Raw genomic sequence first — 57,671 nt, forward strand, 5'->3', positions numbered from 1 at the left:
ACGGCGCCGTTGGCTCGGGATGTGATGGTGGCGTATGCGGCCCGTCGTGCCGGGCATGAGCCGGGGTGGGTTCCGTTGCCGGTGCAGTACGCGGATTTCGCTCTCTGGCAGCGGGAGTTGCTCGGGTCGGAGGATGATCCGGATTCGTTGGCCAGCCGGCAGATCGCGTATTGGGCGGGGGCGTTGGCGGGGTTGCCGGATGTGTTGGGGTTGCCGACGGATCGGCCGCGGCCTGCGGTGCGGTCGGGTGCCGGTGGTTGTGTCGAGTTCGTGGTGTCGGCGGTGACGGCGGGGCGGGTGCAGTCGTGGGCGCAGGAGCGGGGGGCGACCGCGTTCATGGTGGTGCATGCGGCGTTGTCGGTGGTGTTGGCGAAATTGAGTGGTGGTACCGATATCGCGGTGGGGTCGGCGGTCGCGGGCCGGGGTGAGGCGGCGCTCGATGATCTGGTGGGGATGTTCGTGAACACGTTGGTGTTGCGGGTCGAGTGTGATCCGGACCTGTCGTTCACGGAGTTGGTCGAGCGGGTGCGGGAGCGGGATCTCGAGGCGTTCGCGCATGCGGATGTGCCGTTCGAGCGGTTGGTGGAGAGGTTGAATCCGGTTCGGTCGCAGTCGTTCTCGCCTCTGTTTCAGGTGATGTTGGCGTTTCAGAATTATGCCCAGTCGGCGGTGGAGTTGCCGGGGTTGACGGTGTCGCCGGTTCAGGTGGAGTGGGCGGCGGCGCAGTTCGATTTGTCGGTGTCGCTGGGTGAGGTGGCTGGTGGGGGGTATGAGGGGTCGTTGGTGTATGCGGCCGATATTTTCGATGCGGGTACGGCGGCGCAGATTGCGGAGCGGTTCGTGCGGGTGCTCGAGGCGGTGCTCGACGATCCCGCGGTGGCGGTGGGAAATCTGTCGATTCTTGGTGATGTCGAACGGTTCCGGATGGTGTCGGAGTGGAATGACACCGGTCGTGTGGTGCCGGGAGTGTTGTTGCTCGACGGGTTCGCCGAGCAGGTGGTGCGGACGCCGAATGCGGTGGCGGTGGTGTTCGAAGGTGAGTCGTTGACGTATGCGCAGTTCGATGCGCGGGTCAACCAATTGGCGCGGTATCTGATCGATGCCGGGGTGGGTCCGGAGTCGTTGGTGGCGGTCTCGATGCGCCGGTCGTTGGATTTGATGGTCGGGGTTTATGCGGTGTTGCGGGCCGGTGGTGGGTATGTGCCGATCGACCCGGACCAGCCTGGTGAACGTAACGGCTATGTGCTCGATACCGCGGCACCGGTGTGCGTGTTGTCGACGTCCCGGGACGGATTCACCGCGTCCGGACATCGGGTGGTGAACGTCGATGCGGCGGATGTGTCGGGGTATTCGTCGGCGCCGGTGACCGAGTCCGAACTCCTCGGGCCGGTTCGGGCGGACAACACGGCGTACGTGATCTTCACGTCGGGGTCGACCGGTCGCCCGAAGGGGGTGACGGTCACTCACCGGGCGGTGGTCAACCTCGTGTTCTGGAGGATCGCCGACGGTGACTTCACCGACTCCGATGTGGCGGTGTTGAAGACGCCGGTGACGTTCGATGCTTCTCTCTTGGAGTTGTTCCTGCCGTTGGCGGTCGGGGCCCGGGTGGTCATCGCCCGGCCGGACGGGCATCGCGATCCGGAATACCTGCTGTCGCTGATCGAAGATGCCGGTGTCACGGTGGGGGCGTTCGTGCCGTCGATGCTGGCAATGCTCCTGGCGGACCCCGAGGTGCGGATCCCCGATTCGTTGCGGTTGGTGTATGTCGGTGGTGAGGAATTGCCGGTGGATCTGGTCGGGCGTCTGGCGGCGAAGTCGGATGCACGCCTGGACAACTTCTACGGGCCGACCGAGGCGGCGGTCATCGCGACGTCCTACCGGTGTGACGACCGCGATGTGCCGACGGTTCCGATCGGTGCCCCGATATCGAACACCCGAGCGTATGTGCTCGATGCCCGTTTGCAGCCGGTTCCGGTGGGGGTGGCGGGGGAGTTGTATCTGGGTGGGGTGCAGGTGGTCCGCGGGTATCAGGGCAGGGTGGATTTGACGGCGGAGCGGTTCGTGGCGGATCCGTTCGGTGGGCCGGGCGCGCGGTTGTATCGGACGGGGGATCTGGTGCGGTGGAACCGGGACGGGAATCTCGAGTTCTTGGGGCGCACCGATTTTCAGGTGAAGGTGCGGGGTCTGCGGATCGAGTTGGGGGAGATCGAGTCGGTGTTGGTGGCCCAGGATGCGGTCTCGCAGGCTGTGGCGGTGGTGTACGAGAGCGACCTCGGTCAGCAACTCGTCGGGTATGTGGTGCCGGAGACCGGCCGGTCGATCGACACGGAGGCGGTGCGGGAAGCCGTCGGGCGGTCGCTGCCCGCCTACATGGTTCCCTCGGTGCTGATGGTTCTCGACGAGTTCCCGCTGAGCCCCAGCGAGAAGGTGGATCGAAATGGGTTGCCGGCGCCGCAGTGGAAAGCTCGTGAGTTCCGGGCGCCGACGACTCCGGTTCAGGAGATTGTTGCCGGGGTGTTCGCCGAGGTGCTCGGCGTGGAGCGGGTCGGGCTCGATGATGACTTCTTCGCGCTCGGCGGCAACTCGTTGATCGCAACCCGGGTGACCGCCCAGTTGCAAAGCGAACTCGAGATGATGGTGCCGTTGCAGTGGTTCTTCTCCGATTCCACAGTGGAAGCGTTGGCGGGTCGGATCGTCACCGGAGTCGACGGTGCGGCACAGGAGGGCTTCAGTCCGGCTCTCCCCATTCGGGAGGCCGGAACGGGGACGCCACTGTTCTGTATTCATCCGATTGTCGGGCTGTCTTGGTGCTACGCGCGTCTTTCTCAGTACCTCGACGGTTGTATGCCGATCTACGGCATCCAAAGTCCGTCGCTGATCGAGGACAGCTTCCTACCGGAATCACTCGAGGAACTTGCGAACCGCTACATCAGTGAGATTCGCACGATCCGGCCGTGCGGCCCGTACCGGCTGCTCGGCTGGTCGCTGGGTGGCACCATCGCTCACGCGATTGCGGTCCGACTGCAGGCGGAGGGTGAGACCGTCGAGTTGCTGACCATGCTGGACAGCTTTGTGGGGTCAACCGTTGACGAGGACGCCGACGGGTCGGCCGACAGAATCGGCATGAGTGAGTTGCTGAGCGCCTTCGGCGTCGACGTGGATGCTTCGGGAACCAACACCTCCGATCTGAGCCCTGGCGCTGTCGCGGCGGAAGTGGCCAGAATGACGGGGCAGTCCACGGAACGAGCCGAGCAGATCGTTGGGCGGCTTTGGTCTGCTGCGGAGCGCAACTCGCGGCTGATGTCAGAGTATCGACCGAAGCGCTTCAATGGAGACATCGTGTTCTTTACGGCCGCTGCCGACGATTCCACCCATCTGCGGGCCGCACGGGGATGGCGCAAGGCGGTCACGGGAACCGTGTACGAGCACGCGGTGCCGGCCACGCATTGGCAGATGACGTCCCCCGATGCCCTGGCAATCGTCGGTTCGATCTTGAACCGTGCCTTGGACCCGGAAGGCCCGAACTCGAGTGATGCCGTGAGTGAGCGAACACCGAATTCTGTATCGCCTGGTCCGCCGACCGCGCCATCGCGGGTAGCAACAGGAGGGTCCTGAGCGGCAGGCGTCCGGGCGGTTCCGGTGCAGGTTTTCGATGTGGATAGTCGGGGTAATGCAGCACTTGACCGACATGAGTATGCGAAGGCGGTACTGAAGATGCAGGGACGGTCACTTCGGCTGCGGCCGCCGCACCGGCGATGGCTCACGAGCGCCTTGAGTGCGGTGGCTCTCGCAATGAGTTTGACCACGACCTCTCCTGCGAGCGCTGCACCGGAACCGATGCGATTGGCCCCGGCCTCGGCGGCATATGTCGATCACATCGACAAGATCGACGACCGGCGATGGGACATGTATGTCTACTCTCCATCGATGGATCGGGTGATCCCGTTGCAGGTGATTCGGCCGGCCGACGCGAGTGTGCCGAGGCCGACGCTGTATCTACTCAATGGCGCGGGTGGGGGTGAGGACAATGCGAACTGGTTGAACCAGACCGATATCCTCGACTTCCTCGCGGACAAGAATGCAAACGTCGTGATTCCGGCGGAAGGCATCTTTAGTTACTACACCGACTGGGAACGGGATGATCCGGTACTCGGAAGGAACAAGTGGACAACGTTCCTCACCCGTGAACTCCCCCCGGTGATCGATTCCGCACTCGGCGCCGACGGGATCAACGCGATTGCCGGACTGTCGATGTCGGCAACGTCCGTGCTCGACCTCGCCATCCATGCACCGGGTCTGTACAGGGGTGTCGGTTCGTACAGTGGGTGCGCGGAGACGAGCGACTCCCTTGGTCAGGCCTACGTCCGGGCGGTCGTCGAGACGATCGGCGGTGGGGACGCACAGAACATGTGGGGGCCTTATGACGGACCCGGTTGGCGTGAGCACGATCCGTACCTCAACGCCGAGAAGTTGCGTGGGCTAGCCCTCTACATCTCGAACGGCTCCGGTCTTCCCGGCCCGTACGAGGACCCCGCCAATGCATTACCGAATGCGCCGGCCTCGCTGCCGGCTCAGATCGTAGTCGGTGGTGCGATCGAGGCCGCTACCGATGTGTGCACGCATCAACTTGCGGGTCGCCTGCACGAGTTGAACATTCCGGCGACGTTTGCCTTTCGGCCCGTTGGCACACATTCGTGGGGATATTGGCAAGACGATCTGCACAACTCGTGGCCGATGCTGGCGGAGTCGATGGGGCTCCCCGGATAGCTCCCTGGCAAGGTGGTGATCACCCTTGCGTCAGGTGCTACGGAGGCCGTCGAATACGAGATGGACCACCGCATCTGCCAGATCGGCTACCGATCCACCCGTGCGTGGGCGGTACCACTCGATCAGCGAGTTGACCATGCCGAACACGAGACGGCTGGTGAGCGCCGGGTCGATTCCGGGCCGCAGGTCCCCCTCCTGGGCCGCCGCGACAACTAGGTCGCTGACGAACGCGTCGAACTCGCGGCGGCGGGCGAGAGCATGACGTTCCACCGTGGTGTTCCCGCGCACACGCAACAACAGGGTGACGTACGGGAGCTCCTCGGCGAGGACTTCGACGCTGCGGCGGACGAGGTACTCGAGCCTATCGATGTACCGGCCCGTCGTGACCTGTTCTTCGGTAGTGACAGCGAAGAGAGCGTTCAGTGCGCGAGTCAAGGCCAGTTCGAGTAATTCCGATTTGCCGGACACGTGGTGATAGATCGACGACTTCGTGATTCCCAAGCGTTGGGCGAGTACCTCCATGCTGGTGCCGTCGTAGCCCTTGTCGTTGAAGACCGTTACGGCGACAGCGAGCAGCGATTCGAGGTCATAACCAGGACGTCCAGGGCCGGTCTTGCGTGCGGGGTATGCCGCGGACATGGGCGCAATCCTTCCAGCTGTGAACTCCAGCCCTTCGGCACAGCGCTCACCACCCGCCGAACTACCGAAGGTTCGGTTGGGAAAAGGATAGCCGACTAATCGAACAGTGTGGGCGCATCTCCCGCCGGCTCGTCACCTGCGGTACCTGACGATTCGGCCTTCCCCGTCTGTCCGGTCGCCTTCCGCACCACCGAAAGGGCTGTCGTCCGGACCGAGAGTCGGTGGCCGTCCGGATGCTGGAGAGAAGCCATCCCCTTGCTTACTTCCACCACCAGCCAGGGACCGGCGTGGCCGGATGCCTGAACCAGATCGCCCACCTGTATCTGTACGGCTACCACCGCTTCCTCCCAAGATTTAGTGCGTCAGCCTGTGCCCAGCGTAGCGACATCTGGCCCAGCCTAGCGGTATCGGCCCAGGTTGGCGACAGGGAAAGTGTGACACCTCGAGGAATTCTGCGTCGCAGGCACAGTGATCATCGAGTGGGAATGCCTTCTCGTGAACACTTCACGGGGAAGGGAAATTTCGGACGTACTGCACCACGGCAACGGTTCACGACGTGAGTAGCGAGTGCCGGCTGAGAGATTCCTGAGCGCGAATTGACCGCGGCGCGACTCCTGCGGATCCTGGACACAGGTACTCGTGAGCTGAATTCCAGGTATTGACGGCTTCGGGGCGTACTCGGTGGCTCTTGACTACTCCGTCGGCACGCTCTGGTGTTTGCGGCGGTCGCAACTGCCGAGATCGAGAGGACTGAAATGGTACGCACAGACGACGACACTTGGGACATCGCCACCACCATGGGCGCTACCGCTGTGATGACGGCGATGGCTCGCGCCGATGAAACCAACAGTGACAACCCACTGATCCGCGACCAGTTCGCCGAGCCGCTGGTGGCAACTCCGCAGCTCGCGCACGTGTGCGAGCAGGTGTCGTCGATGTGGGCTGATGCGGGTGATGCCGACCGCCAGCAGGCAGTCGACCATCTAGCGGTAAGAACACACTTTTTCGACGCGTTTTTCACCGAAGCCGCCGAGGCGGGCATCGGCCAGCATGTCATCTTGGCTTCCGGTCTTGATTCGCGTCCCTACCGCCTGAACTGGCCCGCCGACACCGTGGTCTACGACAACGACGTGCCCGCGGTGCTGGAGTACAAGGCCGCCACCCTGCGCGCCTACGGCGCCGAACCGACCGCGACTCTGCGCGAAGTGGGCGTGGACCTGCGCCACGACTGGCCCGCGGCGTTGCTCAAAGCAGGATTTGACCCCACCCGGGCCACGGCATGGCTTGCAGAAGGGCTACTGCCATTTTTGCGGGGCGCCGCCCAAGAGGCGATGTTCGCCAACATGCATCGGCTGAGTGCGGGTGGCAGTCGAGCGGCAGTCGAGGTGTTACACATTGATGACCAGCGGCGCCGAGAGGTCGAACAGCAATGGCACAAAGAACGTCTCGCGCGCGAACAGCGTGGTGAAGACGTGTCCTTCGATCATCCATTCCGGCTCTGGTACGGCGATGAGGGCCGCCCCGACTGTGTCCAGTGGTTCGACTCGCATGGCTGGACGGCACAATCCGTCGACAGCCGCCAGGAGGCACAGCGGCTGGGTCGAACCATCCCGCCACCCAGCAGTGACCAGCCGTTCTTCGGTGCCTTCAACACTTCATTCGTCACTGTCGAATTGCCGGTACAACCTTAACGCTGTCTAGCCTCGAAATTTCATGGCACTGGCGGGGTTTGGATTGATGGATGTTGCCGCAATGAATTTGTCGGCGTGTGTGGTGATGTGGTGGTGCAAGCGCGTGACAGTCGGAGACAAGCGATGGTTTCCTGTCGCAAGTCCGATGGTTCGGTCGGTGATACCGGATACCGGTATCGTCACCAGGTCAGGGGACGCGGTCTCGGCCGCCGGTAGAAGGGCGATGCCGAGGCCATGCGTGACGAGGACTCTGATCGTCTCGAACTCGCTGATCTCGAACGCTATGTGGGGAGTGAACCCTGCTTCAGCGCAGCATGATTCGAGATATTGACGTATGTGATACGACGGCGGGCTTGCGATGAAGTGTTCCTGGGACAATTCGGTGAGGTCGACCCGGCTGCGATCGCCGAGTCGGTGAGTTGCGGCCACATGCAGCAGAAGCGGTTGGTGGCCGAGGACGGTGACGGGCAGATCGTCTGGTGGCGGGATCATCACGGCGAGGTCGAGTCGGCCGTCGCGGACCATCTCCGCGAGCGCTTCTCCGTGGGCCTGGACCAGCTGCAACCGGATCCGAGGTGCCGAACGGTGAAACCCGGCCAACAGTGACGGGATGCTGACCGGGCCCAAGGTGAGGGGGAATCCGAATCGCACGAAGCCGCATTCAGGATCGGCGTGGCTACGGACCGTGCTGATCGCATCGTCGAGGTTGCGGACCAACTCACGAGTGCGTTCGTGGAGTTCGCGTCCGGCAGTCGTCAGTGCGACACCTCGACCTGCTGGCTGAAAGAGCGATACGCCGATCGCCTGTTCCAGCGCTTTGAGGCGGCGGCTCAACGATGATTGCGGTACGCCCAGCTGATCTGCCGCGCGAGTGATGTGTCCCTCCCTGGCCGCAGTGTCGAACGCTGCCAGCAGCGGTACTACGGCTGAAACCTCATCGGACAGAAACCAATCCACATTCGGATCATATACGGGTGATTTCCTCATTGGACGGATCGGTACAGGCCGGGCACGCTGGGACCAACATCGGCACCAGGAGCGGAGGTTGGTCGTGAAGGAACGTCAGCGGCGCGGTGAGTCAGCGGATATCGGTGCAGAGTTCGATGTCGTCCTGATCGGCGGGGGCATCATGTCAGCGACACTGGGTGCGCTGCTCTCCCGAGTCCAGCCTGATTGGTCGGTGATCGTTCTCGAACGCCTCGATCAGGTTGCCGGAGAGAGTTCGGCGCCCTGGAACAACGCCGGCACCGGGCATGCCGGGCTGTGCGAACTCAACTACATGCCCGACCCGGGTGACCCGGCCAGGGCGGAACAGATCGGGCGCCACTTCCAACTCTCGCGGCAATTCTGGGCGTCGCTCGTCGAGTCCGGTGATCTGCCCGCCCCGGCGACCTTCGTGAACCCGACACCGCACATGAACGTTGTGTTCGGTGCGCGTGATGTGGCCTACCTACGGAAACGATTCAGTACGCTTCGTCGATCCCCGATGTTCTCAGCGATGGAGTACAGCGAGGACCGGGAGGTAATTCGCCGGTGGGTTCCGCTGATAATGGAGGGCAGAACCGACACCGAACCCGTCGCTGCGACTCGCTACGAGGCAGGCACGGATGTCGAATTCGGCACCCTGACCCGCGACCTCGTCAACATGATGGAAACCCGTGGCGCACGGGTGCGAACACGCCACGAGGTGACAGGTCTGCGCCGCGAACCAGACGGACGGTGGACTGTGACCGGCCGCGACCACGGCGACGGTGGATACTTCTCCTTGCGATCTCGGTTCGTGTTCGTCGGAGCCGGGGGCTATGCCCTCAAACTCCTACAGAAAGCACGAATTCCGGAGATCCGAGGTTATGCGGTGTTCCCGATCGGGGCGCAGTTCCTACGCACCGACAACCGCGGCCTCGTGGAGCGTCACGACGCGAAGGTCTACGGCCAAGCCGATGTCGGCGCCCCACCGATGTCCGTGCCGCACCTCGACAAGCGCGTGATCGACGGCAGCGGCTCGCTGATGTTCGGCCCCTACGCCACCTTCAGTACTCGGCTACTCAAACATGGCAGCCTCTCCGATCTGTTCACCACGGTCAGGCTGCACAATATTGCACCCCTCATCGCGGTCGGCCTACAGAATCTGTCGCTGGTGCGTTACCTCGTCAGCCAGCTCCTGGCATCACACAGCCGAAAACTGCGTCAGTTGAAACGCTTCTTTCCCACCGCGGACGACACCGACTGGACCCTGATCACTGCGGGCCAGCGGGCCCAGCTGATCAAACCGCACCCCCGCAAGATCGGCGTTCTGACATTCGGCACAGAGGTCGTCACTGCTGCCGACGGAACCATCGCAGGGCTCCTAGGTGCTTCACCGGGAGCCTCGATCGCCCCCGCCGCGATGCTCGACGTTCTCGACAGCTGCTTCCCCGACAGAATCCGGCAATGGAGGCCAACGCTGCAGCAGATGATGCCTGGCATCGACAACCCTGTCGACGCTGATCAAACCACCGTAGACGCCAACCTCGATCGCACCGGTCGCATCCTCGGCGTTGCATGACTCTTGGGGACCACCGCCGGAACCGCCTGAGCAGATGCCAGGTCCGCCGGAAGTGGAACCACGTTTCGGCAGCCCCGGACCGGACGGGGAATCTAGAGTGAACCCAATGCCAGGATCAATTCTGTTTCGACTGGTGGAGATGAATAGTTGATGACCGAACTCGGGGGCCACTGCGACAGCCGCTTCGCGGCGCTGCGGGACGCGTTGAAGAAAAATCTCGATTCTGGCGCGGATCTCGGCGCCTCGATCGTCGTCACCTTGGACGGAGAACCTGTAGTCGACATGTGGGGTGGGTGGTCGGATGCGAACCGCACCACCGAATGGGGCCGAGACACCATTACCGCTGTGTTCTCGTCCACCAAGACGGTCACCGCACTGGCAGCACTGGTGCTCGTCGACCGTGGACTGTTGGACGTGTATGCGCCTGTCGCGCGGTACTGGCCGGAATTCGCTGCTCGAGGAAAGGAACGCGTGGAGGTCAGGCACCTCCTCTCGCACACCTCTGGTGTCCCGGGCTGGGATCAGCCGGTCTCGGGTGAGGACCTCTACGACGTTGCGGAGTCGACGAAACGGCTTGCCGCGCAATCTCCGTGGTGGGAACCTGGGACCGCATCCGGGTACCACGCGCAGAGTTACGGACATTTGATCGGCGAGTTGATCCGTCGCATCGACGGCCGCATGCTCGGGCGTTTCGTCGCTGAAGAGATCACCGGACCGCTGGGCGCCGACTTCCATATCGGACTGGACCCCTCCGAGTTCGGTCGGGTGTCCAACGTGGTCCCGCCGCCTTCTCCTCCGACCGCCCGTACCGATCACGACAGCGTCGCCTTCAGGGCGCTCAATGGTCCGACCCCTTACGCCACAGACTCCTGGTCCAGGGAGTTCAGGACTAGCGAAAACGGTGCAGGCTCGGGTCACGGTAACGCACGATCACTTGCCCGCATCCACTCCGTAGTCGCGTGCGGTGGCGAAGTCGACGGCGTCCGCCTGCTGACTCCTGACACAATCGCGTTGATCTTCGAAGAGCAGTCGAACGGTGTCGACCTCGTTCTGGAGAAACCGATTCGATTCGGGATCGGATATGGGCTGCCGACGCCTGCGTCAGTGCCGTTCGTTCCGGAAGGGCGGATCTGCTTCTGGGGCGGTTGGGGTGGCTCCGAGATCGTCATCGACACCGAACGCCGCATGACCATGGCATACGTGATGAATCGGATGAGTTCGGCGCTCATCGGTTCGAACCGCACAGCCCAGTACGTAGAGGCGACCTTCGACTCCCTGGGATGACCGATTCGCGGCCCGGGCACCCACCCGCCAGAGACCGGTACTTCCGCCGCGACCGAACCGTAGGGTTTGAGGGGAGGCGCACATTGAAATGCTCCGATCCCACAACCGATCGACTGAAGGACCAAGACCAATGCCGCAGCAGGTTCGAGGCGTCATCGCCCGCTCGAAGGGGGCCCCTGTCGAGATCGCGACCATCAACATTCCTGACCCAGGACCCGGCGAGGTGATCGTCGATATCGCCACCTGCGGGGTCTGCCACACGGACCTGACCTACCGCGACGGTGGCATCAACGACGAGTTTCCGTTCCTGCTGGGCCACGAGGCTGCGGGCACCGTGGAGAGCGTCGGCGAGGGCGTCGACTCCGTTCAGGTCGGGGACTTCGTCGTCCTCAATTGGCGTGCCGTGTGCGGTCAGTGTCGCGCGTGCAAGCGCGGCCGCCCGCAGTACTGTTTCGACACCTTCAACGCGTCGCAGAAGATGACACTCGAGGACGGCACCGAACTCACCCCGGCACTGGGAATCGGCGCGTTTGCCGACAAGACCCTCGTCCACGCAGGCCAGTGCACCAAGGTGGACCCGTCGGCGGATCCGGCCGTCGTCGGATTGCTGGGTTGCGGTGTCATGGCCGGTTTCGGTGCAGCCGTGAACACCGGAAACGTTGGCCGTGGTGACAGTGTTGCCGTCATCGGGTGCGGTGGCGTCGGTGACGCCGCCATCATGGGTGCGCGCCTCGCAGGGGCGTCGACGATCATCGCGATCGATCGTGACGACAAGAAGCTCGACTGGGCACGGGATCTCGGTGCCACTCATACGATCAACGGTTCCAAGGTCGATGTCGTCGACGCGGTGCAGGAAGTGACAGGCGGATTCGGCGCGGACGTGGTGGTCGACGCGGTGGGTCGTCCGGAAACCTGGAAGCAGGCGTTCTACGCTCGTGACCTCGCGGGAACAGTGGTCCTGGTCGGCGTGCCCACACCCGACATGACTATCGAGATGCCTCTGGTCGACTTCTTCTCTCGCGGCGGCGCACTCAAGTCGTCGTGGTACGGGGACTGCCTGCCCGAGCGGGATTTCCCCATGCTCGTCGACCTGTACCGACAGGAGCGTCTGCCTCTGGAGAAATTCGTGACCGAACGCATCGCTATCGACCAGGTCGAAGAAGCGTTCCATACGATGCACGCCGGTGAAGTGCTGCGCTCGGTGGTCGTCCTGTGAGCGGCAAATTTCGGATCGAACGTGTTGTCACCGAAGGAACCTTCACCCTCGACGGTGGAACGTGGAACGTCGACAACAACATCTGGCTTATCGGCGACGACACCGAAGTCGTGATAGTCGATGCGGCGCACGATGCGTCGCCGATCATCGATGCGGTCGGCGGCCGCCACGTCAACGCAATCATCTGCACCCACGGTCACAACGATCACGTCACTGTCGCACCGGAACTCGCCACCCGGCTGGACGCTCCGGTGTACCTGCACCCCGGCGACAACGTGCTGTGGAATATGACACATCATGGGGAGCCGTACCGCCATCTCGAGGACGAGCAGCGTATCTCCGTTGCGGGCACCACCATCGAGGTGATCCATACCCCGGGCCACTCGCCGGGGTCGTCCTGCCTGTATTTGCCGGATGCTCGAGCGCTGTTCTCCGGCGACACCCTGTTCTCCGGAGGCCCGGGTGCAACAGGCCGGTCGTATTCCGACTTCCCGACGATCATCGGCTCGATCCGCGATCGACTGTTCATCCTGCCCGAAGAAACGCTGGTTCACACAGGGCATGGTGATGGCACCACGATCGGCACCGAAGCTCCGCACCTAGAGGAATGGCTACGCGGGTAAACTCGCGGAATGAGCAGCGCCGACAAATTCACTTTCGACGAGAACGATGTCGTCGTCACGCCTGAGAAGTCCTATGCGGCGGGTATTCCCGCGGTGTTGGTCTCGCTTCGTCGAGGCGTCGAGCAGATGGGTTCCCTTCGGACCTTACGTACGTTGTCGAAGCTGAATCAGCGCCAGGGGTTCGACTGTCCCGGGTGTGCGTGGCCGGAGACTCCTGGGCACCGTAAGCACATCGAGTTCTGCGAGAACGGCGTGAAGGCGGTTGCAGAGGAGGCCACGACTCGCAAGATCACTTCCGAGTTCTTCGCCCGGTATTCGGTGGCAGAGCTGCTGGGAAAGACCGAGTACTGGCTGGGACAGCAAGGGCGGCTGACGCATCCGATGGTGCTGCGCCCAGGCGCGACGCACTATGAACCGCTGGGCTGGGATGCGGCGTTCACGTTGATTGCCGACAAGTTGCGTGCGCTGAGATCTCCACACGAGGCTGTCTTCTATACCTCTGGTCGCACGTCGAACGAGGCAGCGTTCCTGTATCAGTTGATGATTCGCTCTTTCGGGACCAACAATATGCCGGACTGCTCGAACATGTGCCACGAGTCCACGAGTTCGGCGTTGTCGGAGTCGATCGGGATCGGAAAGGGCTCTGTATCGGTTCCTGACATCGAGTCCGCCGACCTGATCTTGATCGCGGGACAGAACCCGGGCACCAACCACCCCCGCATGCTCTCGACCCTCGAGCGCGCGAAGGCGAACGGGGCTAGAGTGATTGCGATCAACCCACTGCTCGAGGCGGGTCTGATGCGATTCAAGGATCCGCAGAAGGTGCACGGGCTGATCGGTGACGGGATCGCGATCGCCGACGAGTACCTGCAGATTCGGATAGGTGGCGACCAGGCCCTGTTCCAAGGGCTGGGCAGGCTGCTGCTCGAGGAGGAAGACCGCAACCCGGGCACCGTACTCGACCGCGAGTTCATCGACCGGCACACCGCAGGGTTCGAGGAGTATGCCGCGCATGTTCGTGGGGTCGATCTGAAAACCGTGACCCAGGCGACGGGCCTGGCGCTCGAACAGATCCAGCGAACTGCGGAGGCGTTGATCGCGTCGAAGAAGACGATCATCTGTTGGGCCATGGGGCTGACCCAGCATACACACGCGGTTGCGACGATCCAGGATGCTGCGAACTTGCTGCTGCTGCAGGGAATGATCGGAAAGCCGGGTGCCGGCCTGTGCCCGGTCCGGGGTCACTCCAATGTTCAGGGTGACCGGACGATGGGGATCTGGGAGAAGATGCCCGAGTCCTTTCTCGCCGCTCTCGACAAGGAGTTCGGCATCATCTCCCCGCGAGGAGACGGACTCGACTCGGTCGGCTCGATTCGAGCCATGCGTGACGGCAAGGTGTCGGTATTCGTCGGGATGGGCGGCAACTTCGTCGCGGCCACCCCGGATACCGAGGTCACCGAATCGGCAATTCGCCAGTGCGGGCTGACGGTGCAGGTGTCGACGAAACTCAACCGCAGTCATCTCGTCACCGGTGAAACCGCGTTGATCCTGCCGTCGCTCGGGCGTACCGACCGCGACATCCAGGCGAGCGGCAAGCAAAAGGTGTCCGTGGAGGATTCGATGTCGGTGGTGCATCTCTCCCGCGGCAACCTCCAACCAGCCAGTGAACATCTGCGCAGTGAGGTCGCCATCGTTTGTGGGATCGCGACAGCGCTGTTCGGCACGGATCACTCGGTTCCCTGGCAGGAGTTTGCCGCCGATTACGATCGGATTCGTGATTCGATCGCTCGCGTGATTCCCGGGTTCGAGGACTTCAACCGGAGGGTACGGCAACCGGACGGGTTCGCATTGCCGCATCCGCCTCGGGACGAACGGCGATTCAGCACGTCGACGGGGAAGGCGAATTTCACCGTCAACGAGTTGTCATGGCTGCCGGCTCCAGAGGGCCGACTGATTCTGCAGACGATGCGCAGCCACGACCAGTACAACACCACGATCTACGGCCTCGACGATCGCTATCGCGGAGTCAAGGGTGGGCGTCGCGTACTGTTCATCCACCCTGACGACATCGCCGCCTTCGGTGGGGCAGCCGGTGATCGGGTGGACTTGGTCTCCGAATGGACCGATTCCGAAGGAAAGGTGCAGGAGCGCCGCGCCGACGATTTTCGGCTGGTGCCGTTCCAGACTCCGGTAGGAAACGTGGCCGCCTATTATCCGGAGACGAACTCGCTGATTCCGCTCGATCACGTGGCGAGGAAATCGAATACACCGGTGTCCAAGGCGATCACGATCCGTCTGGAGCGGAGACACTGATGGGCCGTGTCACGACTCGCACTCCGGTCACCCGGATCAGTGGAACGCGACAATCGACCCGCCCGGATACCGTGGTGGTGGAAGAGCCACTAGAAATCCGTTTGAACGGACGACCACTGGCCGTGACCATGAGGACTCCCGGGTCCGATGTCGAACTGGCCCAGGGATTTCTACTGACCGAGGGGATAATCTCGGATCGTTCGGACATCGTGTCGATTCGCTTCTGCAACAGCGTCGACGAATACGGGGTGAACACATACAACGTCCTCGACGTCGAACTCGCGCCGACAGTGACGCCACCCGAGACCGGGATCGAGCGCAATTTCTATACCACCTCTTCGTGTGGGGTATGCGGAAAGGCGTCGTTGGATGCGATCCGGCAGCGGACCCGGCACTCACCGGCCGACGATGCGGTGCGGATTCCGGCCGCAACGCTCGCCGAGTTGCCGGATGTCTTGCGGTCGGCCCAGCGAGTATTCGATGTCACCGGTGGTTTGCATGCAGCCGGGTTGTATTCGCGTACTGGTGAATTGCTCGCGAGCCGGGAAGATGTCGGCAGGCACAACGCGGTCGACAAATTGGTCGGGTGGGCAACTGAGCAAAGCCTTCTTCCGCTGCGGGGAACCGTAATGCTCGTCAGCGGCAGGGCTTCGTTCGAGTTGGTGCAGAAGGCGGTGATGGCGGGCACTCCCGTGCTTGCCGCCGTGTCCGCGCCTTCGTCGCTCGCCATCGACCTTGCCCGTGACGCGGGCCTCACCCTCATCGGGTTTCTGCGTGACTCCACGATGAACATCTATGCCCACCCGGAACGCATCACCTGACCCGGCGACTACAGCGCTGCGTTCTTGTCGAACTCCGTGGCGAGTTCCTTCGCGACCCGCGCGAGAAGCGGAACGATGTGGTCTGCCGACTCGATGGTGACGCGGGCTGCGGGCCCGGAGACGGAGATCGCGGTAGGTGTGGGTGCGTTGGGTACCGGAACGGAGAAGCATCGGACGCCGATCTCGAGTTCACCTTCGTCGATCGCGTACCCGCGCTTCCGGCTCAATTCCAGATCCGAGATGAGTGAGTCCGGGTCCGTCAACGAATTCTCGGTATAGGTCGGCATGCCTACCCGGCCCACGAGCGAGCGAACCGCCTCGTTGGACATTTGCATGAGTAGGGCCTTGCCGACACCTGTGCAGTGCGTGTACACACGGCGGCCGACCTCCGTAAACATTCGCATCGCGTGTTCGGACGGGACCTGTGCGACGTAGACGGCCATGGTTCCGTCGAGGACGGCCATGTTCGCTGTCTCGCCGGTGCCTCTCACCAGTTCCGACAGATGAGGGCGGGACCAGGCGCCGATCAGCTGAGTGGCACTCTCGCCGAGCCGAATAAGTTTTGGGCCAAGGGCATACCGTCGATTCGGCAGTTGCCGGACATACCCGCGATTCATCAGTGTGCGGATGAGCCGGTGGATCGTCGGGAGGGGCAGACCGGCCATGTCGGCGAGTTCGCTGACTCCGATGGAACCGCCGGCGCTCGCCATGATCTCGAGAATGTCGAATGCGCGTTCGACCGACTGCACTCCACCGGCCGGATTCTGACCGTTCGACATGTCTGGCTCCATCTTCTGGTGTTACCACGGTCACTCAGCGCGCATGATCACGCCGCACGGCGGCCCCGTGTGTTGACAGGACACCGCCGACAAGGTTTTCTCTATGTCAAGATACGAAACAGTGTTTCCGTATCATGGAAGTTATCACAAAGTGCGGAAGGGTGAGGCGTTTCATGACTGAGCGTGTTCAGGTCGGCGGTCTTCAGGTCGCGAAGGTGCTCTACGACTTCGTCGGAAACGAGGCGCTGCCTGGTACCGGCGTGGACGTCGATGCGTTCTGGGCCGGTGCGGACAAGGTGATCAACGAGCTGGCACCGAAGAACCGGGATCTGCTCGCCATCCGTGAGGACCTTCAGACGAAGATTGATTCCTGGCATCGTGATCGAGCGGGCAAGCCGATCGATCAGGACGAGTACCAGGCGTTTCTCACCGAGATCGGGTACCTCGTACCCGCCCCCGAACCGTTCGAGGTGACCACTGCGAACGTGGACACCGAGATCGCCTCGACTGCGGGTCCGCAGTTGGTGGTCCCAGTTCTCAACGCTCGCTTCGCTTTGAACGCATCCAACGCGCGGTGGGGGTCACTCTACGACGCGCTGTATGGCACCAATGCCATTTCCGAGGACGATGGTGCGGAAAAGGGAAAGGGGTACAACAAGGTCCGAGGCGACAAGGTCATCGCTTGGGCGCGCGACTTCCTCGATACCGCCGCTCCGCTCGCCTCCGGCTCGCATGCGGATTCAACCAGGTACTTCGTTGACGGAACCAGCCTGTCCATCACTCTTGCAGATGGCAGCACCACCACTTTGGCAGAGCCGAGTGCATTCGTCGGGTATCTGGGAGAGAAGGATTCTCCCACCAGCGTGTTGCTGCGCCACAACGGCCTGCACGCCGAGATTCAGATCGATCCGAACTCCCCGATCGGGTCCACCGACCCGGCCGGGGTCAAGGACGTGGTCCTCGAGTCGGCGGTCACCACGATCATGGACTTCGAGGACTCGGTCGCTGCTGTCGATGCCGATGACAAGGTGATCGGCTACCGCAATTGGCTGGGCCTGAACCGCGGCGACCTCGAGGCCGAGATGACCAAGGCCGGAAAGCCGTTCACCCGTAGGTTGAATCCCGATCGCATCTACGCCGCACCCGACGGTGGTGACTTGGTGTTGCACGGACGGTCGTTGCTGTTCGTCCGCAACGTCGGACACCTGATGACGAATCCGGCGATCCTCGACGCAGAGGGCCGAGAGGTGCCCGAGGGCATCATGGATGCACTGATCACCTCTCTCTGCGCCATTCACGGCCAGTCCGTCTCCGAGGCGACGGGCCCCTTGGCCAACTCCCGTACCGGGTCGATCTACATCGTGAAACCCAAGCAGCACGGCCCCGACGAGGTTGCGTTCACCACGGAACTCTTCGGCCGCGTCGAAGATGTGTTGGGCCTTCCCGCCAACACGATCAAGGTCGGGATCATGGACGAGGAACGACGCACCACGGTCAACCTGGCCGCCTGCATCAAGGAAGCGGCGCAGCGAGTGGTGTTCATCAACACCGGGTTCCTCGACCGCACCGGCGACGAGATCCACACCTCGATGGAGGCTGGGCCGATGGTCCGCAAGGGCGCCATGAAGACGCAGAAGTGGATCGCCGCGTACGAGGACTGGAACGTCGACACCGGCCTGGCTGCCGGCCTGCAGGGGCGGGCTCAGATCGGTAAAGGCATGTGGGCAATGACCGAGCTGATGGCCGAGATGCTCGAACAGAAGATCGGCCACCCGAAGGCCGGCGCGAACACCGCGTGGGTTCCGTCGCCGACCGGGGCGACGTTGCACGCTACCCACTACCACCACGTTGATGTCTTCGCTGTTCAGGACGGGTTGAAGGGCCACCCGCGGGCGACCCTCGAGGGAATCCTCACCGTGCCCGTCGCCGAGGACACCAACTGGTCCGAGGCGGAAAAGCGCGAGGAACTCGACAACAACTGCCAGTCGATCCTCGGGTATGTGGTGCGATGGATCGACGCTGGTGTCGGCTGCTCGAAGGTTCCCGACATCCACGATGTCGACCTGATGGAAGACCGGGCCACCCTCCGCATCTCCAGCCAGCTTCTCGCGAACTGGATACGCCACAGCATCGTCACCGAAGGGGATGTGGTCGCTTCTCTCGAACGGATGGCGCCAGTGGTCGACCGGCAGAACGAGGGTGACCCCACCTATCGTCCGATGGCTCCGGATTTCGACTCGAGCATCGCCTTCCAAGCAGCCAAGGAGCTCATCCTCGAAGGCGCCAAGCAGCCCTCCGGGTACACCGAACCGATCCTGCATCGCCGTCGGCGCGAATACAAAGCCGCTGCGGCCGCAGCATCGTCAGCCTCCGCCTGACCCCGATACGGAGTACTTCTCGGGCCGCGCATGGCCCGAGAAGTGCTCTCGGTGGCGGCCTCCGGGTCGCAGCGGGCGCCGCTACTCTGGGTTGCGGAGCGTGAGGAGCAACACATGACGAAGTCAGTCTGCCGCCTGTGGACCAAACGACGCTGACACCTGGGGAACGTGTCGATCTGTGGTTGGCGAGCTTCGAGTCCGCCCTGGCCGACCGTGATATCGACCGCGTTGCGGCGATGTTCGCTGTCGACAGCTTCTGGCGTGACCTGGTGGCGTTCACCTGGAATATCACGACGGTCGAGGGCCGTGACGGAGTCACGGCGATGCTGCGGGCGCAGCTCGACGCCGCCGATCCGTCGAATTTCCGCACCAGTGAGGTGCCGGAGAAAGCCGATGGCGTCACGTCCGCGTGGATCGAGTTCGAGACGGCGACCGGCCGGGGCAAGGGGCACCTGCGGCTGCGGGGTGACGAGGCGTGGACCCTGCTGACCACGATGGAGGAATTGAAGGGTCACGAGGAGCGTCGGGGGCCGCGTCGCGTCAACGGTGTGGTGCACGGTCCGCGTGGCGATACGCAGACGTGGGCGGAAAGGCGCGCGATCGAGGAGCGGGAACTCGGCTACACCCGTCAGCCGTACGTGCTGGTGGTCGGCGGCGGCCAATCCGGAATCGCGCTGGGTTCGCGGCTGCGTCAGCTCGCTGTTCCGGCGCTGGTCGTCGACAAGCACGAACGGCCCGGGGATCAGTGGCGCAAACGCTACAAGTCGCTGTGTCTGCACGATCCGGTCTGGTACGACCACCTCCCGTACGTGCCCTTTCCCGAGAACTGGCCGGTGTTTTCGCCGAAGGACAAGATCGGCGACTGGCTCGAGATGTACACGAAGGTGATGGAGATTCCGTACTGGGGATCGACCACCTGCAGGTCGGCGAAGTTCGACGAGGACACCAAGGAGTGGACCGTCGTCCTCGATCGCTTCGGGCAGGACGTGGTGCTGCACCCGAAGCAGGTCGTGCTCGCAACCGGGGTGTCCGGCAAGCCCAACGTCCCGGACTTCCCCGGGCAGGATGTGTTCCGCGGCGAGCAGCATCATTCCAGTCAGCACCCAGGGGCCGACGCCTACGCAGGCAAGCGTGTCGTGGTGATCGGCTCGAACAACTCGGCCCATGACATCTGTCAGGCATTACACCTCAACGGTGCCGACGTGACGATGGTGCAGCGCTCGTCCACGCATGTCGTGAAGTCGGAGACGCTGATGGATCTCGGATTCGGGGACCTGTATTCGGAGCGTGCGCTCGCGGCGGGGATCACGACGGAGAAGGCAGACCTCATATCCGCGTCACTGCCCTACAAGATCATGCCCGAATTCCAGATCCCGATCTACGAGAAGATCGCCGAGCGGGACAAGGACCTCTACGAGCGGCTCGAAAAGGTTGGATTCAAACTCGATTTCGGGGACGACGGGTCGGGGTTGGTTGTGGAGTTCCTGCGAAGCGGTTCCGGGCACTACATCGACGTCGGTGCGTCGGATCTGGTCGCGGACGGCAGCATCCGCCTCGCGTCGGGTCAGGTGGAGCGGTTGACCGAAGATGCTGTGGTGCTCGCAGACGGTACCGAGTTGCGGGCGGATCTGGTCGTCTACGCCACCGGCTACGGCTCGATGAACGGCTGGGCGGCCGACCTGATGGGTCAGGACGTGGCCGACAAGGTCGGCAAGTGCTGGGGCCTCGGCTCCGACACCGCCAAGGATCCGGGTCCGTGGGAGGGTGAGCTGCGCAATATGTGGAAGCCGACCCAACAGGAAGCGCTGTGGTTCCACGGCGGGGGTTTGGGTATATCGCGGCAGTACTCCCTGTATCTCGCCCTGCAGCTGAAGGCCAGGTACGAGGGAATTCCGACCCCGGTCTACGGGTTGCCGGAGGTCCATCACCTCAGCTGAGGCAACTCGACCCTGCCTGTACCGCTGGTGGACGAGCGCTTCGCTGCCCTCTGCTGCGACATCTCTGCCGCGCCACAGGCGTCGTTACTCTGGGTTGCGGAGTGTGAGGAGCGATACATGGCGAAGCCAGTCCTGCCGCCTGCTGCCCCAACGATCTCGACGCCTCGGGAGCGCGTCGATTTGTGGTTGGCGAGCTTCGAGTCCGCACTCTCCGACCGCGATATCGACCGCGTCGCGGCGATGTTCGCTGTCGACAGCTTCTGGCGTGACCTGGTGGCGTTCACCTGGAATATCACGACGGTCGAGGGCCGCGGCGGAGTCGCGGCGATGCTTCGGGCGCAGCTCGACGCCACCGGTCCGTCGAATTTCCGCACCACCGAGGTGCTCGAGGAAGAGGTGCCGGAACGCGATGGCGTCACATCGGCGTTGATCGAGTTCGAGACGGCGACCGGCCGAGGCAAGGGACACTTGCGGCTCGAGGGTGAGCAGGCGTGGACGCTGCTGACCACGATGGAGGAGCTCAAGGGCCACGAAGAGCGACGGGGGCCGACTCGCGTCAACGGTGCGGTGCACGGTTCCGGCGGGGACACCCGGAGCTGGGCGGAAAGGCGCGAGATCGAGGAGCGGGAGCTCGGTTACACCCGTCAGCCGTATGTGCTGGTGATCGGCGGTTCCCAGGGTGGGATAACGCTGGGCGCGCGACTGCGTCAGCTCGGCGTTCCGGCGCTGGTCGTCGACAGGCATGAACGGCCGGGTGATCAGTGGCGTAACCGGTACAAGTCGCTGTGCCTTTACGATCCGGTCTGGTTCAGCCAGCTCCCGTATCTACCGTTTCCCGACAATTGGCCGGTGTTCTCGCCGAAGGACAAGCTCGGAGACTGGCTCGAGATGTACACGAGGGTGATGGAGATTCCCTACTGGGCCTCCACCACCTGTGCGTCGGCCAAATTCGACGAGGACACGAAGGAGTGGACCGTTGTCCTCGACCGTGCCGGGCAGTGCGTGGTGCTGCACCCGAAGCAGGTTGTGCTCGCGACCGGGGTGCACGGCAGGTCCCATGTTCCGGCCTTCCTCGGCCGGGACGTGTTCCGTGGTGAGCAGCATCATTCCAGTCAGCATCCGGGGCCCGACGCATACGCGGGCAAGCGTGTCGTGGTGATCGGCTCGAACAGCTCGGGCCATGACATCTGCCAGGCGTTGTACGAGAACGGCGCGGAAGTGACGATGGTGCAGCGTTCGTCTACACACGTCGTCAAGTCGGAAACGCTGAGGGACCTTATAGCAGGACTGTATTCGGAGGATGCGCTCGCGGCGGGTATGACCACGGAGAAGGCCGATCTCATTTCCGCGGCGGTGCCCTACAAGGTCATGTCCGAGTTCCAGATCCCGATCTACGAGAAGGTTGCCGAGCGGGACAAGGACCTCTACGACCGGCTGGAAAAGGTGGGATTCAAGCTGGACTTCGGGGACGACGGGTCGGGGCTCTCCATGAAGTTCCTGCGCCGCGGATCTGGTTTCTACGTCGACTTCGGTGCGTCGGATCTGGTCGCCGACGGCAGCATCCGCCTCGCGTCGGGACAGGTGGAGCGGCTGACCGAAGATGCCGTGGTGCTCGCCGACGGCACCGAGTTGCGGGCGGATCTGGTCGTCTACGCCACCGGTTACGGTTCGATGAGCGGTTCGGTGGCCGACCTGATGGGTCAGGACGTGGCCGACAAGGTCGGAAGGTGTTGGGGTCTCGGCTCCGATACCGCCAAGGATCCGGGTCCGTGGGAGGGCGAGCTGCGCAATATGTGGAAGCCCACCCGGCAGGAAGGGCTGTGGTTCCAGGGAGGAGGTCTGTCGCAGGCGCGGCAGTACTCCCTGTATCTCGCTCTGCAGTTGAAGGCCAGGTATGAGGGCATCGCGACCCCGGTCTACGGGTTGGCGGAGGTCCATCACCTCAGCTGATACGGCTCGACCCTGTCTGTACCGCGGTCGGACGAGCGCTTTGCTGCCTTGCTGTGACATCTCCGGACGCCACGAGCGCCGCTACTCTGGGTTGCGGAATGTGAGGAGCAACACATGACGAAGTCAGTCCTGCCGCCTGCTGCCCCAACGATCTCGACGCCTCGGGAACGCGTCGATCTGTGGTTGGCGAGCTTCGAGTCCGCCCTGGCCGACCGCGATTTCGACCGCGTCGCGGCAATGTTCGCTGTCGACAGCTTCTGGCGTGACCTGGTGGCGTTCACCTGGAATATCACGACGGTCGAGGGCCGTGACGGAGTCACGGCGATGCTGCGGGCGCAGCTCGACGCCGCCGATCCGTCGAATTTCCGCACCAGTGAGGTGCCGGAGAAAGCCGATGGCGTCACGTCCGCGTGGATCGAGTTCGAGACGGCGACCGGCCGGGGCAAGGGGCACTTGCGGCTGCGGGGTGACGAGGCGTGGACCCTGCTGACCACGATGGAGGAATTGAAGGGTCACGAGGAGCGTCGGGGGCCGCGTCGCGTCAATGGTGTGGTGCACGGTCCGCGTGGCGATACGCAGACGTGGGCGGAAAGGCGCGCGATCGAGGAGCGGGAACTCGGCTGCACCCGTCAGCCGTACGTGCTGGTGGTCGGCGGCGGCCAATCCGGAATCGCGCTGGGTTCGCGGCTGCGTCAGCTCGCTGTTCCGGCGCTGGTCGTCGACAAGCACGAACGGCCCGGGGATCAGTGGCGCAAACGCTACAAGTCGCTGTGTCTGCACGATCCGGTCTGGTACGACCACCTCCCGTACGTGCCCTTTCCCGAGAACTGGCCGGTGTTTTCGCCGAAGGACAAGATCGGCGACTGGCTCGAGATGTACACGAAGGTGATGGAGATTCCGTACTGGGGATCGACCACCTGCAGGTCGGCGAAGTTCGACGAGGACACCAAGGAGTGGACCGTCGTCCTCGACCGCTTCGGGCAGGACGTGGTGCTGCACCCGAAGCAGGTCGTGCTCGCGACCGGGGTGTCCGGCAAGCCCAACGTCCCGGACTTCCCCGGGCGGGATGTGTTCCGCGGCGAGCAGCATCATTCGAGTCAGCACGCGGGGGCCGACGCCTACGCGGGCAAGCGTGTCGTGGTGATCGGCTCGAACAACTCGGCGCATGACATCTGTCAGGCATTACACCTCAACGGTGCCGATGTGACGATGGTGCAGCGTTCGTCCACGCATGTCGTCAAGTCGGAAACACTGATGGACCTCGGACTCGGGGACCTGTATTCGGAGCGTGCGCTCGCGGCGGGGATTACGACGGAGAAGGCGGACTTCATATCCGCGTCACTGCCGTACAAGATCATGCACGAGTTCCAGATCCCGATCTACCAGGAGGTCGCCGAGCGGGACAAGGACCTGTACGACCGGCTCGAAAAGGTGGGATTCAAACTCGATTTCGGGGACGACGAGTCGGGGCTCTCCATGAAGTTCCTGCGCCGCGGATCCGGTTACTACATCGACGTCGGTGCGTCGGATCTGGTCGCGGACGGCAGCATCCACCTCGCGTCGGGGCAGGTGGAGCGGTTGACCGAAGATGCTGTGGTGCTCGCAGACGGTACCGAGTTGCCGGCCGATCTGGTCGTCTACGCCACCGGCTACGGCTCGATGAACGGCTGGGCGGCCGACCTGATGGGTCAGGACGTGGCCGACAAGGTCGGCAAGTGCTGGGGTCTTGGCTCCGACACCGCCAAGGATCCGGGTCCGTGGGAGGGCGAGCTGCGCAACATGTGGAAGCCCACCCAACAGGAAGCACTGTGGTTCCAAGGCGGAAACCTGGCTCAGGCGCGGCAGTACTCCCTGTATCTCGCCCTGCAGTTGAAGGCCAGGTACGAGGGAATCGGAACCCCCGTTTACGGGTTGCCGGAGGTCCATCACCTCAGCTGAGACGGAAGGAAGGACCGGCACATGACGAAGTCAGTGCTTCCGCCGGCGGACCAAACGACATTGACACCTGGGGAACGCGTCGATTTGTGGTTGGCGAGTTTCGAGTCCGCCCTCTCCGACCGCGACATCGCCCGTGTTGCAGGGATGTTCGCTGTCGACAGTTTCTGGCGTGACCTGGTGGCGTTCACCTGGAACATCGCCACGGTCGAGGGCCGCGACGGTGTCACCGCGATGCTTCGGGCGCGGCTCGACGACACCGATCCGTCGAATTTCCGCACCAGTGAGGTGCCGGAGGAAGCTGATGGCGTCACGTCCGCGTGGATCGAGTTCGAGACGGCGATCGGCCGGGGCAAGGGGTACTTGCGGCTTAGGGGTGACGAGGCGTGGACCCTGCTGACCACGATGGAGGAATTGAAGGGCTACGAAGAGCCGCGGGGCGACAGACGAGTCAACGGTGCGGTGCATGAGGCGGAAGAGCGCGACGAGATCGAAAAGCGGGAACTCGGCTACACCCGCCAGCCGTACGTGTTGGTGGTCGGCGGCGGCCAGAGCGGTATCGCGCTGGGTGCGCGACTGCGTCAGCTCACGGTTCCGGCGCTTGTCGTCGACAAGCACAGACGGCCCGGTGATCAGTGGCGCAACCGGTACAAGTCGCTGTGCCTGCACGATCCGGTCTGGTTCGATCACCTTCCGTACCTGCCGTTTCCCGACAATTGGCCGGTGTTCTCGCCGAAGGACAAGATCGCTGACTGGCTCGAGATGTACACGAAGGTGATGGAGATCCCGTACTGGGCCTCCACCATTTGTACGTCGGCGAAGTTCGACGAGGACACCAAGGAGTGGACCGTCGTCCTCGACCACGCCGGTCAGGACGTGGTGCTGCACCCGAAGCATGTCGTGCTCGCGACCGGATTGCACGGTAAGCCCCATGTGCCGGACTTCCCCGGCCGGGACGTGTTCCGCGGCGAACAGCATCATTCGAGCCAACATCCCGGGCCCGACGCCTACGTCGGCAAACGTGTCGTGGTGATCGGCTCGAACAACTCGGCCCATGACATCTGCCAGGCGTTGTATGAGAACGGCGCCGACGTGACGATGGTCCAGCGTTCGTCCACGCATGTCGTCAGGTGGGAAACGTTGATGGACCTCATGTTCGGAGACCTGTATTCGGAGCGTGCGCTCGCGGCGGGCATCACAACGGAGAAGGCCGACCTCACACTTGCGTCATTGCCCTTCAAGATCCTGTCCGAGTTCCAGATCCCGATCTACCAGGAGGTCGCCGAGCGGGACAGGGATCTTTACGATCGACTCGAAAGAGCCGGATTCAAGTTCGATTTCGGGGACGACGAGTCGGGACTCGCCATGAAGTTCCTGCGCCGCGGTTCCGGTTACCACATCGACTTCGGTGCGTCCGATCTGGTCGCCGACGGCAGCATCCGCCTCGCGTCGGGTCAGGTGGAACGGCTGACCGAAGACGCCGTGGTGCTCGCCGACGGCACCGAGTTGCCTGCCGACCTGGTCGTCTACGCCACCGGCTACGGCCCGATGACTGGCTGGGTGGCGGAGCTGATGGGTCAGGAAGTGGCCGACAAGGTAGGCAAGTGTTGGGGTCTCGGTTCCGACACCGCCAAGGATCCGGGTCCGTGGGAGGGCGAGTTACGCAATATGTGGAAGCCCACCCGGCAGGAAGCACTGTGGTTCCAGGGCGGAAGTCTGTCTCAGGCGCGGCAGTACTCGCTGTATCTCGCTCTGCAGTTGAAGGCTAGGTATGAGGGCATCGCAACCCCGATCTACGGGTTGCCGGAGGTCCATCACCTCGGCTGAGACGGCTCGACCCTGCCTGTATCTGGCTTTTACCTGCACCGATAGTGGGGCGGTGATCCACGGGGGTGGGCGGGGTCGGCAGTACGTCAGCTGACACCAACACCGAAAGCCCCCGTGCGGAATTCGGCGAGTCGTGGGCTCGAAATCAGTATTTGGTTGTTAGCCTCCGATGGGTTGGTGATCGGAAACTGATTGCGGGCCAGTGCCACTGCCAGGTTGATCCGTTTTGTTCTGCTGAGGCAGGAGAGAAATGTGACTCACCACAGTAGTTTCCGCCGGTATCCTACGTTTCGGGCAGGCCTGCGGCGTCTGGTTTTAGGGTTGATGGCTGTCGCCCTGATGGTGCTGGGTATGGCCGGTGTGGGGGCGGGTGCCGCGGCGGCGGACACCGTCATCGCCACAGTCCCGGTCGGGTCCCGCCCGATTGGTGTGGCGGTCACCCCGAATGGGGCCTTCGTCTACGTCGTCAACAATGGTGGCAATTCGGTGGATGTGATAGACACCGCCACCAACATGGTGGTCACCACCGTCCCGGTCGGGTTCAACCCGTCGGGGGTGGCGGTGACCCCGGACGGGGCCTTCGCCTACGTCACCAACACCTTCCCTAGCAACAATGTGTCTGTGATCGACACCGCCACCAACATGGTGGTCACCACCGTCCCGGTCGGGAACTTCCCGCGCGCGGTGGCGATCACCCCGGACGGGGCCTTCGCCTACGTCACCAACGGTGGCGGCGGCAATGTGTCGGTGATCGACACCGGCACGAACATGGTGATTGCCACCGTCCCGGTCGGGTTCGGTCCGTCCGGGGTGGCGGTCACCCCGGACGGGGCCTTCGCCTACGTCACCAACGGTCCTTCCAGCACTGTGTCGGTGATCGACACCGGCACGAACATGGTGGTTGCCACCGTCCCGGTCGGGGCGGGCCCGCAGGGTGTGGCGATCACCCCTGACGGGGCCTTCGTCTACGTCACCAACTTCGGTGCCAACTCGGTGGATGTGATCGACACCGCCACCAACATGGTGGTCACCACCTTCCCGGTCGGGAACTTCCCGGAGGCGGTAGCGATCACCCCGGACGGACTCCGCGCTTACGTCGTCAACAGTGGTGCCGGCACGGTGGATGTGATCGACACCGGAAGCAACACGGTGATCGAGACCGTCACGGTCGGGACGGACCCGGAGGATGTGGCGATCACCCCGGACGGGGCCTTCGTCTACGTCACCAACAACGACGACAACACGGTGTCGGTGATCGCCGTCGAGACGTGCCTCGGCTCGTTGTGTATCGACTTCGGCTCGCTCACCGGCAGTGGCTCGGGGGCGGGCAGCGTGGTCAGCTGACATCCCCACCGTTTCGACTGGATGTCTCCGCCCCCTGACTGTGAGCGTGGTGGCGTCATCCGATCACCACCCGCCAATACGAGCGGCTGACGTCTGGGCGACGAAGATCAGCCGAGATTCACGGTCGCGAAGATATCCGTGGGCTGGGTGGACCCACCGGGCGGTTCGACACTGAAACCGAGGGCGTTCGACTGGTCGATACCGCTGATCACTGCGGTCGTAGACGGCGCGACCGCGGAGGCATCCATTACTCCGGCGGAAACTGGATCGTGGGACGGTCCGAGCAGCCACATCTGGTACACCGTCCCCGGCGACGGTGGTGTGACATCGTTCATCACCAGCACGCCCGCGTCCACATCCTTGGAGAACACGACGGTGGCCGAACCACCACCGGCGATCGGCGTAACCGATGTGCGGACATCGTCGGCAGCCAATATCTGCGCGGGCACGGGTTCGCCGGACTCGCTGCGGAATTGCTGGGCCACGGTTACCCCGCCGACTGCGAGCACGACGACCGCCGCCGCCGCGCCGATTGCGACGGCAATTCGCCTGCGCCTTCGGGATCTGGCCTGATCCAGCGACAAGGGGGTCGGCACTCCGCTGGTTTCAGTGGGAGGGAGAGCGGCGAGGATGTTCCCGAGCAGATGGTCGGGCGGCGCGATCGCGGTGGACGCGGATTGGGCGGCCATCGTCTCGTGGACGATGCGAACGGTGACGTCGAATTCACGGCGAACATGCGGTGGGGCGTTCCGGACCGCCGCACGGATCTCGTTGCGTTGGCCCTCGTCGACCGCATCGAGCGCATACACGTGGGCGAGGTCGAGGACACCGTTGTTGGCGCCACCGTTGTTGGCGCCACCGTTGTCGGTGCCACCGTTGTCGGTGCCACCGTTGTCGGTGTCATTGTTCCTGGTGTCATCGTCCTTGATGTCATCCATCGAACTGCACCCCCAGACATTGCTGGAGCCTGATCAAGCCGTCTCGTATTCGGGATTTCACGGTGGCAAGTCCGACGGACAACTGCTCCGAGACCTCCCGGTAGGTCAGACCGCCGTAATAGGCGAGCACTACAGCCCTGAGCTGAACTTCTGTGAGTGTTCCGAGGCAGTCGACGACGCCGCTGTTGTCCTCTCGACGAAATACCTCTTCTGACACCGCGTCGAAAGAGCCGTACCAATTCGAGGCGCTGTAGGCCGCTTCACGTGCGGAGCCGGACTGCTCGGACCGCACACGATCGACAGCGCGGCGGTGGGCCAGGGTGATCAGCCAGGACAGCGGCGATCCCAGGCTCGGATCGAACTTCGCCGCGGACTTCCAAACCTGCAGATACACCTCTTGGGTGGTTTCCTCGCTGTACCCAGGGTCGCGCAGGACCCGCACAACCATGCCGTACACCCGTCCGCTGGTGCGTTCGTAGAAATCGGTGAACGCGTCACGCTCACCGTCCCCGATGCGCGCGAGCAGGGTCGACAGGACGACGCTTTCCGTGGCCCTGCCGAGGTCGGTCATCGATTCGGTCCGTTCATCCCTCCAAAGCCTAATAGCAGGCTGTGGTCGGTGGGACGAATGTGCCAAATGACCTACGAGCGAATCCGGCATGCCATTCACCTCTTCGGCGGTAAAGGAAGGAAGTAGCTGGTTCGCCGCTGATACTCGGGGTAGCCGGGACGCCGCGACATCGCCCTCTCGAGGACTCTAGCCCCGGTTGCGTATACCAGGAAGTAGGTCATTGCCACCGGCGACAGTATCGTGACGGGACCGGGCCAGACGCTCGCCGAGATCAGCCAGAGTCCCCACCACACACAACAATCGCCGAAGTAGTTCGGGTGCCGAGTCCAGGACCAGAGGCCGGAATCCATGATCTTGCCGCTGTTGGCCGGGTCGGCTTTGAACTGCCTCAGTTGGAAGTCGCCGACGGATTCGAACGCAAAACCCACGACCCACACCGCGACGCCGATCGTCGCGACCACTGTACCCAGGCCTGACGCGGCGCCGAGAACTGCCGACAGCTGGACCGGCAGAGACACGAACCACTGTGAGAGGCCCTGGGTCAGGAAAATCTTCCTGACCACGACGACAGTCGAATCACCACCGGATCTGTTCAACATCTCCACGTAGCGCGGGTCCTCACCCCTGCCCGCAGATTTTACGTACATGTGCCATGTCAGCCGCAGTCCCCAGACCGCAATGAGCACGAACATCAGCCACCGCCGTAGTCCGTCACCCTCGCCGAGCACTGCTGCGACGAGTGCCACCAAGACGAAGCCGAGGCCCCACGATACGTCGACGACGTTGTAGCGCCCGATTCTCCTCCCGACCAGGAACGTCGCAGCTTGGAGGATGGCGAGCAACAGAAGGCTCGTCACTGATATCGCGACAAAGTTCGACCAATCGAATCCATTCGGGTTCATCGCATTGTTCCTGTTCTCTCGAGAACGAGTTGCTGGACGTCGATGTATCCGGATCTGAACCCTGCCTCGGAGTAGCAGAGGTAGAAGTGCCACATTCGACGGAATGTCTCGTCGAACCCGAGCTCTCGAGCACGTGAACTGTTCGCGATGAATCGCTCCCTCCACAGACGCAGCGTTTCCGCATAGTGCTCGCCCATGCACAATCGTTCTCGCACACGCAGCGTCGTATGCTGCGCGGTAGTGGACTCGATCAATTCGGTCGAAGGTAGGAATCCGCCTGGGAAGATGTACTTGTGCACCCAGGTGTAGGTGTCGCGTGTCTGAAGCATCCGATCGTGAGGCATCGTAATTGCTTGCAGTGCAACCTTTCCACCAGGCGCTAGAAGTCGGTCGAGTACACGGAAGTACGCGGACAAGTACTGATGTCCGACAGCTTCGATCATCTCGACCGATACGATGGCGTCGTATTCGCCATCCAGTTTGCGGTAGTCGAGCAGGTCGATTTGCACCGAATCCGAATGTCCCGCTTCGGCGACGCGTCTACGGGCCAGTGACATTTGCTCACTGGACAAAGTCACCGAGCGGACCACGGCGCCACGCTGCGCCGCCCTGATGCACAGCTCCCCCCAACCGGTCCCGACATCCAACAGTCGGGTGCCGACGCCGACGCCGATCTCGTCGAGCAGCCGATCGATCTTGCTGCGCTGGGCATCTGCGAGATTCTCCCACTTCGGTGCGATCTGCGGGACGGGTGCCTTCAGGACCGCCACCTCGTGCATTCTCTCCGTCTCGGTCGGGGTTGAAGGGAACAGTGCACACGAGTACGTCAGTGTCTCGTCGAGGAACGTCTCGAACATCTCGTTTGACAGATCGTAGTGGTGGGAAATGTTGGAACGGGTGTTCTGTTCGGTATTGCGCTCCCGTGCGGGATGTTTGGCCACATAGAGTGCACGCAGTCGTTGTAGCGGACGCGGAATGAGTTCCGAGATCCGCGAAGCGAACACGGTCAGCACCGCGGTGAGGTCTGGTGACGTCCAGTCGCCGGCCATGTAGGATTCGCCGAACCCGATGAGCCCACTTGTCCCGACCCGCCGGGCGAACGCATCGGGATTCCGGATGATCATGCGGGGCAGTATCTTCTGGCTCTTGTTCGCGCCAACCAAAGTGCCGTCGGGGTATTCGATTCGAACGTCGAGGCCGGCCGCTGCACGCCGGAACAGCCGATCGGCGACCTTCGCCGACACAGCGGCTCGCAGACCTGTCGGTGCTTCGGTCAGCCGTGGCCGAGATCGATTGTCGATCCTCCGGTCCGTGCCGCTGTCCTTGTTCGTGTTCACTGGGCTTTCTCCTTTTGGTGACCGGACCGATCCATGACTGGGAGTCCGCGGGCCCACAGGGTGATTCCCTGAATGCGGATTCGAGCCGAAACGACGAGGGGTGCGAGAGGGAAGCGCAATTGAGTCCTCAGAATCGTCCGGACCGTGGGGGTCTGACGCGTTCCACGTACCGAAGCAGTGAACGGGGCGTGCCCACCGCGGTTGAGAACTACACTCAGCGCGAGCGTGGCATTCGGTTCTGGCAGCCGCATGTCGTAGCGTCCGCTCACGTCGTTGAACGGCGAGACGTAGAACTGCTTGTCTACTTCGGCCCGGGCGTCGGCATCGGGTTCGATCAGGTAGCTGTGCCGCTGACCATATGTGTTGTGCACCTCGGCGACCACGCAGCGCAGGTTGCCGTCGAGGCCGTGGCACCAGTACACGCTCAGCGGGTTGAACACGTAGCCGAGAACTCGTGCGTTGAGCAGAGCCGTCACGCGGCCGCCTCGGAGGTCGACGTCATGAGCGATGAGGAATGCGTCGATCCTTCGCCGTAGCGTGTCCGGTGTGCCATCGGAACAGGGCTCGAGGTGGTCTTCGGCGCGGAAGCGAGCGAAAGGTCGCAGCCATCGCGGCAGTCGGGGTAGAGCGTCGAGATCGACGAACCAGTTGTAGCTCGTGTACTCGAAGCTGTTGCGGACGGGTTCGAGGCGTGAATGACGAATCCTCGTCGAGTAGATCGCCGGACTCGTCATGACACCTTCTCCCGGCCTTGCTCTCGAGCGGTCCGGGGTTCCCATGATCCGCCGATCCTCTCCGCTGCCCGCAGGCCCGACAGCGCGCCGTCCTCGTGAAATCCCCAACCGTGGTATGCCCCCGCGTAAGCGACTGTGTCGGTGGATAGTTCATCTAGCCTGGATTGTGCGGCAACGGAGTCAGGGGAATAGATTGGGTGCTCGTAGGTCATCTCGGCGATGACCTTGGCCGGATCGACGAGGTGATCTCCGCCGAGTGTGACGAGAAATCTCCGATCCTGTACGGAATCCAGGCGCATCAGGCGGGTGATGTCGTAGGTGACGATCACCCCGGACGCGTCCGAGGCCTTGGCGGGAGTCAGGTAGTTCCAGGACGCCCGAGCATTCCTTGCGCGGGGCAGTAGCGATTCGTCCGTGTGCAGTTGAGCACGATTAACCGTGTACGGCATGGCGCCGAGCACCTCGATCTCGAGTTCGGACGGTTCACCGAGGATGGTCAGTGCTTGACCCGGATGTACTGCCACTACCACTGCATCGAAATAGCGGACGTCTCCGTGGCTGTCCACAATGCAAACGCCGTCGTCGGTGGGGTCCAACCGCAACACGGACGTATCGAGAAGTATCTCGTCGAGGCGCGCCGCCACCTTCTCGACATATCGGGCCGAACCGCCGACCACCGTTTTCCACGTCGGCGAACCGAAGACGGTGAGCATCCCGTGGTGATCGAGGAACGTGAAGAGGTACCGCGCCGGGTGGCGCGACGCCGTGGCGGGATCACACGACCACACCGCCGCGACCAACGGTGTCATGAAGTGGTCGAGGAAGTACTGGTCGAACCCGCTGCGGGTGAGGAAGTGTTCCAATGACTCGTGTGCATCGCTGCTGGAGGTGGGAGTGTCGAGCAGACTGCGGGCGCGGCGGTGGAACCGGAGGATCTCGGCGAGCATCCGCCAGTAGCGCGGCCTGGTCAGGTTGGCTGCTGTCGGGAAAAGGCCGCGAATACCCTTCGCTCCCGCGTACTCGAGTCGGTCGACGTCGGACCGAATCGACATCGACATGTCCGAATCCTGAGTGGCCACGTCGAGCTCCGCGAACAGGCGAAGCAGTGTGGGGTAGGTGCGGTCGTTGTGCACGATGAAGCCCGTATCGATGTCTACTTCGGCACCCGAGTCGAGTGCCAGATGATGAGTGTGAGCGTGGCCGCCGAGTCGGGTATCGGCCTCATAGAGGGTGACTCGGTCGTGGCGCGAGAGAACGTAGGCAGCGGTCAATCCGGCGACGCCGCTTCCGATCACCGCGACATCCCTACGCCCGGGACAAGCTGTGTTCATACCAATCATTCGGAGCCGGGGGGTGCGATGGATTGCCGAGTTTGCGGGTTGAAATGTGGTGTCCATGTGGGAAACCCGGTGGTATCGCGCTTGGATCGATACCACCGGGTGAACTACCGCAACTACGTATGCACCTGCTGGGATACGCAAGTACTTACTGGGGCATCAGAACCGTGTCTACGAGGTAGACCGTGGCGTTGGCGGTCTGGACCCCACCGCAGATGACGCCCGCATCGTTGACCATCAGGTCGTCTCCGGAACCGGTGACGGTGACTGTGCCACCTTCGACGGTGGAGTGCTCGCCGACGATGTCACTCGGAGGGATCTGGCCCGGGACCACGTGGTAGGTCAGGATCTGGGTGAGCAGCGCGGAATCTGTCGACAAGGTCTCGACCGTTGCCGGGTCGAGCTTCGCGAATGCGGCGTCCACAGGGGCGAACACCGTGAACTCCGAGCCGTTCAGCGTGTCGACGAGGTTGACATCCGGGTTCAACTGCCCGGAAACCGCTGCCGCGAGTGTGGTGAGCATGGGGTTGTTGACAACAGCCGTGGCGACAGGTTCCTCTGCCATGCTGTCGAGCGAACCGGCACCGTCAGGCACCGCCTCCACGTACCCAGCACAGCCCGGACCCACCAGATTCGCAACGGGGTCTGCCATATCCGTCGTCGTTGCCGGTTCCGTTGTGGTGGTGTCCGCGGTCGTATTGTTCGAGTCGTTGTCATCCGAGGAACACGCTGCGCCCAGCAAGACCAGAGATGCGCTTGCGGCGACTGCAAGAACTCGGGTGGTGACGCTCATTGGTTTTCCCTCTCGTTGATGTGCACGGCGTGGTGTGCACGGAGTTGAGTTGCGCAGAGTTGATGTGCGCGGATAAGTGCCTTGCGACAGGAGTTCGGAGCGGTATCCGAATCGGATGGGTGAAATCTCTTTCCGATATGACCCATCCGATTCGGAAGGGGCACCGAATGACTCGAAAGGGGGTGCTGCGAGCGCGCTCTACCGGTGCTGCTTGCGTCTCACCGACTACACGATCGTGAAAGGACTCGAAATGGTGCTCTCGATGGCTCGTGGATTCGTCACCGGGCTGTTGGCCGCGACTGTCGCTCTGGTGCTGTCGGGCCCCGCGCAGGCTCAGCCTCCGGGACCGGAAGATATACCGGGTGCGCTCGAACCTGTTCCTTCTCTTGATATTCAGAGATACCTCGGCACGTGGTATCAGTTGGCCGCCGTACCGCAGCCGTTCAATCTGAACTGCGCACGGGACACTTCGGCGACGTACGGATATGTCGATTCATCGAATATCAGCGTCGCCAACTCGTGCACCACGTGGACGGGGGGAACGAACGGTGTCAACGGAAATGCGCGCGTCAATGATCCAGTCACCAACGCCCAACTGCACGTGAGCTTTACCGACGTGCCGTTCCGTAGTTCACCGGACGGCCCTACCAACTATGTGGTGACGTATATTGCGGATGACTACTCGTGGGCAGTGGTCGGCGATCCAGCACGGTCGTCGGGATTCGTTCTCTCGCGCACTCGTGCGGTCGACGACGCGCAATGGCAACAGATACGGCAGGTCGTGGAGTCACGAGGCTATGACTCCTGCCTGTTGCTGACGTCCCCGACCACCGGTGGCCGGGAGGACATCGTGCCGCTCTGCACGCTCTGACGGGTTGCGCTGCCAGTGATGTTCTCCATCATTCCTCTGAATATGACTCCGTGGAACGGCAGGATCGAATACCAATACAGGCGTCCCGCCAGGCCCTTCGGGAAGAAGATCGCACGTTGACAAAGGCGGGAACGATTCGCGCCCACTGGTTGTATCCGCCACTCGAGCCAGGCCCCACCTGGAGTCCGCATTTCGGCGCGCAGTCGTAGCAGTGTGCCCCGGTCGATGCGTTCCACACGCCAAAAATCCAGCGGATCACCGGTATTGAGCTGTTTCGGATCCCGGCGTCCCCTGGTGTGTCCGACACCTCCGACCACTCGGTCGAGCCAGCCGCGAACGGACCACGCGAGTGGGAACGAGTACCAGCCGTTCTCCCCGCCGATACTCTCGACCACGCTCCACAGCGTTTTGGCGTCGGCGTCGCACTCCTTCGTGCGTTCGTCGGTGTAGACAACTTCACCGGCCCACTGAGGGTCGGACGGCAGAGGCTGGGAGGGGGCGTTCACCGGGGAAGCCCCTGCCCACGTGGTCTCCACCTCACCGTCGTCCGTTCGCCGAAGCGCCAATCTCACGGCTTCCCGATACGACGTCAGTCCTTCTTCCGGGCGGGGTATCACGTCGTCGATTTCGTGCTCCGAGACGACGGCATCATCCCGCAGTGATTCGATCAAGGCCCGCCCGAGCGACGGAGGAATCGGGGTCACGAGGCCGATCCACAGGCCGGCGAGTTTCGGTGTCAACACTGGCAGGACGAGAATGCGACGGCGTTGTAGACCGGCGATCTCGGCGTAGATCTGCATCATCTCGCCGTACCTGATGATGTCGGGTCCGCCGATGTCGTACGTGCGGCTGCGTGGCAGGGGAGCCTGCGCCGCTGCCACGAGATAGTGCAGCACATCTCGGACAGCGATCGGCTGGATCTTGTTGTTGACCCACCGCGGGGTGGTCATCACCGGTAGGCGGTTGGTCAGATGTCGAATCATCTCGAAGGACGCCGAGCCCGACCCGATGACGACACCAGCTTGCAAAACCATTGTGGGAATACCGGATTTGATGAGAATCTTGCCCACCCGAGTTCGCGAGCGCAGGTGCGGCGAGAGATTTGGCGAGTCCGGATGCAGCCCACCGAGGTAGATGATGCGGCTCACGCCACAGTCTCGGGCAGCCCGCGCAACGTTCTGCGCGCTGATCCGTTCGGTCTCTTCGAACTCGCCCGTGCCTTCCATCGAATGCACCAGGTAGTACACGACGTCGACGTCTGCGAATGCCGCAGTGAGCGATCCGGGATTGCTCAGGTCCCCGCGGACGATCTCGACGTCGGACGCCCACGGAACGTCCGCCAGCTTGTCGGGGGAGCGGGCCAGAACCCGCACCTTGTAGCCGGCTTCCGCAAGACGGGGGGCTAGGCGTCCGCCGATGTACCCGGTAGAACCCGTCACCAGTGCGCGTAATTGCGCCATTCCAATTACGCTACTCGTGTTCGTCCCTGCTACGGCCGAGATCGCGGCTAGGGTCTAGAAATGGGCATCGTGCATTCGAGCGTTGTCGAAGCCCCGAGGGACGAGCTGTTCGCCTGGCACGCCAGGCCCGGGGCGTTCACCCGGCTGTCACCGCCATGGCAGCCACTGAGACTCGAGCGAGAGTCCGAGTCCCTCGAATCGGGCCGGGCGGAACTTGTCTTGCCCGCTGGTCTGCGTTGGGTCGCCCAACACGATGCGAGCGAGTACGACCCGCCGCATCGATTCGTCGACTACTCGTCTGCTCTACCGATCCGCCTGCTCGTGCCCTGGCGACACACGCACATCTTCGACGTCGTGTCGGAGAATTCGACCCGGATCACCGACCGCGTCGACACCGTCGTGCCAGGCAGGTTTCTGCGGTCGACATTCGTCTATCGCCACCGTCAACTCGCGGATGACATCGCGCGGCACCAGTGGGCATCGACGCTTCTGCCCGGGCCCCTGACGATCGCGGTGACGGGTAGTTCAGGCCTTGTCGGATCCGCGTTGAGCGCATTCCTCAGCACCGGTGGCCACCGAGTGGTGCGGCTCGTGCGCCACGCTCCGCGCACTCCGAACGAACGTCGATGGAACACGTCCGACCCCGCCGAGGACCTCCTCGACGGAGTGGACGCGGTGATTCACCTCGCCGGAGCATCCATCGCGGGACGGTTCACGGACAGTCACCGGCGGGCCATCAGGGAAAGTCGCATCGCCCCCACCCGGCGACTGGCGGAATTGGCGGCCAGATGTGGGCTGAAGGTGTTCGTCAGCGCGTCCGCGATCGGGTACTACGGCCCACACCGTGGTGATGCGATTCTCGACGAGCAAGACGAGCGCGGTGACGGATTCCTTGCAGACGTCGTGGCGGAGTGGGAAGAGGCGTCGAAGGTTGCCGCCGACGCCGGGGTGCGGGTGGTGCATGTTCGAACCGGGATCGTGCAATCACCCAACGGTGGTGTGCTCCGGTTGCAAAGGCCCCTGTTCGAGCTCGGTCTCGGTGGCCGGCTGGGAACGGGGACGCAGTGGCTGTCGTGGATCGACATCGACGATCTGTTGGATGTGTATCACCGTGCCTTGGTCGATGCGGAGTTGCGCGGCGCAGTCAACGCGGTGGCGCCCAATCCCGTGCGCAACGAGGAATACACCGCCGTGCTCGCTTCGGTACTGCGTCGGCCGGCGTGTCTACCGGTCCCCGACTTCGGGCCGAGACTGCTGCTCGGAGAGCAGGGCGCACGCGAACTCGCCCTGGCTGATCAGCGGGTTACACCGCGACGACTCCTCGAACGGGACCACCGCTTCCGTCGGCCGGACCTCCGCGCAGCGCTGCGACACCAACTGGGCCGATTCGGGACGGACGAGGGGTAGAGCGCTCAGTTTCGAAGGCCGCCACTGGACGTTTCAGCGTCGAAGGCCGCGACCACGCGTTTCGGTGCGGTCAGGCGCCACGCCTCCTCGACCAATTCCGCCAGTTCTTCGGCATCGACGCGGTCGAGGACCACATCGATCCAGCCGTACCGTCCGAAGAACGGCGCCATCAGGAATACCTCGGGATCCTCCTGAAGCAGAGCCGCCTGTGTTTCTACCGTCGCCTTGAGGCACACCGTGGGGGCACCGTGACCGACGAGTCCGAACATCTTGTTGCGCACACGAAATGTGGGTTGATCGCCCCAGTTGGCGACCACAACCTCCTGGGCTTCCGGCAACGCCAGCATCATCGCACGTACGTCGTGTTCGGTGGGCATAACAGCTCCTGCGGACGGGACGGCGGGTGGTCGAGCACCCGTTATACCTTCCGTTACCGACAGGCCGGACCGAGTCGGCTGCCCTTCAGGAGGTACTGACCTTGCGCCAGATGTCGATGCCACCTTCGACGGCGCTCAAATCGATCTCGGCGAGTTCTTCCGCTGAGAAGTCGAGGTTGGCGAGTGCGCCGAGGCTGTCTTCGAGTTGTGCGACGCTCGATGCGCCGACCACCACCGACGTCATACGCGGATCGCGCAGCGCCCAGGCGAGTGCCATTTGAGCGAGCGACTGACCCCGGCGCTCGGCGATCGCGTTCAGCGCACGGATTCGATCGAGATTCTCCGGGGTGAGCATGTCTTTCGTAAGTGAAGTTCCCTCGGTCACCCTCGAGCCGGCGGGCACGCCATCGAGGTACTTCGATGTCAACATCCCCTGGGCGAGTGGCGAGAAGGCGATGCATCCGACGCCTGCGGGCTCGAGCGTGTCGAGCAACCCTTCCTCGATCACGCGGTTGAGCATGGAGTAGGACGGCTGGTGGATGAACAGTGGTGTACCCATCGACTGCAGAATCGCTATGGCTTCGGCGGTCCGGGTCGGCGAATAGGACGAGATTCCGGCATACAGCGCACGCCCGGAGCGTACGGCTGTGTCGAGGGCTCCCATCGTCTCCTCGAGAGGGGTGTGTGGGTCGAACCGGTGAGAATAGAAGACGTCGACATAATCGACCTGCATCCGCTTCAGCGACTGGTCCAGGCTCGACAGCAGATACTTGCGTGAACCCAGGTCGCCGTACGGGCCCGGCCACATGTCCCAGCCGGCTTTGGTGGAGAGGAACAACTCATCCCGGTACGGCTTGAAGTCCTCGTTCAGAATCCGCCCGAAGTTGATTTCGGCCGACCCGTAGGGCGGCCCGTAGTTGTTGGCGAGATCGAAATGAGTGACACCGAGATCGAATGCCCGGCGCAGGATTTCGCGTTGGGTAGCGAGCGGGCGGTCGTCGCCGAAGTTGTGCCACAGGCCCACCGATATAGCGGGCAACCGGATACCGCTCCGGCCGCACCGGCGATAGCTCATCTTCTCGTAACGGTCTTGTGCGGGGAGGTAGGTCATCGGGTGTGGTTCTCTCAGTTGTACGAAAGGCGTTGTACAAACCCGCGAGCGAAATTTGCCAACGGCAAGATGGCAGCAGCCGATTCGGTGACAGTTTCCTCACCACAGTAAGTGCGATTTGCACCCTGCGTCAACCGTCGTCGGCTGCGTTGACCACCCGTGAGAGACGATTTACAGTCGTCTGTAATGCCATGGCCAATCCGATATTTGGAACATGGTGGTGCTGGTCGAACTTCACGCGTGACTTCCTGTGGATTTCGGCGTCTACAACCGGCGGAAGGGTGGTTCGGTCCGAACGCCCCGTCGTCGTCGATCTCGAGGATCTCGACAGCAGTAAGGGAACTGGATGACCGGGGACGGCTCGGGACACGCGGTACTTGTCGAGGAGCCGCGCCGACTACGCCTCATTCCCTATGAACCTACCCCTCCCGGGCCCGGTGAAGCCCTGGTAGAGGTGGCATGGAGTGGGATTTGCGGATCTGATCGTGAACTGTTCACCGGTGGGCGTCCGGAAGGCTTCGTTCGCTACCCTGTCATTCCCGGACACGAATGGTCTGGAACGGTCTCGGAGGTCGGTTCGGGAGTCTCATCCGACTTGATCGGCAAACCTGTTGTCGGGGAGGGGTTCCGCTCCTGTCGAGTCTGTTCGGCATGTCGACGGGGTGACAACAACCTTTGTTCGGCGGACTATGACGAAACCGGCTTCACCCAGCCCGGCGCCTGGGCGAACTACCTCACCTTGCCCGCCCACCTGCTACATGTGCTGCCTGGCGGGGCGGATTTGCAGGCGGCAGCACTACTGGAACCGGCAGCCTGTGTCACGGCCGCGTGCCTCGAGCTTGCAACGGTGCCTGGCGAGCGTGTGGCGGTCGTGGGCGGAGGCAGCCTAGGCTTGCTTGCGGTGCAGCTACTTTCGGCGGCATCTCCGGCCGAAATGGTGCTCGTGCACCTCGACCGCACGCGGTCTCAACTCGCCGAATCTTGTGGTGCAACGATGGTCATCACGGCGGAGGAGGCCGAAAGTCACGTCGGGAAGTTCGACGCGGTGCTCGAAGCGGCCGGTGCTTCGGGCACCGCCAGTCTGGCCACTCGACTTGCCTGCCGGGGTGGCCGCGTCGCGCTGACCGGTGCGCCGGCAGATGATCGGCAACCTCTTTCATCGACGCAATTGGTGCTGTCGAAACTTACGGTGCACACCGTTTTCGGTGCGCCATCTCGAGCTTGGGTTCACGCGGTGAGGGCATTCACGTCAGGTGTATTGGATCCCAAGCTGATCATCAGTCGTGACCTCAGGCTGAGCGAGGCGGCGGACGCGCTGCGGATTCTCGAAGAAGAAAGCCGGAGTACCGTGAAGATCCTGCTGCGTCCCTGATCCTCAGGGCTTGTCTGCAAGGAGAAAAGAGACCATTCGATGATCTCCACCGAGCAGGGCGAGGAGAAGAGATGACGGTCGTAGAACAAGTGACCGACCCGTGCACGCAGCACGGCGAAGGCCCGGTGTGGCACTCCGGCTGGAACGGGCTTCGGTGGGTAGACATGCTCGTCGGCGATGTCTTGATCATGGACTCTGCTTCGGGTGAGATCAGCCGACGACATGTCGGATCCGTCGCTGCTGTGGTTCGTCCGCGTAGTCGTGGCGGTGCGATCGTCGCGATCGAACGTGGGTTTGCCATTGCGAACGACGACATCTCAGACGTGCGTCCCCTCGGTGAAATCTGGTCCGACACGAATATCCGGATGAACGAGGGGAGCTGCGCGCCGGACGGCAGTTTCTTCTGCGGCTCGATGTCCTACGACGAGACCCCGCACGCGGGCACTGTGTACCGACTCGACCCCGAAGGAAACGTCACGGTGGCACTCACCGACGTCACCGTCTCCAACGGTATGGGTTGGAGCCCCGACGGATCCACGGTGTACTACGCGGACACCCCGACCCAACGCATCGACGTTTTCGACTACGCCGATGGCACGCTCTCAGGCCGGCGAACGTTGACGCACATAGACCCGGAGAAGGGCGCTCCAGACGGATTGGCCATAGACTCCGACGGCGGGCTGTGGGTGGCCATGTGGGGTGGAGGTGCCATTCACCACTACACCCGCGACGGAGCACTTGCCGACGTCATCGAACTGCCGGTCCCACGAGTCACCTCATGCACTTTCGGGGGACCGGAGCTGGGCGAGCTCTATATAACGACCTCACGCATCGCCACCGACCTCGACGCGCATCCTGAGGCAGGGGCACTCTTCCGCGTACCCGACGTAGTGCCGGGTACGCCTACGCTTCCCTATCTCGGGTAGCGCGGACCTCCCGAAGGAACACACTGATCACTGGGCTTGCAGTCCGTCCGTGTGTCCAACGGCCAGAGTTGAGGGTGCTCTCCGCGACGACGTCGCCCGTGGCGACGTCACCCCGGACGATGCTGTCCGCGACGACGAGATCGCGATCGCACCGAGCAGTCCCACCAGGGCGAATGCGTAGAAGCCCCACGGCACGGCGTAGCCGGTGCCGAGCATCACGCCGCCGAGGATCGGGCCGCAGATCGCGCCGAGCCTGCCGATGCCCGCCGACCAGCCGAGGGCGGTAGCGCGGATCTGCGGCGGGTGGTTGGCGCTGGTGAACGCATACACGAGGACCTGCGCGCTGAAGACGAAGCAGCCTGCAAGGAACACGAGTATGTAGATCCCGAACGAGACCTTGACGCTCAGTAGCGCCAGAAAGACCGCGGCCCCGGCAAACCAGATGATTGCGGCCGTCCGCGGGCCGATCTTGTTGGCGACGCCGCCTGAAACAAGGAGACCGGCGATTGCGCCCGCGTTCAGGACCAGCAGGAACGTAAGGGACGCGCCGAGATCGTAACCTGCCTCACGCATGATCGTCGGTAGCCAGGTGTTGAGTCCGTAGACCAGCAGGAGCCCCATGAACGAGGTGACCCAGATGGCGATGCTGTTGCGGAGGAATGGACGCGAGAACAGCATGCGCACCGGGTTGGCCGCCTCGGCGGCGTGGGTATGGGTGGGAGCGTGCGCGAGTCTTACCCCGTAACGTTCCGCGATCTGCTCGGCTTCGTGGAATCGTCCACGCCCGATCAGGTACGACGGGGATTCGGGAAGGTAGCGCAGCATCAGCGGAATCAGTACCACGGCGGGGAGTGCGCCTGCGACGAACATCGAACGCCAGCCGAAGGGTTCGATCATGACGATCGCCAGCGCGGCGGTGGCTACCGCACCGACGTGGTAGCCGGTCATGAGCATCGTCGATGCAGATCCGCCACCCGGCCGCCTGGAGAACTCGTTGACCAGGGCCAACGCGGTCGGCAAGGCGCCGCCGAGTCCGACTCCGGCCAGGAACCGGAACAGCCCGAACAGGAACGGGTTGGGCGCCACCGCGCAGAGGAGTGTAAGGACCGAGAACGCCGCCACGGTGTACACCAGGACTCTGCGGCGTCCGACTACGTCTGTGAGTGTGCCGATCGTTAGTGCGCCGATGGTCATGCCGACCAGGCTGAACGTCGATATGAACGTGAGAGTGCCGGTTGTCAGACCCCATGCGTCGTATTCGCTCAGGGAGGGGATGACCGCGCCCAGAACGACGAGGTCGAAACCGTCGAGTAGCACGGCCACCCAACAGAGAGAAGCCACCCAGGTTGCAGAGTAGGTCCGGGTCGCGCTCGGCGAGGTGCGCGACTCGCTCCTTGGGGAACCGGTCATGGAGTCCTCTGATTCGACGCTGTTCGGTAGACGAACACCAGTTCAGAAAATCTGCCGCCAATTATGTGCTACGTCATATCGTGATGTCAACTGTCGTGAAATTTATGTTCAACAATTCGTCAAGGTCGTCGTGCGATGTCGCGGAGGTGCCCGTCCGGGTGGGCCGATGCGGTATTCGGTGGCCCGTGATACTGGCTTCTGCTCGGCGGTGACCGGGATACTGACCACATGTCCGACGAACGCAGCATGATGGGGCGCGCCTTTCTGCTGCTGGGTTCGTTTACCTCGAACCGCCTTCGGTTGTCGCAGTCGGAGCTGAGCCGACGTACCGGGCTGCCGCTGCCCACGGTTCACCGGCTGTGCCGCCAGTTGGAGGACCACGGCGCGCTCGAACGCGTCGCCGACGGGCGCTACGAAATCGGGGTGCGATTGTGGGCGTTGGGTGCTCTCGCTCCCCGTGCCCACGGGCTTCGGCAGGTGGCGCAGCCCTTTCTCGAGGACCTGTACGAGGCGACGCACGAAAATGTGCAGTTGGTGGTTCGCGAGGGTCTCGAGGCGTTGTACCTCGAACGCAGATCTGCGCGCGGTGCCGTCACAGTGGTGGGACGGGCCGGTGGTCGGCTGCCGTTGCATGCATCGAGCGGCGGCCTGGTCCTGTTGGCCTTCGGTGGCAGAGAATTGCTCGACGCGGTTCTCGCGGCCGGCCTGGAGCGGTTCACTCCGGCGACAATCACCACCGAGCACCGGTTGCGCAGCACACTCGACGACATTCGGCGCACCGGTTGGGTTGTGTGCCGTGAACATCTCAATCTCGGAACGCTCGCTGTTGCGGCGCCGGTGTCACGGTCGACGGGTGAAGTGGTCGCGGCGGTGTCCGTGGTGGTTCCGACCGACAAGAGCCCTGCGTCCTTGATCCCCGCTGTGCGAGCCGCTGCGCGTGGGATATCCCGGGGAATAGCTTAGCTTGACTTTCACTCAGTGAAAGTTGGGGTGTCGTGGCCTCGGTTCCGCCAGGACAGTGGCATGTATCACAAACCACGCAGGGAGTTTGTCATGAAAACACAGGTCGGGATCGTTGGCGCAGGTCCCGCTGGACTGATGCTGTCGCATCTCCTGTACCTGAAGGGCATCGAGTCGGTCGTGCTCGAAAGACGGACCCGCGAGGAAGTGGAGGGCACAATCCGTGCCGGCGTGCTCGAGCAGGGAACCGTCGACCTGATGGTGGACACCGGGCTCGGAGACCGTCTCAAGCGCGAAGGCTTCACCCACCACGGGATCGAACTTCGATTCGGCGGGCGGGGCCATCGCATCGCATTCGACGAGCTCACCGGTGGTCGTGCCGTCACCGTCTACCCGCAGCACGAGGTCCTGATAGACCTGATCGCCCGACGGCTGGAAGACGGTGGCGACATCCGGTTCGGAGTGTCCGAGGTCCAGGTCCACGACCACACCACGGATGCCCCCAAGATCACCTACATCGATGCTGAGGGCAATGGGCAGACGCTGACATGCGCACTCGTTGCGGGCTGCGACGGCTCACGTACCGGCACCCGCGATCTCATCCCCGAGACCACCGTGCGCACCGACCACTTCCGCCAGTACCCGTTCGCCTGGTTCGGGATCCTCGTCGAGGCACCGCCGTCGTCAGAGGAACTGATCTACGCCAACCACGAAAGGGGTTTCGCGCTGGTCAGCACCCGCACCCCCGAGGTGCAGCGGCTCTATCTGCAGGTAGACCCTGACGACTCGGTCGACAACTGGTCGGACGACCGCATCTGGTCGGAACTACACGCCCGCGTCGATGGCGAGGGCGCGGAGATCAAGGACGGAAGGATCTTCCAGAAGTCGATCCTGCAGTTCCGCAGCTTCGTCTGCGAGCCGATGCAGCACGGCAACCTCTTCCTCGCCGGAGACGCCGCCCATACCGTCCCCCCGACAGGGGCCAAGGGCATGAATCTGGCGATCGCCGACGTCTACTTCCTGTCGAAGGCGATGGACGAGTATTTCGCCACCCGCAGCCGTGGCAGACTGGATGCTTACACCGAGACGGTGCTTCCGCGGGTGTGGCGCAGCCAGCATTTCTCGTGGTGGATGTCCTCGATGATGCATCGACTGCCGGACACCGAATTCGGCCACAAGCGGCAGATCGCCGAACTCGACATGGTCACCCGATCCGTCGCGGGCCGCACGTTGATCGCCGAGAACTACGTGGGCACGCCCTTCGAGTAGGTAAAGCCTCCTGGGTAGCTCGAGCGCAGTCCGGGCAGTTCCCGCTGGTAATCTTCCGGCCCGGTGGTGCACGTGGCGTGCATCGCAAGGGGGAGGGGAGAACTCGTGCAGCCCGGCGTAGTGGTTCAAGTCGAGCCAGACAAGCTCAGGGAGCTCGCGGAACGTATTCGAAGGTCTGGCGACGCGGTCGGTGAACTGGCGCCCGTCGCCGATGATGTGTCACCAGTTCCGACAATGACCGGTTCCGCGTTTGCGGGCGCACTCGAGCACACTGCCCTTGCAATGGACCGTGTCGTCGCCTACCACCGCGACGTGCTTCATGAATTCGCCGAGCAAGCAGATCAGGCCGCCGCGCGGTACGAGCAAACGGATACCGGTAATGCGCTGGCGTTCAACGAAGTTGGCCCGCTGTGACTGACGCATACGGGGGCGGATACGTCGACGCCTATTCCCTGCCGCAGATTCTGGGGTGGAACTTGGACGGTGCTGAAGAGATCGGCCGCAAGTTCAGGTCGAAATCCGAGGGCATCGAGGACGTGATCACCGGAGCGGGGAAGTCCATCGATCGGTCGTACGAATACTGGAACAGTCCTGCGGCTGAGACGGCAAGGGATCGCGCAGCCGATAACAGATCTGACGGGGTTCGAACCGCGGTGGTGATGGAATCGGTGAGTGCGGTCGCGGACCGGTATGCGTCGAACATGAGGTCCGAAATCGCGTACATCAAAGACAAGCTCTCCGAGGTAGAAGAATCCGAGTACCAATTGTTCGTCGAACCCGACGGCGGGGTCCACTCGCGTCGGTCCAACGCCGACTGGATTGCGGAATGGGGGGTTCTCGCGGCTCCGAAACTCGCGGCGAAGGAGGCTGAGGAGTTCTTCCTTCAGAATGAGATCCGGAAGGCGTTGACCAGGATCCAAGAGTTGGACAAGGAGGGCGCCGAACAGGTTGCCCGGTGCCTCGAAGGTTTGAGCGACGCCGTCAAAGTTGGCGTTACCGCAGTGTCTACGGACCCGTCTCTGAACGAGGTGCTCTTCGAGTACCAGACGGCACCGTCCGGGGCAGGCGCCTCTCTGTGGCCGTCGGGTGAGGTCTTGAACGCGATCAGGCTGGTATCGCCTAGCTATCAGCCGACCCTCATGACTCCGGAAGAAGTGAAAATGATGATGCTCCTCTTCCATGAGCACGGTCCCGTCGGACTCGTCGATCTGAATCGCATGAAGGGTGCCGCCGAGAGTGCTGCGCAAGAGCAATTCCCCGAGTCGACGGCTGACGGTCACGGGGACGCGTTTCGGCACACCTACTGGAATGCGCTCATGACTCGAGAATTCGGCAGCGACTGGACCGCGGATTTTGCCACCGCACACGAGGGGACCGGCGCGAATCCACCGCACCGCGAGGCGATGGACCTTTACAACAACGAGCTCGGAAGAAGGCTCGCGTTGGAACATCCCGATGCCACACCGGAGGAGATGCAGCAGATTGTTCTCGACGCAATCACCGGCGGCGAGGCGATAGTGATGGACGGTTTCGGGCACATCGGCTGGAGCGACCAGGTGCCTGTTGGCGCATCGCAGCCACCTTCCTCGATAGATGTGCCGCTGCCGTCGGGAGGGAAGTGATGAAGTCGTCGAATCGGGTGCGGTTGTGCGCAGCGCTGATTGCGACTTCCCTACTAGCGGGGAGCTGCGGGTTCTTGCCGATCGATCGCAATTCCGCGGTGGCGTGCGCCGCAACGTTCGACGTCAGAACGCCCACGTTCTCGCCAGCGGAGGATGAGTCTTTTTGGAATTCCGTTAGAGCCGCCGCCGGGCAGTCGGGCACTGTTGCGATGGGGGATGTGTTCGCGGGGTCGGGGTGGCACGACACCTGGGACGTGATGGTGTTGGCGAACGAGGGAATCGAACCGGACCGCCTGAACAGGCTGGGCGGTGCCACCGATTTGTGCTGGTTCGGGTTGCCCCCAGCTGACTTCGACCGCTGGGTGTGGGGGTTGTACATATTCTTCCGTGACGGCCAGCCGATCAGAGCGGTCCGGTGGGAACCGCACACGAAGTTGATCAGGATCCCGGGACCTGGCGACCAGGTCCTGCATCCCGATACCGTGATGGCGCCAATGGCGAACCCCTATGGTGATCCTTGGCTTCAGCCGGCATGAGCTTCCAGCTTGGATGATTCGAGGGGGTGGATCGATGCCGTCGATGCGTCGTGTCCGGATATCCGCAATTCTGATGGCGTCTTCAATTCTCGTGGGCGGTTGCGGGCTGTTGCCTATCGATCGCAATGTTGCGGCTTTCTGTGCCGAGACGGCCGATGTGAAGGACCTCGTCTTCACGCAGGAAGAGGATGATTCCTTCTGGAATGCCGTCAGAGCCGCCGCCGGGCAGTCGGGCACGGTTGCGATGGCGGATGTGGTTGCGGCGTCTGGTTGGAATGACACCTGGGATGTGATGGTAAAGGCGTCCGCGGGAGTCGAACCGGATCGCCTGAACCGGCTCGGCGGTGCTACCGATTTGTGCTGGACCGGTTTGCCCCGTTTTGCCGGCGACGGGCCGGCACATGGGGTGCATGTGTTCTTTCGCGCCGGCCAGCCGATCAGGGCAGTCGAGTGGGATTGGCGAACCCAGCTGTTCATGATTCCGGGAGACGTCGACCAGGTTCTGCGACCCGCTACCGAGATGGCACCTACCGAGTACAACTGGCTTCAACCGGCATGAGGTTCCAGCTTGGACGCGAAGCATTCAGCGACCAGAATTCGACATTACTGACCCACCCTGTGGCGGGTCGGAATGTCCACACACTCGCGGGCCGGACGCCGATGGCGGAAAACTACGTGGGCACGCCGTTCGAGTAACGCCTGTCAGGCGGCCCGGCCACTGCCTCACCGACGTCGGTGAGGCAGTGGCCTGCGAGGTCTATTCGCTCGCCGGTGCCGACTGTGTGGTGGTCGGCAATGACTCGGTCGTCACGGGTGAGGTGGTCGGTTGTGAAGAGCTGTCCGAGTCGCTGTTCGGTGTGCTCGCCGTGCCAGGGGTACTGTCCGTCGCGGCCCTGGTCGGCGTCGGCGTCGGGGTCGTGTTGGCCGACGCGCTCGACGACGGTTCTACCGAGGTGCTCGTCGATGACTCTGCCGCCGTGCCCGTCGACGATTCAACCGACATGCTCGTTGACGGGTCCGCCGACGTGCTCGTTGACGACTCTGCCGCCGTGCTCGACGCCGATTCGGCCGAGGTGGGGGTCGAGGTAGGCGTCGTAGTCGGGGTGGTTTCGGACGTCGACGCATCCGTCGATTCGTCCGATGTCGTTGTCGACAGTGTGGCCGCGGTGGCCGTCACCTCATCCAGTGCCTGCGACAGTTCCTCCGAGCTGAGCTTCGCCGACGGATCGATCCGCTCTCCGGCCTGAGCCTGCTGCGCGAGGTGGGTCAGCCATGCCGCCGCGTAGTCGGCGGAGGTCAGCGGCTTGCCGTTCTCGGGGTCGGCGTCGCGCCAGTAGTCGAAGTGGTGCCCGACGTCGGGGCCGAGTGTCAAGTTGTACGGGTCACTCATGACTACCGGGATCGTGTTCTGATTCGTCACGATCAGGCCGATGACTTCCTTGAACAGCTTTTGCGGCAGGTACGCGAGCGGAGACATCTCGTCGGTCTCGATCGACTCCTGCTCGTCCGAGACCAGAGTCACCCCCGGGATGTCCGAGGTGTCGGCCGGGTCCGTGGTCGGCTCTGTCGGGGCCGGTCCGGTGTACGACGGATCAGACACCTTCAGCAGCACGTCCAGAAATGTTTCGTCGCTCTGCATCCAGTCAGGCTGGGAGCGGATGTCCGCAAAGGCGTCGATCGCGATTTGGGACACGACAGTCGCGACGTCGATGCCGGTTGCCGGGGTCAACTGTTCTGTCTCGAGTGCGTCGATGTCGAGCTGACGGCCGACGTTGATCACAAGCTGCAGCAAGGAGATGTTCTCAGGTGCCGCGCAGGTGAGGTCGCCCTCGGAGCAGAACGAGGCGATCCGGCCGTTCAGGTCACCGAAGTCGTCGCCACCGGTGTCCGGCAGCGCGCCTTGGCCGGAAACGGGGTTGTCGCCGTTCTGGTATTCCAAGTCGAATCCGTCCGGATTGGAGAAGGGGTTCTCCGCGCCCGGGAAAGGACCCTGGCCGCTGGCGCGACCGGCGTCGGCGAGGATGACGACACCTACGACGTTGTTCGGATCGACGATCCCGTATTCGCCGTCTGCGCCGACTTCCTGGTGACCGACGTTCATCGCTACACGGCGGGCGACATCGGCGCCCTCGCTGTAGCCGACGATCGCGAACTGGGTGTCCGGGCACGAGAAGCGGATCGCTTCCATGACCTCTTGGGTGTTCTCGACACCGGTGTTCACTGCGTCTTCGTAGCTGGCCATGTTCGCCGGGTACGCGATGTACATCGCGGCGTACGAGTCAGGATCGACGGCTCCATTAGGTGCGTTGGCCGCCTGATCGATCCATGGGCTCTCGTAATCGTCCGCAGACGCCGCGGGCAATTCGTTGCCGTTCTCGTCGACGAGCATCCTGGTGGTGCCCGCTCGGGGAGTGTCACCGCGTCCCGCGATCGAGATGGTGACCATGTCTCGGCATTCGGTGGTCGACGCCACCAGGGCGGTTTCGTCGGTGCGCGTCGGTGACGGCCACAAGGCCCAAGTCAACCCCACCAGCAGCACTACCCCCAGCGCGACCCGGGTGAGCACCCGAGCCGCGATCCGATGCCGCGCCAGAAAACTCTCACTACTCAATGTCCACTCCCCAAACCAACCGTTGGTCAACGCGCGAATAGACCCGATATCACGCGTAGCGTCGAGGGGAATGTCGCAGACAACGTCCGTCGCGTTACATCCTGCACCTGGACCGGTGGCGCGAGGGTCAAATGGCGTCAGGAGGACGGCTATGACCACAGACACTTCCCGAGATGCACGACTCATCGAGGTGTCCACTCGACCCACCTTCGAGTCGGTGCACAGCCGTGACGCGGAAGTCGTCCGTGCCACCGACCTCGAACTCGGCAAGTTCATCGACACGGCGACGCTGGCCGCTGCGACTTCACTGCCCGCACCGTCCGGCCCTGTCCGGACCGTTCTGATGACCGGCGCGACCGGTTATCTCGGGCGCTTCCTGTGCCTGTCGTGGCTCAAGCGCCTCGCACAGGTCGACGGAAAGCTGATCTGCATTGCGCGCGGCGACGACGCCGTGGCGGCCAGGCGCCGTATCGAAGGAGCGATCGACAGTGGTGATGCCGAACTGTCGCGGCACTTCCGCGACCTCGCCGACCGACACCTCGAGGTGCTCGCCGGTGACCTGGCCGAGGCAGATCTGGACCTCGACACCGGAACCTGGGATCGGCTCGCGCAGTCGGTCGACCTGATCGTGCACTGCGCGGCGCTCGTCAACCACGTGCTGCCGTACCGCGAACTGTTCGGCCCCAACGTCGTCGGTACTGCCGAGATCATCAGGCTCGCCATCTCGACGCGCCTCAAGCCGGTGACCTACATCTCGACCGTCTCGTTCACCGTATTGCCCGGTGGCGGTTCGATGGGAGAGGACGAGGACGTTCGGCAGAGGATTCCTGTCCGCCCGCTCGACGATTCATACGCCAACGGGTACCAGAACAGCAAGTGGGCCGGTGAGGTACTGCTGCACGAGGCACACGACCTGTGTGGACTACCGGTGGCGGTGTTCCGCCCCGCCATGACCCTCGCGCACAGCCGATACGCTGGGCAGCTCAACGTGCACGACAGGTTCACCCGACTCCTCTTCAGCATCGTCCTGACGGGGCTCGCGCCGCGCTCGTTCTATCGCCTCGACGCCAAAGGCAACCCACAGCGTGCGCACTTCGAGGGCCTGCCCGCCGATTTCACGGCCGAGGCCGTCACCATGCTCGGGGCCGCCGCGACGTCCGGGTTCCACGCGTACAACGTGCTCAACACCCACGACGACGGCATCTCGCTGGACCAGATCGTCGACTGGCTGATCGCGGCAGGGCACGACATCAAGCGGATCGACGACTACGACGAATGGTTGCGTCGATTCCGGTCGGCGATGGAATCGCTGCCGGCCGAGCCACGTCGGCGCTCCGTGCTCCGGCTGCTGAACGCGTACACCGTTCCGGCGCCGCCGATGCCGAGCGGACAGGCGTCGGCGGAAGGATTCCGCGCCGCAGTGAAGTCCGCCGGAATCGGCGCGACCGGAGACGTGCCTCACGTGACGTCGTCGCTGATCAACAAGTACGTTGCCGACCTGCGACACCTCGGCAGGCTTTACGACGTCACGTAATCGGCGAATTGGTCGCCTTGTTCTGCAAGAGCTTTCGCTCCCATGGATATCTAGCTCGTCCAGGCGTCGAAGCGTTGTCGTGACGTCCCTGTCGGCCAGATTCTGCCTGCCTCCCAAGAAGTATTACCGCAATGATGTGTAGTACATATGCTACATTTCATCAAACAGCAGCAATGATGGGGAGGCTCATGAGTTCGAGAAGTGGGGTTGTGCTCGATGTCGATGGATTGCGGATGCGATACGGCGACAAGGATGTTCTGCTCGATGTGACGTTCCAAGCTCAGTGCGGGGAGGTACTCGTCATGCTCGGCCCCAATGGGGCAGGAAAGACGACGACCGTCGAGATCCTCGAGGGTTTCCGCAACCGCTCGGCGGGCCTTGTCAGTGTGCTGGGCGTCGATCCAGAGAACGGCGACGAACGCTGGCGGGCACAGGTCGGCGTCGTACTGCAGTCGTGGCGCGACCACGCCAAGTGGCGCGTGCGTGACCTGCTCGCGCACATCGCCACCTTCTATCAGCCCTACTTTGCTGGCGATGGCCAACAATCCTGGGACACAGACGAGCTCATCGACCTTGTCGGGCTCACCGAGCAGGCGCGAGCCAAGATCGCGACTCTCTCGGGTGGTCAGCGCCGCCGACTGGACGTTGCGATCGGCATCGTCGGCCGACCGAAGGTGCTGTTCATGGACGAACCCACCGCCGGCTTCGATCCCTCGGCCCGCAGGGACTTCCACGATCTCGTACATCGTCTGGCAGACCTCGAGGACACCACGGTGCTCCTCACCACCCATGACCTCGACGAGGCAGAGAAGATTGCCGACCGGATCCTGATCCTGGCAGGAGGGCGTATCGTTGCCGACGGCTCGCCCGATGCGTTGGCCCGCGAGATCGCGGGTGAGGCCGAGGTGCGCTGGACCGTCGACGACCAGCGCTTCGTGCACACCACCGCAGACTCGACGAAGTTCGTCCACGAATTGTTCAGGCAGCACGGTGATTCCATCGGTGAACTCGAGGTACGCCGTGCCTCGCTGGAGGACACCTACATGGAGCTGGTCCGCCGCAACGAGTCGGGCGACGACCCGACCGGCACACTCACTCTCGCGGAGGTCGCCCGATGAACCCCACTGCTAACGCGGTCCGTGCCGGCCTCGCTCGCGGCTGGATCGAGCTTCGTCAACTGTTCACCAACGGTACTGACCTGATCGGGCAGTTCGGAACCGCGGCCATCGCGCTGGTCGTGCTCTACCTGCTGCGCAATCGCGAGTACATGGGCAGCGATCTCTCGATCGCCGAACTCGCGCTCCCCGGTCTCATCGGGTCGATCATCGTGTTCAACGGCCTGTTCGCGATCACCAACGTGCTTGTCCTGGACCGCGAGGACGGCACGCTGCTGCGGGCCAAGGCGGTGCCGGGAGGGATGATCGGCTACGTGGTCGGCAAGATCGTCTCGGCCGCAGGATCCGTTGTCGCTCAAGTGGTGGTGGTGCTTGCGGTGGGCCTAGTGGTCATCGGCGGGGTGTCGCTGGACGGCCCCGGTGCGTGGGCGACATTTGTCTGGGTTCTGCTGCTTAGCCTGCTCGCCACGCTTCCTCTCGGCGCGATCCTGGGTGCCGTCCTCGACGGCCCCCGCGCGACGTTCCTGCTGACGATGCCGCTCATGGGGCTCATCGCTATCTCCGGAATCTTCTACCCGATCACGGCGCTGCCGGGGTGGTTGCAGGCCGTCGGTCAGGCGTTCCCGATGTACTGGAGCGGCCTCGGAATGCGCTCGGCATTGCTTCCCTCAGACGCGGTGACGGTCGAGATCGGCGAGTCATGGCGGCACGCCGAAACCGCCGCGGTGCTGGGCGCCTGGGCGGTAGTGGGACTGCTGATCGCGCCGGTAGTGTTGCGACGCATGGCACGTCACGAATCGGGATCGAGTATGGCTGCACGACGAGAGAAGGCGATGGAGCGTGCCTTCTGAGGCCATCTATAACCGTATCGCGATGCTGCGCGCCGAGCGGGGTATATCGCGGCGGGAGTTGGCCGAGGCGCTGGGCGTCCACTATCAGACCGTGGGCTACCTCGAGCGCGGTGAGTACAGCCCCAGCCTGCACCTGGCGCTGCGTATCGCCGCGTACTTCGAAGTGGCGGTGGAGGTCGTGTTCTCCACCGAGCCGTTTCCCAGGCTGGGGTCGGGCGCCGAGTCCGCGTGACCCGGCGCCTGGGCCGGGGACCTGTCGTGCGCCGACGTATGCCACGAGATCCTCGCAGGTGAGGGTGGAACGCGATTCGACGAGTGCCCCCGTGGTGTGCCGTACCGCCCAGCACTGCGCGACAGTTCAGCTTCTCACCGTAAACACGGGGAACGGCGAGGGGCTGAACGCGTGTTACCAAAACAGCTACCGAACGAGGGATCTCGGAACTACCGAGGCCGCCGAGGTGTGAATCAACCACTGGGGAGAATTCTGGGGTTGGTGATCGTCGGAACCGCCGCAGCGTACATCAACGGCACTCACACTCCGGCAGCGCCGTACGTACCGGGTGCGACGACTACCTCGTACGGTCTGGTCTATGCTTCCGCGTCGCGTTTCAAGGGCGCTCCGTAAAGGAACACGCCGTCAGCGACCTGGACCAGACTCCTATGGATCCACTCGAAAACAGCTAGCATTGAACACAACTCGTTGATCGCTACACGCTGATCCGAAGTCCGCCACTCCACGGGGCGTTATCGTGTTCGCGTTGTTGGTTGCCCGGCCGTGACTCCTCGGGAGGCTGGCGCCTCTTGTACAGAACCTTCGCTGTGGCGAGTGCCTCATTAACTCCCGCATACTGCTTTCTCAGCAAATCGTCTGCGAGTACGCCCTCAAATAACTCCCTGTAAGAGTACGACTTGTACGTTTGATGCGCAGGGACCATGGCTTCCTCGGTGAAGTACCACCACCCCAGTTCCGGTTCGTGCTCAGGATCATCGCTGGCGTCGCACTGTTCCTTTTGTACGATATTGCGTAGCGCAGTAGGGCCATCCTTGAGACGCTCGCGTTCGACCAACTGGAACATTTCGACAATGTCCTTCGTGCAGGCAGAAGCAAGGCGCTCTGCGCAGACCGCGACACCTAGTTCCTCCAACGCGTCGGCCAACTCCTTGGCGAACGATGAAGCTTCCTTTTGCGGTGTCCACTCATGAGTTGACAGAACGCTTTCCTCTTCGTCTTCTATCCGAATCTCGAGATGGTCATGTGCTGCGTCGAGAACGAATCGATAGTACAGAGTTGTTTCCCAGATTCTGGTTCTTACGCCACCCTCACTGATGATGTTGCGCTCGGTGGCTAAACGGAGCGCGGCAATCAGAGACTGACGGTCGAATCGATCGAGTAGCCGACTGTATACCCCCATGCGAACCTCATCGTCCCGCAGCAACCAGCTCATGACCTCGCTGCTGATGTCGTCGACTGACTTGGCTGTACGCTCGGCGAGGGCCTTTGCGTCACTCGCATCCTTCACGGCTGCTTTGGCAGTGTCGTCGGCGTGTTTGCTGAGCTTGCCGACGCGGTCCACCCCCGCAAGGACTTTGGTCCCGACCCACGCAGCGGGCACTATTAATAACAATGCCACGCCGAGGTTGACGAGTACGCTACTCCACCACGGATTATCATCTTGAAGTTGGCAGGATGCGAGCAAGGCGGCTATCGATCCGAGAATGACGAAAAGGACGAGGGCATAGAGCCCACCCCGCCCCTCCGGTGGCTTGCCCATAGACCTCCCCGAAGACCTTGCAACGACAACTCGTCCGCGCCGAATTTTGCCATACGTCTTGTGCCGAAGGCGCGGTCCCGGCTTGTCGAAGTCGACATGCACGCCGTCGAGGGACCTTTGGTGACCTTCGTCGAGTTCACCGGAACCCATTGGGCACACCCCAGAAGATGCCGCCGCGACCGCGATGGAGTCGATCTCGTCGAAGGTCAGCTGCAGCACTGCCTCGAGCGGGATGAATCCTCATCGTGCGGCGGTCGGTGCCCTCGAAGATCTCGCCTGCGCGCGATCGACTACCTCGGAGACGTCCAGCGTGTCGGCACCGGAGTAGTGCGTCTCATTCATGGTGCACTTGTAGGCGCAACGCACGCCGTGGCAGCGGTGGGGTCCTCGGACTCGACCACCGCCACAGGTGTTCATGCGCGGAGATCCGCTACGTCATCTTTGCCACCATGGAAAGGGGCAGCAGCTTCATCGCCACCGAGAGCGGCGCCCACGGCCATGCGGGCACGTATGCCTTGCTCGGTTCCTTCTCGATGGCGGCGGCCAGTGCGCGGCAACCGGTTTCGGTGTCGACGATGAACGGAACGTTCTTCACCTTCTCGTTGATCTCCGAGCGGATGAAGCCGGGGAAGATGGCGCTGACGTCGATATCGGTTTTCGCCAGGTCGGCGCGCATACCTTCGCCGAGTGCCGCGAGCCCAGCTTTCGACGCCGCATAGGTCGTGAGATTGCGAGGCATCCCGCGCAACGCGCTCATCGACGAGATCAGCACGACGTGGCCGGCGTTGCGGGGACGGAACAGCTCGAGCGCCGCCTCGCTCTGCGCGAGCGCGCCGAGGAAGTTGGTGCTTGCGGTCTGCACGTTGGCATGAAAGTAGCCGGTGCCCAAGGGCTGCCCCTTGCCGAGACCCGCGTTGACGATCACCCGGTCCAGGCCGCCGAGTTCCTCGTCGAGTTCGGTGAACACGCGAAAGACCTCGTCGTGTACGTCGACGTCGAGCTTGCGGATCGCCACCGTGATCTGCGGGTGCTCGGCCAGCAGTTCGTCGCGCAGTTCTTCGAGTCGGTCGGTTCGCCTGGCCGCTAGCGCGAGATTGCGACCGCGTGAGGCGAATTCGCGTGCCATACCGCGACCGAGACCCGAGCTTGCGCCCGTGATGAGAATGTTCTTACGTGTCGTGCGCTTGCTCACGCGTTGCCCTCCGTTTTGGTGTCAAGGCCGTCGATCAGCTGATTGCAGCGGGTGTCAAGGTATCCCACGGCGATCCAGAAGTGCTCGAAGGCTGGGTTGGTGGTCTGGCCATGGTGGTACCGGTAGTAGATCTGCTGCGCGATCACCGCCAGCCGGAACAGCCCGAACACCTCGTAGAACCGCCAGTTGTCGATCGGCAGTCCCGTGCGTTGACCGTAGTACTCGACGATCTCGCGGCGGGTGAGCATGCCAGGCAGGTCCGAGGGCTGCCGCTTGGTGGCCTGCATCATCGGGTGATCGTCCGCCTCCACCCAGTAAGCCAGACTCGACCCCAGATCCATGAGTGGGTCACCGATCGTCGCCAGCTCCCAATCCAGGACCGCACGCGGCTTCAGGTCGTCGCCGAGGACGACATTGTCGAGCCGGAAGTCGCCGTGGATCACCGCGGACGCGACATCGGCTGGTTGATTGTCGGCAAGCCAGGACGTCACCCGCGCGAAGTCGGGCACGTTGTCGGTCCGGGCGGCCGAATAGCGCTTCGTCCATCCGGACACCTGTCGGGCGACATAGCCTGTGCCACGCCCGAACTCGTCGAGTCCGGATGACGCCGGGTC

At 63.1% G+C, this 57,671-nt stretch carries 46 protein-coding genes and 2 pseudogenes (1 of these 48 running past the window's edge); 29 read left to right on the forward strand and 19 right to left on the reverse strand.

Features of this window, described 5'->3' with window-relative positions:
* Together AB0I57_RS00005 and AB0I57_RS00010 are read left to right on the forward strand one after the other, a co-directional pair.
* On the forward strand, nucleotides 1–3,615 hold a 3,615-nt coding region (locus AB0I57_RS00005), incomplete at its 5' end, for an amino acid adenylation domain-containing protein (RefSeq protein WP_358328041.1).
* A 222-nt stretch (nucleotides 3,616–3,837) separates the two neighbouring features.
* Complete coding sequence (locus AB0I57_RS00010; RefSeq protein WP_358332967.1) at nucleotides 3,838–4,767, forward strand: alpha/beta hydrolase family protein; 930 nt, start codon at nucleotides 3,838–3,840, stop codon at nucleotides 4,765–4,767.
* Between the two features lie 30 nt (nucleotides 4,768–4,797).
* On the opposite strand, the gene AB0I57_RS00015 is transcribed toward AB0I57_RS00010, so the two are convergent.
* Entirely contained in the window at nucleotides 4,798–5,406 is a 609-nt protein-coding gene (locus AB0I57_RS00015; RefSeq protein ID WP_358328045.1) for a TetR/AcrR family transcriptional regulator, read from the reverse strand.
* 95 nt (nucleotides 5,407–5,501) lie between these two features.
* Entirely contained in the window at nucleotides 5,502–5,744 is a 243-nt protein-coding gene (locus AB0I57_RS00020; protein ID WP_358328048.1) for a hypothetical protein, read from the reverse strand.
* A 459-nt stretch (nucleotides 5,745–6,203) separates the two neighbouring features.
* Here AB0I57_RS00020 and AB0I57_RS00025 point away from each other — a divergent pair, with 459 nt between their 5' ends.
* Nucleotides 6,204–7,097 (forward strand): SAM-dependent methyltransferase, encoded by an 894-nt coding sequence (locus AB0I57_RS00025; protein WP_358332970.1) that lies wholly within the window; start codon nucleotides 6,204–6,206, stop codon nucleotides 7,095–7,097.
* Nucleotides 7,098–7,103: 6 nt separating this feature from the next.
* Here AB0I57_RS00025 and AB0I57_RS00030 read toward each other — a convergent pair whose 3' ends face one another.
* Complete coding sequence (locus AB0I57_RS00030; protein WP_358328050.1) at nucleotides 7,104–8,054, reverse strand: LysR family transcriptional regulator; 951 nt, start codon at nucleotides 8,052–8,054, stop codon at nucleotides 7,104–7,106.
* Nucleotides 8,055–8,148: 94 nt separating this feature from the next.
* Here AB0I57_RS00030 and mqo point away from each other — a divergent pair, with 94 nt between their 5' ends.
* The 6 genes from mqo (at nucleotide 8,149) to fdhD (ending at nucleotide 15,899) form a co-directional block, all read left to right on the forward strand.
* Nucleotides 8,149–9,642 (forward strand): malate dehydrogenase (quinone), encoded by a 1,494-nt coding sequence (gene mqo, locus AB0I57_RS00035; RefSeq protein ID WP_358328053.1) that lies wholly within the window; start codon nucleotides 8,149–8,151, stop codon nucleotides 9,640–9,642.
* Nucleotides 9,643–9,792: 150 nt separating this feature from the next.
* On the forward strand, nucleotides 9,793–10,926 hold the full coding sequence (locus AB0I57_RS00040) for a serine hydrolase domain-containing protein (protein ID WP_358328056.1): 1,134 nt from the start codon (nucleotides 9,793–9,795) through the stop codon (nucleotides 10,924–10,926).
* A gap of 130 nt (nucleotides 10,927–11,056) precedes the next feature.
* The gene (locus AB0I57_RS00045) at nucleotides 11,057–12,142 is read left to right on the forward strand and encodes an S-(hydroxymethyl)mycothiol dehydrogenase (RefSeq protein WP_358328058.1); all 1,086 of its coding nucleotides are present in this window, start codon (nucleotides 11,057–11,059) and stop codon (nucleotides 12,140–12,142) included.
* Nucleotides 12,139–12,765, forward strand: a complete 627-nt coding sequence (locus AB0I57_RS00050) for an MBL fold metallo-hydrolase (protein ID WP_358328061.1) — start codon at nucleotides 12,139–12,141, stop codon at nucleotides 12,763–12,765. The genes AB0I57_RS00045 and AB0I57_RS00050 overlap by 4 nt, the downstream gene beginning before the upstream one ends.
* Nucleotides 12,766–12,774: 9 nt before the next feature.
* The gene (locus tag AB0I57_RS00055) at nucleotides 12,775–15,078 is read left to right on the forward strand and encodes an FdhF/YdeP family oxidoreductase (RefSeq protein ID WP_358328064.1); all 2,304 of its coding nucleotides are present in this window, start codon (nucleotides 12,775–12,777) and stop codon (nucleotides 15,076–15,078) included.
* Complete coding sequence (gene fdhD / locus AB0I57_RS00060) at nucleotides 15,078–15,899, forward strand: formate dehydrogenase accessory sulfurtransferase FdhD (protein ID WP_358328067.1); 822 nt, start codon at nucleotides 15,078–15,080, stop codon at nucleotides 15,897–15,899. The genes AB0I57_RS00055 and fdhD overlap by 1 nt, the downstream gene beginning before the upstream one ends.
* Nucleotides 15,900–15,907: 8 nt before the next feature.
* On the opposite strand, the gene AB0I57_RS00065 is transcribed toward fdhD, so the two are convergent.
* Nucleotides 15,908–16,678, reverse strand: coding sequence for an IclR family transcriptional regulator (locus tag AB0I57_RS00065; RefSeq protein WP_358328070.1), 771 nt, complete (start codon nucleotides 16,676–16,678; stop codon nucleotides 15,908–15,910).
* Between the two features lie 173 nt (nucleotides 16,679–16,851).
* Between AB0I57_RS00065 and AB0I57_RS00070 the strand changes: the two genes are divergently transcribed.
* The 6 genes from AB0I57_RS00070 (at nucleotide 16,852) to AB0I57_RS00095 (ending at nucleotide 28,049) form a co-directional block, all read left to right on the forward strand.
* A complete protein-coding gene (locus AB0I57_RS00070) occupies nucleotides 16,852–19,056 on the forward strand; it encodes a malate synthase G (RefSeq protein ID WP_358328073.1) in 2,205 nt (734 codons plus the stop codon).
* A 137-nt stretch (nucleotides 19,057–19,193) separates the two neighbouring features.
* Nucleotides 19,194–20,993: an NAD(P)/FAD-dependent oxidoreductase gene (locus AB0I57_RS00075; RefSeq protein ID WP_358328076.1), complete on the forward strand. Its 1,800-nt coding sequence runs from the start codon at nucleotides 19,194–19,196 to the stop codon at nucleotides 20,991–20,993.
* Between the two features lie 117 nt (nucleotides 20,994–21,110).
* Nucleotides 21,111–22,943, forward strand: coding sequence for an NAD(P)-binding domain-containing protein (locus AB0I57_RS00080; protein ID WP_358328079.1), 1,833 nt, complete (start codon nucleotides 21,111–21,113; stop codon nucleotides 22,941–22,943).
* Between the two features lie 114 nt (nucleotides 22,944–23,057).
* A complete protein-coding gene (locus AB0I57_RS00085; protein WP_358328082.1) occupies nucleotides 23,058–24,881 on the forward strand; it encodes an NAD(P)/FAD-dependent oxidoreductase in 1,824 nt (607 codons plus the stop codon).
* Between the two features lie 21 nt (nucleotides 24,882–24,902).
* Nucleotides 24,903–26,705: an NAD(P)/FAD-dependent oxidoreductase gene (locus tag AB0I57_RS00090; RefSeq protein ID WP_358328085.1), complete on the forward strand. Its 1,803-nt coding sequence runs from the start codon at nucleotides 24,903–24,905 to the stop codon at nucleotides 26,703–26,705.
* Nucleotides 26,706–26,957: 252 nt separating this feature from the next.
* Nucleotides 26,958–28,049, forward strand: a complete 1,092-nt coding sequence (locus AB0I57_RS00095; protein WP_358328088.1) for a beta-propeller fold lactonase family protein — start codon at nucleotides 26,958–26,960, stop codon at nucleotides 28,047–28,049.
* A gap of 107 nt (nucleotides 28,050–28,156) precedes the next feature.
* Here the strand turns inward: AB0I57_RS00095 and AB0I57_RS00100 are convergent, their stop codons facing one another.
* The 7 genes from AB0I57_RS00100 to AB0I57_RS00130 form a co-directional block, all read right to left on the reverse strand.
* Complete coding sequence (locus AB0I57_RS00100) at nucleotides 28,157–28,987, reverse strand: anti-sigma factor (RefSeq protein WP_358328091.1); 831 nt, start codon at nucleotides 28,985–28,987, stop codon at nucleotides 28,157–28,159.
* Nucleotides 28,980–29,558 (reverse strand): sigma-70 family RNA polymerase sigma factor, encoded by a 579-nt coding sequence (locus tag AB0I57_RS00105; RefSeq protein ID WP_358328094.1) that lies wholly within the window; start codon nucleotides 29,556–29,558, stop codon nucleotides 28,980–28,982. Before AB0I57_RS00105 ends, AB0I57_RS00100 begins: the two co-directional genes overlap by 8 nt.
* Nucleotides 29,559–29,653: 95 nt before the next feature.
* A complete protein-coding gene (locus AB0I57_RS00110; protein ID WP_358328097.1) occupies nucleotides 29,654–30,460 on the reverse strand; it encodes a DUF1295 domain-containing protein in 807 nt (268 codons plus the stop codon).
* The gene (locus tag AB0I57_RS00115; RefSeq protein WP_358332973.1) at nucleotides 30,457–31,737 is read right to left on the reverse strand and encodes a class I SAM-dependent methyltransferase; all 1,281 of its coding nucleotides are present in this window, start codon (nucleotides 31,735–31,737) and stop codon (nucleotides 30,457–30,459) included. Before AB0I57_RS00115 ends, AB0I57_RS00110 begins: the two co-directional genes overlap by 4 nt.
* Before the next feature lie 56 nt (nucleotides 31,738–31,793).
* A complete protein-coding gene (locus AB0I57_RS00120; protein ID WP_358328100.1) occupies nucleotides 31,794–32,531 on the reverse strand; it encodes a DUF1365 family protein in 738 nt (245 codons plus the stop codon).
* On the reverse strand, nucleotides 32,528–33,862 hold the full coding sequence (locus AB0I57_RS00125; protein WP_358328102.1) for an FAD-dependent oxidoreductase: 1,335 nt from the start codon (nucleotides 33,860–33,862) through the stop codon (nucleotides 32,528–32,530). Before AB0I57_RS00125 ends, AB0I57_RS00120 begins: the two co-directional genes overlap by 4 nt.
* Before the next feature lie 154 nt (nucleotides 33,863–34,016).
* A complete protein-coding gene (locus tag AB0I57_RS00130; protein ID WP_358328105.1) occupies nucleotides 34,017–34,661 on the reverse strand; it encodes a fasciclin domain-containing protein in 645 nt (214 codons plus the stop codon).
* A 250-nt stretch (nucleotides 34,662–34,911) separates the two neighbouring features.
* On the opposite strand from AB0I57_RS00130, the gene AB0I57_RS00135 reads away from it, so the two are divergent.
* Entirely contained in the window at nucleotides 34,912–35,532 is a 621-nt protein-coding gene (locus AB0I57_RS00135) for a lipocalin family protein (RefSeq protein ID WP_358332976.1), read from the forward strand.
* Here AB0I57_RS00135 and AB0I57_RS00140 read toward each other — a convergent pair.
* A complete protein-coding gene (locus AB0I57_RS00140) occupies nucleotides 35,457–36,992 on the reverse strand; it encodes an SDR family oxidoreductase (RefSeq protein WP_358328108.1) in 1,536 nt (511 codons plus the stop codon). The two genes, AB0I57_RS00135 and AB0I57_RS00140, sit on opposite strands and share 76 nt — an antisense overlap.
* A 60-nt stretch (nucleotides 36,993–37,052) precedes the next feature.
* Between AB0I57_RS00140 and AB0I57_RS00145 the strand changes: the two genes are divergently transcribed.
* Entirely contained in the window at nucleotides 37,053–38,399 is a 1,347-nt protein-coding gene (locus AB0I57_RS00145; RefSeq protein ID WP_358328111.1) for a TIGR01777 family oxidoreductase, read from the forward strand.
* Nucleotides 38,400–38,404: 5 nt separating this feature from the next.
* Here AB0I57_RS00145 and AB0I57_RS00150 read toward each other — a convergent pair whose 3' ends face one another.
* Nucleotides 38,405–38,776, reverse strand: coding sequence for an MmcQ/YjbR family DNA-binding protein (locus AB0I57_RS00150; protein ID WP_358328114.1), 372 nt, complete (start codon nucleotides 38,774–38,776; stop codon nucleotides 38,405–38,407).
* A gap of 85 nt (nucleotides 38,777–38,861) precedes the next feature.
* Nucleotides 38,862–39,887, reverse strand: a complete 1,026-nt coding sequence (gene mgrA / locus AB0I57_RS00155; protein ID WP_358328116.1) for an L-glyceraldehyde 3-phosphate reductase — start codon at nucleotides 39,885–39,887, stop codon at nucleotides 38,862–38,864.
* Between the two features lie 346 nt (nucleotides 39,888–40,233).
* Between mgrA and AB0I57_RS00160 the strand changes: the two genes are divergently transcribed.
* Together AB0I57_RS00160 and AB0I57_RS00165 are read left to right on the forward strand one after the other, a co-directional pair.
* On the forward strand, nucleotides 40,234–41,259 hold the full coding sequence (locus tag AB0I57_RS00160; protein WP_358328119.1) for an alcohol dehydrogenase catalytic domain-containing protein: 1,026 nt from the start codon (nucleotides 40,234–40,236) through the stop codon (nucleotides 41,257–41,259).
* 71 nt (nucleotides 41,260–41,330) lie between these two features.
* On the forward strand, nucleotides 41,331–42,185 hold the full coding sequence (locus AB0I57_RS00165; RefSeq protein WP_358328122.1) for an SMP-30/gluconolactonase/LRE family protein: 855 nt from the start codon (nucleotides 41,331–41,333) through the stop codon (nucleotides 42,183–42,185).
* 123 nt (nucleotides 42,186–42,308) lie between these two features.
* Here AB0I57_RS00165 and AB0I57_RS00170 read toward each other — a convergent pair.
* A pseudogene (locus tag AB0I57_RS00170) lies at nucleotides 42,309–43,595 on the reverse strand (aromatic acid/H+ symport family MFS transporter); the annotation flags it as partial.
* Between the two features lie 228 nt (nucleotides 43,596–43,823).
* Here AB0I57_RS00170 and AB0I57_RS00175 point away from each other — a divergent pair.
* The 6 genes from AB0I57_RS00175 (at nucleotide 43,824) to AB0I57_RS00200 (ending at nucleotide 48,541) form a co-directional block, all read left to right on the forward strand.
* Nucleotides 43,824–44,558, forward strand: coding sequence for an IclR family transcriptional regulator (locus AB0I57_RS00175; protein WP_358328125.1), 735 nt, complete (start codon nucleotides 43,824–43,826; stop codon nucleotides 44,556–44,558).
* Between the two features lie 90 nt (nucleotides 44,559–44,648).
* On the forward strand, nucleotides 44,649–45,824 hold the full coding sequence (locus tag AB0I57_RS00180; RefSeq protein ID WP_358328128.1) for a 4-hydroxybenzoate 3-monooxygenase: 1,176 nt from the start codon (nucleotides 44,649–44,651) through the stop codon (nucleotides 45,822–45,824).
* 105 nt (nucleotides 45,825–45,929) lie between these two features.
* Entirely contained in the window at nucleotides 45,930–46,238 is a 309-nt protein-coding gene (locus AB0I57_RS00185; protein ID WP_358328131.1) for a type VII secretion target, read from the forward strand.
* Nucleotides 46,235–47,446 (forward strand): hypothetical protein, encoded by a 1,212-nt coding sequence (locus AB0I57_RS00190; RefSeq protein ID WP_358328134.1) that lies wholly within the window; start codon nucleotides 46,235–46,237, stop codon nucleotides 47,444–47,446. Before AB0I57_RS00185 ends, AB0I57_RS00190 begins: the two co-directional genes overlap by 4 nt.
* Nucleotides 47,447–47,655: 209 nt before the next feature.
* Nucleotides 47,656–47,982 carry a hypothetical protein gene (locus tag AB0I57_RS00195; RefSeq protein ID WP_358328137.1) on the forward strand — a complete coding sequence of 109 codons (327 nt, stop codon included), beginning with the start codon at nucleotides 47,656–47,658 and terminating at the stop codon, nucleotides 47,980–47,982.
* 73 nt (nucleotides 47,983–48,055) lie between these two features.
* Nucleotides 48,056–48,541, forward strand: a complete 486-nt coding sequence (locus AB0I57_RS00200; protein ID WP_358328139.1) for a hypothetical protein — start codon at nucleotides 48,056–48,058, stop codon at nucleotides 48,539–48,541.
* A 198-nt stretch (nucleotides 48,542–48,739) separates the two neighbouring features.
* On the opposite strand, the gene AB0I57_RS00205 is transcribed toward AB0I57_RS00200, so the two are convergent.
* The gene (locus tag AB0I57_RS00205; protein ID WP_358328142.1) at nucleotides 48,740–50,593 is read right to left on the reverse strand and encodes a cutinase family protein; all 1,854 of its coding nucleotides are present in this window, start codon (nucleotides 50,591–50,593) and stop codon (nucleotides 48,740–48,742) included.
* A 193-nt stretch (nucleotides 50,594–50,786) separates the two neighbouring features.
* Here AB0I57_RS00205 and AB0I57_RS00210 point away from each other — a divergent pair.
* The 4 genes and pseudogenes from AB0I57_RS00210 to AB0I57_RS00225 all read left to right on the forward strand — a co-directional run.
* Nucleotides 50,787–52,127, forward strand: a pseudogene (locus tag AB0I57_RS00210) (thioester reductase domain-containing protein); the annotation flags it as partial.
* Between the two features lie 188 nt (nucleotides 52,128–52,315).
* Complete coding sequence (locus AB0I57_RS00215) at nucleotides 52,316–53,245, forward strand: ABC transporter ATP-binding protein (protein WP_358328145.1); 930 nt, start codon at nucleotides 52,316–52,318, stop codon at nucleotides 53,243–53,245.
* Nucleotides 53,242–54,093, forward strand: coding sequence for an ABC transporter permease (locus AB0I57_RS00220; protein WP_358328147.1), 852 nt, complete (start codon nucleotides 53,242–53,244; stop codon nucleotides 54,091–54,093). Before AB0I57_RS00215 ends, AB0I57_RS00220 begins: the two co-directional genes overlap by 4 nt.
* Complete coding sequence (locus tag AB0I57_RS00225; RefSeq protein WP_072690758.1) at nucleotides 54,083–54,325, forward strand: helix-turn-helix transcriptional regulator; 243 nt, start codon at nucleotides 54,083–54,085, stop codon at nucleotides 54,323–54,325. The genes AB0I57_RS00220 and AB0I57_RS00225 overlap by 11 nt, the downstream gene beginning before the upstream one ends.
* A 475-nt stretch (nucleotides 54,326–54,800) precedes the next feature.
* Here the strand turns inward: AB0I57_RS00225 and AB0I57_RS00230 are convergent, their stop codons facing one another.
* From AB0I57_RS00230 to AB0I57_RS00240, 3 genes are all read right to left on the reverse strand, one after another.
* Nucleotides 54,801–56,084 carry a hypothetical protein gene (locus tag AB0I57_RS00230; RefSeq protein ID WP_358328150.1) on the reverse strand — a complete coding sequence of 428 codons (1,284 nt, stop codon included), beginning with the start codon at nucleotides 56,082–56,084 and terminating at the stop codon, nucleotides 54,801–54,803.
* A 211-nt stretch (nucleotides 56,085–56,295) separates the two neighbouring features.
* Nucleotides 56,296–57,057 (reverse strand): SDR family oxidoreductase, encoded by a 762-nt coding sequence (locus AB0I57_RS00235; protein ID WP_358328153.1) that lies wholly within the window; start codon nucleotides 57,055–57,057, stop codon nucleotides 56,296–56,298.
* On the reverse strand, nucleotides 57,054–57,671 hold the 3' portion of the coding sequence (locus AB0I57_RS00240) for a phosphotransferase family protein (protein ID WP_358332978.1). 456 nt of this gene lie beyond the right edge of the window; 618 of the gene's 1,074 nt are visible here — the last part of the coding sequence; its start codon lies beyond the right edge, outside the window; it ends in the stop codon at nucleotides 57,054–57,056. Before AB0I57_RS00240 ends, AB0I57_RS00235 begins: the two co-directional genes overlap by 4 nt.

This window comes from Rhodococcus sp. NPDC049939, assembly GCF_040656415.1.
Classification (GTDB): domain Bacteria; phylum Actinomycetota; class Actinomycetes; order Mycobacteriales; family Mycobacteriaceae; genus Rhodococcus_F.

What these genes read in the sequence shown, in the direction of transcription:
- AB0I57_RS00010 (WP_358332967.1), top strand. Translation starts at nt 3,838, where the DNA reads ATGCGATTGGCCCCGGCCTCGGCGGCATATGTCGATCACATCGACAAG.
- AB0I57_RS00015 (WP_358328045.1), bottom strand. Translation starts at nt 5,406, where the DNA reads ATGTCCGCGGCATACCCCGCACGCAAGACCGGCCCTGGACGTCCTGGT.
- AB0I57_RS00025 (WP_358332970.1), top strand. Translation starts at nt 6,204, where the DNA reads ATGGGCGCTACCGCTGTGATGACGGCGATGGCTCGCGCCGATGAAACC.
- AB0I57_RS00040 (WP_358328056.1), top strand. Translation starts at nt 9,793, where the DNA reads ATGACCGAACTCGGGGGCCACTGCGACAGCCGCTTCGCGGCGCTGCGG.
- AB0I57_RS00045 (WP_358328058.1), top strand. Translation starts at nt 11,057, where the DNA reads ATGCCGCAGCAGGTTCGAGGCGTCATCGCCCGCTCGAAGGGGGCCCCT.
- AB0I57_RS00055 (WP_358328064.1), top strand. Translation starts at nt 12,775, where the DNA reads ATGAGCAGCGCCGACAAATTCACTTTCGACGAGAACGATGTCGTCGTC.
- fdhD (WP_358328067.1), top strand. Translation starts at nt 15,078, where the DNA reads ATGGGCCGTGTCACGACTCGCACTCCGGTCACCCGGATCAGTGGAACG.
- AB0I57_RS00065 (WP_358328070.1), bottom strand. Translation starts at nt 16,678, where the DNA reads ATGTCGAACGGTCAGAATCCGGCCGGTGGAGTGCAGTCGGTCGAACGC.
- AB0I57_RS00070 (WP_358328073.1), top strand. Translation starts at nt 16,852, where the DNA reads ATGACTGAGCGTGTTCAGGTCGGCGGTCTTCAGGTCGCGAAGGTGCTC.
- AB0I57_RS00080 (WP_358328079.1), top strand. Translation starts at nt 21,111, where the DNA reads ATGGCGAAGCCAGTCCTGCCGCCTGCTGCCCCAACGATCTCGACGCCT.
- AB0I57_RS00085 (WP_358328082.1), top strand. Translation starts at nt 23,058, where the DNA reads ATGACGAAGTCAGTCCTGCCGCCTGCTGCCCCAACGATCTCGACGCCT.
- AB0I57_RS00090 (WP_358328085.1), top strand. Translation starts at nt 24,903, where the DNA reads ATGACGAAGTCAGTGCTTCCGCCGGCGGACCAAACGACATTGACACCT.
- AB0I57_RS00100 (WP_358328091.1), bottom strand. Translation starts at nt 28,987, where the DNA reads ATGGATGACATCAAGGACGATGACACCAGGAACAATGACACCGACAAC.
- AB0I57_RS00105 (WP_358328094.1), bottom strand. Translation starts at nt 29,558, where the DNA reads ATGACCGACCTCGGCAGGGCCACGGAAAGCGTCGTCCTGTCGACCCTG.
- AB0I57_RS00110 (WP_358328097.1), bottom strand. Translation starts at nt 30,460, where the DNA reads ATGAACCCGAATGGATTCGATTGGTCGAACTTTGTCGCGATATCAGTG.
- AB0I57_RS00120 (WP_358328100.1), bottom strand. Translation starts at nt 32,531, where the DNA reads ATGACGAGTCCGGCGATCTACTCGACGAGGATTCGTCATTCACGCCTC.
- AB0I57_RS00125 (WP_358328102.1), bottom strand. Translation starts at nt 33,862, where the DNA reads ATGAACACAGCTTGTCCCGGGCGTAGGGATGTCGCGGTGATCGGAAGC.
- AB0I57_RS00130 (WP_358328105.1), bottom strand. Translation starts at nt 34,661, where the DNA reads ATGAGCGTCACCACCCGAGTTCTTGCAGTCGCCGCAAGCGCATCTCTG.
- AB0I57_RS00135 (WP_358332976.1), top strand. Translation starts at nt 34,912, where the DNA reads ATGGTGCTCTCGATGGCTCGTGGATTCGTCACCGGGCTGTTGGCCGCG.
- AB0I57_RS00140 (WP_358328108.1), bottom strand. Translation starts at nt 36,992, where the DNA reads ATGGCGCAATTACGCGCACTGGTGACGGGTTCTACCGGGTACATCGGC.
- AB0I57_RS00145 (WP_358328111.1), top strand. Translation starts at nt 37,053, where the DNA reads ATGGGCATCGTGCATTCGAGCGTTGTCGAAGCCCCGAGGGACGAGCTG.
- AB0I57_RS00150 (WP_358328114.1), bottom strand. Translation starts at nt 38,776, where the DNA reads ATGCCCACCGAACACGACGTACGTGCGATGATGCTGGCGTTGCCGGAA.
- mgrA (WP_358328116.1), bottom strand. Translation starts at nt 39,887, where the DNA reads ATGACCTACCTCCCCGCACAAGACCGTTACGAGAAGATGAGCTATCGC.
- AB0I57_RS00160 (WP_358328119.1), top strand. Translation starts at nt 40,234, where the DNA reads ATGACCGGGGACGGCTCGGGACACGCGGTACTTGTCGAGGAGCCGCGC.
- AB0I57_RS00165 (WP_358328122.1), top strand. Translation starts at nt 41,331, where the DNA reads ATGACGGTCGTAGAACAAGTGACCGACCCGTGCACGCAGCACGGCGAA.
- AB0I57_RS00175 (WP_358328125.1), top strand. Translation starts at nt 43,824, where the DNA reads ATGTCCGACGAACGCAGCATGATGGGGCGCGCCTTTCTGCTGCTGGGT.
- AB0I57_RS00180 (WP_358328128.1), top strand. Translation starts at nt 44,649, where the DNA reads ATGAAAACACAGGTCGGGATCGTTGGCGCAGGTCCCGCTGGACTGATG.
- AB0I57_RS00195 (WP_358328137.1), top strand. Translation starts at nt 47,656, where the DNA reads ATGGGGGATGTGTTCGCGGGGTCGGGGTGGCACGACACCTGGGACGTG.
- AB0I57_RS00200 (WP_358328139.1), top strand. Translation starts at nt 48,056, where the DNA reads ATGGCGTCTTCAATTCTCGTGGGCGGTTGCGGGCTGTTGCCTATCGAT.
- AB0I57_RS00215 (WP_358328145.1), top strand. Translation starts at nt 52,316, where the DNA reads ATGAGTTCGAGAAGTGGGGTTGTGCTCGATGTCGATGGATTGCGGATG.
- AB0I57_RS00220 (WP_358328147.1), top strand. Translation starts at nt 53,242, where the DNA reads ATGAACCCCACTGCTAACGCGGTCCGTGCCGGCCTCGCTCGCGGCTGG.